Below are 57,671 nucleotides of genomic sequence, written 5' to 3'. Positions count from 1 at the left end.
GGCCGGCGCGACCAGGTTGCAGACCGCCGTGCTCGCCGCGACCGAGACCGCCCTCGCCGCCCTCGCCGGGACCCTGCTCGGCTGGTTGGCCTTCCTTCTGCTCAAACCCGTCGTGGCGAGCCGGGTGACGCTGGGTCACGGCATGCCCATCTTCGCCGACGACGTCGTCGTGCCCCTGGTGCCGCTGCTGGTGGTCCTGCTCGGGGTTCCGCTGATCGCGGTGGGCACCACGCTGCTCGCGCTCAACCCGGTCCAGATCACGCCGCTCGGCGTACGCCACCGCGCGCGGCGCCGGCCCCCGGCCTCTGGCGGCTCACGCCGATCGCCGTCGGGCTCGCGGGCACCTGGCTGTCCGTGTACGTGTCCAACGATCCGCAGAACGCCGACTTCCCAACGCTGGTAAGGGTCGCCCTACAACTGGTCTTTATGGTCTCCCTGCTGTCCACATTGGTCGGGTTCTTCCTCGCCGGCGCCTGGGTGTGCATGTGGATCAGTCGCGGCATGGCCCGGTTGAGCCGGAGCGCCAGCACACTCATCGTGGCCCGGCGGATCGCGGCCGACCCCTACAGCACCTTCCGCATGGTCGGCGGCGCGGCCATCGCCATCTACGTGGCTACCTCGCTGGGCTTCGCCGTGGCGGCGAACGAGCAACCCGGTCGCGCCGACAACCAGTCCCTGCTCGCTCCCGGCCGACCACCGCTTGATCCCGGTGTCGTCGCGGTGCACGTGCAGGGTGCGCCGGACGCCGCGCTCGCCCCGCTCATGTCCGACGGCGTGGTCGTCGCGCGCCTGGCGCCGGGCCCGCAGATCGTCGTCGCGTGCACCGAACTGGCCCGGGTCACCGACCTGGACTGCCCGCTGCCGGTGTACCGCGAGGGTGTCCCCTTCGGCCAGGAGTTCCTGCGGGCGGAGGACATGTTCACCCTGCCGTACCCGAACCCGAGCAGCGCCGACCGCATCTTCCAGCCGATGACCTTCGCCGAGCCCGGTCCCGACGCCGACCTATTGCCCATCCAGACGCTGCTGATCCCCACCGACGGCACGCCCGCCGCGCAGGAGCGGATCCGGACGCTCGCCGCGGTCGCGGTGCCGCTGTCGCGCAACAAGACCAGCGAGGACCTGACCGCGGAGCCGCTGCTGGACCTGACCCTGTTCGCCAGCGTGCTGCCGTACGCGACGGTGTTCATCCTCCTGTTCACGGCGTGCAGCCTGACCGTCTCGGTGATCGCCGGGATCCTGGAGCGCCGCCGGCCGTTCGCGCTGTTGCGCGCCTCCGGGGTACGCATCGGCGAACTGCGCCGCATCGTCCTCCTGGAAACCGGGGCCCCGCTCGCCCTCACGGTGCTCTTCGGCGTGGGACTGGCGACGGTCCAGTCGCTCGCGACGATCCCGCCCAAGGACTGGATCCTGCCCAGCGGCGAATTCTTCGCCGGGCTCGGTGTGGGCGTCCTGGCCGCGTTCGCCGTGTCGCTGACCGCCCTGCCGTTCATGGACACCGCCACCCGCCTCGACACCGTCCGCTTCGAGTAATCACGGGAAGTACTCCCAGATGGAGCGGGTGAACGAGACGTTCATCTCGGGTGGGCCGAACCAGCCGCCCCGTGGGGTCGTGCCGACCTTGATCTCCCAGTCGTTGAAGTTCATCTGGCCCTTGTCGTCGATCCCCCAGCCGACGGAGTAGCGGCCCGTCTGGATCGACATGCTCTGCTTCTCCCGGCCGCTGGCCAGGTGCGAGTACCCGATGTTGGGGAACAGCGTGTCGAGCGACGGCTTGGACGACTTCATCTGCCGCGAGGCGCCGAAGCGGAACTTGCCGCCCTGGATCTTTATCTTGGCGCAGTTGTGGCCGGCGCACACCGACCACTCCGCGAACATGTGCTCGTAGAGGTGGTTGAGCACGCTGCCCACGCCGGAGCTCTTCTTCGTGGCGGCGATCGGTCGCGCGCCGCACTTCGCGGACCGCTGTACGCCGTACTGGGCCACGCAGGAGTCCCACTTCTTCTGCGCCGCCTTCTTCGCGGCCAGCTTGGCCTTCTTGGCGGCCTCCTCGCGGGCCTTCTTGGCGGCGTACTCCCGGGCCAGCCGGCGCGCCTCGGCCGCGATCGCGTTGTCGTGCTGCCGCAGGTCGCCCGGGTAGACCTTCTTGGCCGGCCTGGAGTAGTCGCAGCTGTCGCAGTAGTACGTCGAACTACTGCCGCTGCTCTTCTTCTTCGCCTTCTTCTTCTTGGGTTTCGACGGCTTGTGTACGTAGTCGCCGCTACACCCGTCGCAGTAGTGGCCGCCCGGCAACACCGCCCACCGGCCGTCCGGGTCGTGCAGGGTGACGGGGGTGTTGTTGGCGTAGGCGTACGCGTTCATCTGCTGCGGGTCGGTGTGGTCGATGACCGGGTCGACCGAGACGAACCGCCCGGTGTCCGCGTCGTACTCGCGGGCGCCGAGATGGGTCAGGCCGGTCCCGTCGACGGTGCCGCCCACGTAGCCCTTCTCCGACGGCCAGCTCGCCGGCACCGCGCCGCGCTGCTCGCCGAAGGGCAGGTACCGCCGCTGCGTGACCGCCAGGTCGTCCGCGTCGACCGAGATCTGCGCGGTGCCCAGCCGGTCCTTCGCCTCGAACGACAGGCCGCCGCTCGTGGACCGCACCGCGGCGATGGTGCCCAGCTGGTAGAACCGGGTCGCCCCGACGGCGCCGGTCGTCCGGGTCAGCTCCAGCTCGGTCCCGCCGAGATAGAGCGTCACGGTGTCCGCGTCGCGGCGGATCAGCCGGCCGCCCTCCGCGTCGTAGAGGAACTCGGACGTCTTGCCGTTCTCGGTGACCGTGGCCAGGTGGCCTTCGGTGTCCCAGGTGAGGGCCTGGCCGGGCCGGGTGGTGGTGTTGCCGGCGTCGTCGTACCCGTAGCTGGTGGTCTGGCCGTTGGTGGTCACGCTGTTCAGGCCGTGCGGCCGGGCCGCACCCGCCGCCGGGTACGCGTAGTCGCTCGTGGTGCCGGCACCGGTGGTGGTGTGGTAGTTCGTTTCGGTGAGCCGGTTGCCGGTCTTGTCGTACGTCCAGGACTGCCAGTACGGCGCCGGTCCACCCAGGACGGACGTGCTCGGCGCGGTCGCGCAGTCGTTGGTCGCCGTCCACGCGCTCGTCAGCCGCTTCAGGTAGTCGTACGTGAAGCACTGCACGTCGGACCCGTCCGCGACCTTCGTGACGTTCCCCGCTGGGTCATAGGTGTAGTTGACGTCGGCGAGGCGGGTGGGCGAGACGTTCCGGTCGACGATGGCCCGGCTCAGCTTGCGGGTGGCGTCGTCGTACATGAAGGTCTGCACCAGCTGCTTGCCGGCAACGGCTTGCAGGGTGTACTGCGCCGGTTCGCCGTACGGCGTGTACGTCGCGCCCGTGAGCATTGTGGACAATCCGGCTTGGGCGCTGGTCAGGCGGCCGTTGACGTCGTAGCTGTAGCGCAGCGTCTCCGCCGCCAGCCCGCCGGCCGCCGGATAGGAGGTGAGCAGCGGCAGTCCCGTGTCGGTGTAGCCGGTGTTGACCCGGTAGCTGCCGGCCAGCGCACCCTCCGCGGCCGGGATCGTCACCGTCGTGCCCAGCGAGCGGTACATCGGGTCGTAGTTGTTGACCGCGGTGGTGTAGGGGTTGCCGTTCACGTACCGGATGGACGACGTGAGCTTGCCCTTCGCGAGGGTGTCGTACGTCCACTCGGACAGCTTGGTCCCCGCCGTGGAGCCCTCGTACATGCCCGTCCGGCGACCTAGGTCGTCGTAGGTGAACGCGAGGGTCTTGCTCCGCGCGTCCGTCGTGGTGAGCACCTGGTCGGCGTCGTCATAGGTGTACGACGTGACGCCCTTGTCCGGGTCCTCGTCCCGGGTCTTGCGGCCACGCAGGTCGTACCCGTACTTCCACACGTTCCCGGCCGCGTCCGTGACGCTCGCGATCTCACCGGCCCGGGTGTACGTGTACTTGGTCACGTCGTAGCCGCTCGACGGGGTGCCGCCGGTGTGCTGCCGCAACTCGACGGTCTTGCCGGCGGCGTCGCTGATCGTCGTGGTGGCCGTGCCGCCGCTCGGCGGGGTGACGGCCACCCGGTCGCCGCCGTACGTCGTCAGCGTGCGCCACTTCTCGGTGCCGTACGAGCGGAATATCTCGGTGGTTTCCCGCTCGTCGCCGTCGTACGAGTAGACGGTCTGGGCGGGCACCGTGTTGTCCGTGACCGTCGCTAGCGTCGTGCCGGCCGTCCCGTCGTTCCAGTAGACGTCGTTGGTCTTGGCCTTCAGACCGCGCGAGTCGTAGAACGCGTCGGTGACGATCCGGCCGCCGTCCGGCGCCGGCTTCTGGGTCTGCCGCGGCCGCAGCCGGCCGTCGAAGAGCTCGTACCCGGCGTCGTACCCGCCGTCGTCGCGTACCGTCTCGGTGGTGACCACGTTCGGGGCGTTGGTGCGGACCAGGTAGGTGTATTTCTCGTTCGCCGTCTCACCGTCCGCCTTGGACCGTCCGGGCAGCCACACGGCGGTGAGCTGGCCGAGCGGGTCGTACGTCAGGTCGGTGCGCCGGCCGTTGGCGTCCACGATGGAGGTTTCCTCGCCCCACGCCGGCTCGTACGTGGTGGTCACCTCGTGTCCGAGCGCGTTGGTAAGCGTGCCGCTGGTCACCAGGCCACCGGTCGCCGGGGTGAAGCGGGTGCTGGTCTTGCGGTTCAACGCGTCGAACGAGTCGAGCGTGCGGCCGTAGATGTCGTACGTGGCCCGGGTCGACTGCACGTACGCTGGTGTGCTGCCCGAGTAGGAGGCCAGCTCCTGGGTCAGCGTCACGTCGCCCTTGCTGGGCGCGGCACCGGCCGTGGTCGAGCCGTCGTAGAACGTCCGCACGTCGGAGAGCACGTCGGCCGGGCGGGACGGCGTCGCGGTACACGCCACCGCCACCCGCTCCTCCCGTGCCGCGAACCCGACCAGCCACTTCGACGTGTCCCGGGTGGTGTACGTGGTCCGCACACACTCGTCGTCGTCGCTCTTCGACGTGTCGCCCAGGTCGTTGACCTGCGTCGGCAGGCCGTAGGAGTCGTAGGCGGTCTGCACCTCGGTGCGCTGCCAGCCGCCGGCCGCGAGCGCGAGCCGGTTGCGCTTCTTCGTGACCCCGGACAGGTACGCCTTGGTGGAGCCGCGGGTCGCCGTGGCCGCCGAGATCCAGTAGTCGCGGATCTCGCCGTCCAGCACCGCGCCGCCCGGCCCGTTGTAGGTGATCAGCTCGCGCGGGTTTCCGGACAGCGCCTCGTGGTCGGCGACCGCCACGCCTTCGGAGTCGGTCACCGTCGCGGATCGGGTGCCGCTGGAGAGCTTGTCGCCGTCCATGCCGCGGTAGTAAAGCGTCTCGGTCTGCGACCGCACGTCACCCGACGCGCCGTGGGTCACCTTCACTCGCGCGAACCCGCGCCACTCGCTCCACGTCCGGTACTTCGCCGGCGTGAGCTCGTTGTCGTCGTAGCGCCAGGCGCCGCCGCCGGAGTACTCGTAGTCGGTCTGCTCGATCCCCGCCACGCCGGACTGGTCGTCCTGCAGCACCTGCACCGCGACGTACTTGTGGAACCAGTCGAGCTTGGGCGCGGTCGCGCCCTCCGGGGTCCAGTAGTGCGGGAAGCACCGCTTGGTGTTGGCGTCCGGCGTCGGCGGGTTCGCGCGGGTGCACTCCTTGCCCGAGTAGTTGACCCGCACGTGCCCGCCGAACTCGTCGTACACGTCGGTGAGCCGCCACCGGTACATCGGCGGGATGCCCTCTTCGGCGTCCACCCTGTTCTCCAACTGGGTGCCCTCGAACGTCACCGCCGGCAGCGCCGCGCTTCCGCCCACCTTTCCACTGTGGGCGATGGACGACAGCCACAGCTGCGGCGACGTGCCGTCGCCCGGTTCACGAAACGCGTACGCCAGGGTGTAGGCGTCCACGTCCTTGTACGTCGTGCCGGACACCAGGACCCTGGTGGTCACCGTCTTGAGCCGCTTGCGCGACCAGAACGTCGGCGCGAACAGCTCCGTACACGTCGCACCCGAGTTGCAGTTCTGGTCATAGGGCACGTCCGGCCAGTTCTTGGCCGTGTCCTTCGTGATGGTCTCCGTGCCGCAGGTCGCCCCCGCCGCGCACCGCTCCTCGACCCCGAGGACGACCCGCGCCGGCGCCGACGCGGTGTAGATGGTGTCGGATCGCTGGCCGTAGTCGATCCGGCTCAGGTAGCCGCCGCGGACGTACGCGGTGTCGTCGGTCGCGACCCGGTTACGGCCGTAGTAGTTCCACTCCTTCGTGTACCAGTACGACATCGCGTTGCCGTTCGGGTCGACCACGTAGTCGAGGTTCCACCGCCACGCCTGGGTGCAGTACGACGCCGCGAACGTGGACGCGTGGCAGGGCTCGCCGGCGTCGTTGCCGTAGACCGGCGCCGTGTACACCGACTGGGTCACCGCCCCGCCGTCGGTCCACCCGGGCAGCCGGTGCATGCCGAAGAAGTACTGCGTGCCGTCCGTGGTGGTCAGCTTCCAGTACTCGCCGTCGTTGTCCCAGTTGGTCACGCCGCTCAGCCGCTCCACCTTGGACCCGTCGTCGTTGCGCAGCCGCCATGCGCCGGTGGTGGCGTCCTTGACCAGTTCGGTGGTCTTGTCACCGAGGTTCAGGAAGGCGTTGTCGGTCTCCCAGCACAGGTCGTACGGCTTCGGCGTGGTGCTCACATCGTCCGAACAGGACTTGTACCGCCGCTCGACGAAGCCCTCGGTCAGATCCCAGCCCTCGCCCGCCCAGGAGGTCTGGTTGTTGGTGGACGCGGTACGGCCGTCGACGCCGCTGGAGTTGTACCGCAGGTCCAGGTCCGGCGCCGGGCCGCCGAACGCCGGCGGGGCGTCCATCTGGTACGACCAGGAGAAGTCACCGGCCGCGCCGCCGACGTCCCAGGACGAGGAGCGGGACAGCGGGGTGGCCTCGTAGTCACCGCCGCTGCCGTTCGGGGCAGCGGCGGCGGCGAGCACGGTGGTCGCACCGACGGTCACCTCCGCGCTCAGCGTCCCTTCGCGCACCTCGTTCCGCGTCGGCAACGGTGTGGCGGTACGGCACTCGGCACGGTCCGGTGTGGACAGCGCGCACGCCGGCAACTCGACGAGGCGCAGCCGGGACGCCCAGTCGCCGCCGTACGCGTTCCGGAAGGACGAGTAGTCCACCGAGACGCTCACGCCCTTGCGTTCGGCGGCGCCGACGGTGAACAGCAGGCCGGGCACGCCGGCCCGGTCCGCGGCCGCCCGGTCGAGCACCCGCACCCGTGCCGTACCGGTCGTCGCCGCACCGACGGACACCGGCGTCTTGCCGGCCCGCGTCCGGGTGCGGCTCAGCGACACCTCGGCCTCGCCGGAAGCCGGCCACGCCACGGTCGCCGGCTGCGCGCCGACGACCGCGGGCCGGGCCCGCTCGGCGCGCGGCGCGAAGTCCTTGACCGGCACCGACTTCTCGGTCTGCGTGGCGGGCGCCCGCCACAGCGGCGGCTCCGGCGCCGGCTTCGACGCCGCGGCCGGCTCGGCGACCAGCAGGCTGCCCGCCATCACCGCCGCGGCCGCGGCGGCAATCCACTTCTTCACGGTTTCTCCCCAGGTCCCGGTCTGTGGCTACGCGTTCGTGATCGCGGTGTAGATGTCGAAGACCTCCTGGTCGCTGAGCACACCCGAGTACGTCCGGACGTCGTCGATGCCGCCCGTCAGATACTGCGAGAACGTCACGTTCGACGCCTGGCCTCGGCCCAGTAGGACGTTGCCGCCGGCGTTCCAGGAGCCGGCGTGGTAGGTCTCGTCGACGGCCTGACCGTCCACATAGAGCCGCAGCTTGTGTGCCTCCGCGTCGTACACGGCAACCAGGTGGGTCCAGGTGCCCACCGTGGGCACGTCGAACAGGTCGGACGCCTCGCGCAGTGCCGCCCCCGAGGCGTCGGTCGAGGAGGTGCGGATCGACCACAGGTAGGCGGAGTAGTCGGCGTCCCACGCCCAGCCGAGGTTGAACCCGCCGACCGCGCCGCCCAACTGGCTGACCGCGATCCCGTTCTTCGTCAACGCGTCCGGGCGCACCCACGCGCTCACCGAGAAGCTGCCGTCGGTGCGGACCGCCGGGCCCGACGTGGTGAGCACGCCGGCGGTGCCGTTGACCGCCACACCGTTGCCGCTCACCCCGGTGGTGCGGGACACGCCGCTCGCCGACCACGTCGCGGTACGCCCGCCGACCGCGTCCGTGGCCGCCGTACCCGAGGTCTCGTCCAGCTTCCAGTGACTCGTCAGCCGGGGCACCTGCTGCAGCTCGCCGGGCAGCAGCACCCGGTCGTACACCCGGACCCCGTCGAGGTCGCCGGCCCAGAAGTCGACCAGGGTGTCGTTGGTCTTCGCCCGCCCGATGGTCAGCGGCCCGGTGCCGTTCCAGGCCGCGGCGTAGCTGGCCGTGCCCTGGAGCGCGCCGTTGACGTAGAGCCGGATCTGGCCGGCGTCCTTGTCGTACACGCCGGTGAGGTGCACCCACTCGCCCAGCGGCACCGACGACGTCGAGTCGACCGTCACGTAGCTGGGCCGCTCCACGCTGTCGGCCACCGGGAAGGAGAACCGCCACCGGTCGGGGGACGCGAGGTACTGGAGGTAGAAGGCGCTGCGGTGGGTGCCGTCCTGGCTGATCACCCCGCGGTTGCCGGTCTTGCCGGTCAGGCGCGCCCAGGCCGAGACCGAGAACGACGCCGAGGTGTCCAGCACCGGCCCGGTCGTCTGGGCGTACCCGGTCGTGCCGTCCAGGTGCAGGGCGCCGCCGGCGACGCCGTCCTCCCATGTGGACCCGCCCACGAGCGTGGCGTGCCGGGCGTTGACCGTGGAGTCCTCGGCGACCGCGCCATCGGCGGTCTCATCGAGCGCCCAGTCCCCCGTCGGACCGGACGGGACGTCGGCGTAGAAGACCACGGTCGCGACCGCCGACTTGTTCGACGCGCCGTCCACCGAGCGCACGTGCAACCAGTTCACGAACCGGTCCGGCGTCACCGAGACGGTGACCGAGCCGCCGCGCGCGGCGGGCGTCGCCTTCTTGGACAGGGCGGTCGAGTCGCCGTTCAGCACGTACTCGTACGAGGCGACGTCGGTGCCGCCGTTCGCCGAGATCACCACGGTGGAGGACCGGCCCATCACCGCGTCGCCCTCGGCGCCGTCCGGGAACGCCGTCGACGTGAGCGTCGGGATCGGCGGCCGGCTGGTGTCCACTTGGAACTCGCACCACGGGCTCCACGCGCTGCTGTCGGTGCCGTCGGTCGCGCGTACCCGCCACTTCGCCACCGCGCCGTTCGCGAACGCCCCGGACGGGATCGGCTTCGCCACCGTCGTCGGCTTCTTGCCCGCCATCGACGCCGACGTCCACTCCCCCACCATCGCGGAGCCGTCGCCCTTCCACCACTGGAAATGTGCCTTCACCGCGTTGTCCGCGTCGCTGACCGAGGCCCGCAGGGTCGGCGTGGCCGTGCCGATGACCAGCCGGCCGGAGCCGGTGGTGCAGGTGGTGGAGCCGTCCGTGGTCAGGTTGGTCGGCTTGCCCGGCACCGTGTTGTAGACGATCGTGATCGACGGGTTGTTACGGAACCGCTTCCAGGAGTGCGGGTCCCTGTTGGACTCGGCGGTCGCCGACGCCCGCATGCCTTCGGTGATGGAGTCCCAGCCGTTCTTGGCCGCCTTCGCCACGTGCGCGGTCACCGTGAACTCCGCGCCACCGGCCGGGCAGCTCGACGACGACCACCCCTTGGCGAAGCTCTTCGCGGTCAGCTTGCTGATCCAGCTCGGCTGCTTGTTCCACGTCGTGGCCGAGGAGATCCCGCCGGTCTCCCAGACCTGCACCTCGCGGGCCGTACACGAGTAGGACCACACCTCGAACGTCTGCAACGTCGCCTTGAGGATGTGCTTGCCCTTCACGCCCGACGTGTCGAACCGGAAGAACGACCGGGTCTTCTTGCCGTCCAGCGCGTCGAAGCCCACCCGGGCCTCGTCCTCCGCGTCGTTCGCCCCGTTCCAGAACGAGGTGGTCGGCAGGTTGCTCCACACCTGCGTCCACGCCGTGCGCGAACCCGACCACGACGGGTCGATGTAGACCGGGTACCGGGTGGCGGTGCCGGTCAGCAGCGCCCGGTCCGGCACGAGCGCGAGTTCGCCGGCGCCCACGCCCACCCGCATCGCGCGGACCTTGCCGGCCGGCTTCCGCGCGGCGGCGCCGTCCGACGAGTCCCACATGTACGGCGTGGGCGCCGCGAACACCGTCGCACCCGCCGGGTCGACCGCGGCGAGCGTGCCGTCCGCGGCGGCGCGCACGCTCAGGCCCTTGGTGGCCGTGCGCAGCCGTACCCGCGACAGCGCCGGGTTCGCCGCCGCCCGCGCCGACTTCACCACCAGCAGCTGCGAGAAGCCCTCCACCTCGGCGCGCACGGTCAGGTCCACACCCGGCAGCACCTCGGGGTACGTGGCCACCTCACCGCTGAGCACCGGCTCAGGCAGCCGCCCCGGCCAGCTCAACGCCATCTCCCGGCCGTCGCGCCGGAGGCGTACCAGAGGATTGTCACCGCCGGCGGAGAAGGCCATGTCCAATGTGGTCGCGTTCGGCGCGACCATGCCCTCCGCGGTCCGGCGCAGCGTGGTGTCCACCGCCACCCAGCCGGAGCCCCGGCGCACCCGCACGGGAACGACCGACTGCTCCAATGTGAACGACCCGTCCGGGTTCGCGAACACCTGCTGCCGCTCGGTCCGCAGGGCCGTCGCCTCGACCCGCCCACCCGAAGCCACCGCCTCGGCGCGTGCCTCGGCCTCCCCGATCACCCGCGCCGCCGGTGCGGCGACCGCCGTGCGCGCGGGGGGCAACGCCACTGTGGACGCCACCACCATCACGACCGCTAACAGCCAACTCCGGCGGGCCCGGCGTACGTCAGGGTCTGTCCACTTCGGCATGGGATGCCGCTCGGTCATGTCCGTGCCCACCTTGATCTCTACGTTGGCTGTCGCCGGAGATTAGAGATCACAAATGTCGAAAAGATGATCATCAGGTGGCCGGTACACGACGGAGGTCGTTGTGCCTAGGGCGGAACCTGCGAATGCGGCTACCGAAGGGTGCCGATGCCGGGCAGGAACCGGCCCACCCGGGCGGCGTACCCGGTGTAGGTCGTGCCGTGGACGCGGGACAGATAGGGCTCCTCAGCAGGCCCCGCTGCTGTCGACGGGGCACGCGGTCGTGGCGTCGATGGCCAGCGCCAGCTCGACCAAATCGGACAGTGCGTGGGCCAGCCGCTGGTCGGCCAGCTCGTACCGGGTCCGCCGACCCTGCCCCAGCGCGTCCGCGAGGTCGGCGGGGAACGCCGGCCCGTCACGCAACGCCAACAGCAGCCCGCACCGGGTCGGATCGGACAGGGCATGGCCGAAACGCGCCAGCACGCCCGCTCGCGAAGAGACCGTCAACACGACTCGACGATACAGCCTTAGCTGAATTCAGAAGAGCCTGGACTCCGCTCCAGCTTGTCGAGGAAGCGCAGCAAATGCGGGTCGAACCGGGACGGGTCCGCTGCCCGCAGCTCTGCCGGTGCCCACCAGCGCACCCGATGGAACTCTCCATGATCAGGGCTCAGCGCCTGTTCCCGCCGGCCGTCGAGCACGAACCACAGGCTCACGTCGGTATGCCCGGCATCCATGCCGACGGTTTCCGTGACCGTCAGGAACATCGGCCGCTGGTCAAGCTCCGGATCGGCGGCGGTCAGCCCGAGTTCCTCGTGAGCCTCACGCTGGGCGGTCCGCGCCGGATGCTCGTCTACCTCCACGTGCCCGCCGGGCGGCAGCCATAGACCGGCGTTGACGTGATCGACCAGCAGGATACTGCCGTCGGCGGCATCGACCGGCACCACGTACGACACCAAGTGCTGCGGCGGCACCGTGGGCTTGACCCGCCGGAAAACGTCGTCGGTGCGGCTCAGCCACCACAGAACCTGGGACCGATGCGCGGCCTCCGTCTCGTCAACGGGCTGTAGCTGCGAAACCAACTCATGCACGACCGCGACCGAGGAACGCATTCGATCATGATGCCAGCTGAAATCACCGCGACCCGGTCCGAGGCCGGGAGTCGGCTGCCCGACAGCGGCTCGGCCGCGCGTGGATGACACTGCCCAGATGTTCGATCCACACCGCGGCTTCCATGCCGCCTGGCCCGGTGGACCACCGGCGGAGGTGGTGTACGCCGCGAACCAGGCCGCCGCCCAGCGACAACAGCAGCCGTACCGTCCGGTGACCCATCTTTGCCGCACGTGCCGCGGTCACCAGGTCGCCAACGCCACGGACCTGTGCCCGTCCTGCGGGAAGGCGGAGGCCAGGCGCCATTCCGAGCCGTACCGGCAGGAGCTGTCCGCCGCCCTCTTCCGGGACGCCCGGACCGCCGCCGCGACGGCGTCCAGGGCGCGGGTGCCGCAGGACTTCACCGTCACCTGCTCCACCAAGACCCTGCTGCGGACCCGGCAGGAGACCGTCCTTTCCGGATGGCTGCTCCAGGACCGCAGCAGCGGCTGGCCGCCGGGCACCTCACCCCACACCAGCGGTACGACCTCGAGGCACTGGAGGCATACACCGCGGCGCTCGCCGCCTTTGTCGCCAACGTCCGGCGCTAAGGCGGCCCGGATCCTCAGTTGATTGAGATGATTTTGTTGATGAGGCCGCCGCCGGGGAAGTCGAGCATCAGCACACCGGTACGGCTCAGCGTGTTGTCGTTGAGGTAGTCCAGCACGTAGGGGTCGACCCCCTGCTCCCAGAGCGCCCCGCCGGCCACCCAATAGGGTGGGGCTCCCGCGCCCGCGCCGCTGGCGAAGTTGACGTACAACTTGGTCGGATCGCCGGCGTTCGTGGTCGCCAGGAAGTCGCTGACCGCCTCCCGCTTGGCCGGGATCGAGAAGACCGACGGCACGTTGTACTCGTCCTGGACGTAGGTCGACGAGCCGTCGTTCCACCCGGAGAACTGCGCCAGGCCGTAGTTGGAGAAGCGACCGCCGCGCGGCCCGTTCAGCACGGCCAGCACCACCTTGCCGCGGACCGCGCCGAGCGTGGGCACCGCCGCCGCGCTCGCCCGGGTCACCGACGGCGCCCAGAACAGGCCGGGACGCGCCGCCACGTACGCGTCGAAGATGTCCGGAAAGCTGTTCTGGCCCGAGGCGTCGACGCAGGAACCTGTCTCCCCAGTACATTCCTGCTTGAGCCGCATGATCACGGTCTCGCCAGGATGAGCCGCGAGGAAGGCGGCCAGCTTGTCCAGCACGTCATCGAAGTTCGCCACCTGGTAGGTCGCCCCGTGGTGGATCGTGAAGGTGTTTCCCTCGTTGACCCGTGCCCGGATGTCGATCATCCGGATCCCCGCGTTGAGCTGCGCCGTCAGCGTCGCGGCGCTGTCCCCGAAGTTCTCCTGGGCCTGCACGTAGTCACCGCCGTGGATGGCCAGCGTCTCGTGCGTACCCGGAATCGACAGCGCCGCCAGGCTCGCACCCGAGGCCAGGCCACCCATCCAGTCCGGGTTGCGCGCGGCGCTCAGCGTCCGATAGGACGCATCCGCGGCGAACGCCGGCTGCGGGACGACGATCAACGCAACGGCCAGGACACCGGCCCCAAGGACACCGAGAGCACGCTTCACGCCGCGAAAGATATCGATCAAAGCAGGGGAACGGAAGACCGCGGCGCGCAAGAAATGAAAAAGTCTCGCCTTATGGCTCGTCGGGATGGTTTCCCACCCGTAGGTACCGGTCAATGATGGCCTCGAGCTCGGCCGGGGTTGGCGTGGCCCGGGCGGTCAGCGGATGGCCGGCCGATGTGCAGCAACTCCGCGCCGTCCCCGCCCGGGTACCCATAGAGGATCGGCACCGCCGGAAGGTGGCAATGTGGACAGATCTGGCGGTCGGTGGACTCGGTCATCGTCATCCTCCCCTCCGCTCCGACCGTAGCGATCAAGGAGAATGCCGTCGATCAAGGGCATATGGTCGTGGATCGGAGATCAAACCACGGCCGTACGCCCTTGATCGACGCGAAAGCCCTTGATCGGCGGCCTGGCGGGGCCGGCGTCTCCCGCAGGCGCTCCACCACTGACCGGCCAGCGGACGGGTGACGGCGGTCCTACTGCACGTTGCGGATCACGTCGGCGGTCGCGGGCATGCGGTTCACGAGCTCCTTCAGCGCGTTCTCCACGGCGGTCGCCGCCTCCGTCTCGTCCCTGGCCGACACGACCTCCTGCAGCACCGTCGGGGTGTTGGCGATCGCGGACGCCTCGCTGGAAGCGGCCTCCTTGACGGCCTTCACGGCGTCGGCCGCCGCCTGCATCTTGATTTTGCCTTTGTCGCCGATGCCGATCTCCGCGGGCAACAGGTTGAAGATCCCCGCGTAGACCAGCGCGACTCCGACGATGAAGATCGCCGCCAGCCCAACCGAGTTGACATCCTTATCGGCGATCATCCCCAAATCGTCGCAACCGTCCCGCCGCCACCAGCAGGGCGCCCAGTGCGCCGATAACTATCCGACTCGCTCCGCTCATCGCGGCCTCCACGTCCAAAGGGGACAACACCCTCCACCGTAGACACCCCGACCACCCCATCAACCCGTCGATCTTGAAGTTGTCATGCCCAGATGCCCGATATGGCACCTGAAAACTTCAAGATCGACGGGATTTGGGGGCGCTAGCCGGCGTAGGGGGTGATGGCGATCTTGTCGATTAGCGGGGCGTAGCGGGAGCGCAAGGGCTCGGGGTAGCGGGTGCTGATGTACGTGGTGCCGTCGAAGTCGGGCTGCTCCTCGGACGAGAATCGGACGGTGTTGTGGCCGGCCTTGAGCTGGACCGGGATGGTCAGGTACCAGAAGTTGTTGGCGTGGAACGTATGCGGGAACAGGGTCCGCCGCGCCGCTCCCCCGTTGACGGAGATGTCGGCGGGGCGGGCGAGGGGGTCGGGGTTGTAGTGGGAGGCGGGCGACTGCTCCGGGTTGGCGTAGCGGACGGTCAGGGCGTACGTGCCGGCGGCCGGGGCCTGGACGTCGAAGGTGAGCGTGTTGGCGTTGCCCGGTTCGCCGCCGACGCCGGTGACCGCCGTGCCGCTGACCGTGGCGGAGCCGGCCAGGGTGGCGGATTCCGCCTCGTACCATGTGGTGCGCAGCGTGCCCGAGGTGGCCGCGACCCGGATCCGGTCCAGGTAGAGGTTGCCGGAGTCGCCGGTCACGGTCACCTTGTTGATGCCGCCGGACAGAAACACCTTCGCCTCGGTCGACTTCTTGACGTCGGTGACCCGCTGGCCGTTCACGGTCAGGGTCGCGCGGCCACTGCCGCCGCCGGTGTCGATGTGGACGGTGTGCTCGCGGTCGCTGGCGGCGTACACCCAGAAGGTGGCGGACTGCCGGGCGGCGAGGTTGACGCGACCGGCGCCGGACACGCCGCGGCGGCTGTAGTCGACGCGGGCGCCGCTGAGCGTGGCGTACTCGGCCTCGTAGATGGCTTGGGCGGCGGCGGGGTTGGGCAGCGCGAGGGTGATGCGGTCGACGATCGCGTCGCCCTTGGTGGTCTTCGTGCCGTCCAGGCTCCGCGCGGCCAGGCTGATCACGTGGTCGCCCTTGGTGAGCGCGACCGTGGTGTCGGAGTGGTCCCACACCACCCACTTGTAGCCCAGCGGCAGGTGCAGTTCCTGTTCCGCTCCCCCGTCGACGCGCAGGAAGACGTTGGTCGGGCCCTGTTCGGCGACGGCGCCAAAAGTGTTGAGGGAGTTGGCGAACACGCTCAGGTCGTACACGCCGGTCTGCGGCACCGAGACGGGGAAGTCCAGCGTCAGGCCGGAGCCGGTGCGCAGGCCGCCGACGTTGTAGGTGCCGGAGGTGTAGAACTTGGACACATTGGAGGGTGTGCCTTCGGGGCCGTTGCGGTAGTAGGGGGAGCCGCTGTGCGCGGCGTCCTCGGCCTCGTAGCTGGCGCTAAAGAGCGTCGGGGGCACAGCCTGCGAGGTGGCGTTGCGGCCCGGGGTCAGGATTATCTGGTACGCCGAGGACTCCTTCAGCTTGGGCAGGACGCTCCCGAAGTCCACGGTCACGGTGCCGCCGGATACCCGCTGGTCGAACTCCGCGACGACCTCCGGCTGGGGTGAGTCGCCGATCTGCCCGGTCCACGGGATCTCCTGGACGATGGCGTGCGCGGTGGCACCGAACATGCCGGCGTTCTGGAAGGTGACCAGTCCGTCGCCGGACGCGCCGCCGAACAGGGCCCGCGCCTGGTTCTTGGAGGCGTCCACTGTGGCCACGCCCTGCATGGTGTAGCTGACATTGGGGAACTGCGGGGTCACCGTGACCGTGTGGCCGCTCATCTGGGCGTACGCGTGCAGCAGCCACCACTGCCCGTTGCCCCGGTTGGCCTGGACGGCGGAGTCGCTGAGGTTGCCGTCGATGTTCCAGTACGCGATGTCGGCGTCCACCTTGGACTCCTCGATAGCCGACACCCACTGGATCATCTGGCCGGGCACCGAGGTGTGGTAGTTGAAGGCGTACTCGTTGATGTTGATGGGCAGGTGCCGGCCGCCGAGCACCTCGTCCTCCCAGGCGCGGTACCTGGCGACGCTGGTGCGGATCCGGGCCGGATCGCTCAGCTCGTGCCAGGTCATCACCTCGGGCACGGTGCCCGCCGCGACCGTGTGGGCGAGGAACCCGCGCACCTGGTCGTAGAGGACGCTGGTGTTCGGGCCGGCGATCCGGGCGTCCGGCATCTTCGCCTTGATCAGGGCGTACACCTCGTCCCAGGCGGCGAAGTAGTACTGCGGGTCGGAGAGCCAGCTGACCCGGTTGTAGCTCCACTCGCCGGTGCCGAACATGTTGCCTTCCGGCTCGTTGAACGGCACGAAGACGATGTTGTCCTGGTACCGCGGCTCCAACGTCAGCACCTGGTCGACCTGCTTGACGATCTTGGCCTTGAAGTCGTCCAACCGTGCCTGCGGGGTGTCGCCCGGCCACTGGTACGGAAAGCCGCGGTAGATGTCGGTCATGTAGATGTACACGTCGCCGTCGGTGCTGTCGGCCAGCGGCTTGACCACCTCCAGGGCGTCGGCACCGGGGTGCTGCGGGCCGTCCTGCGCCTTGGTGGAGACGGTACGAAGCCGCATGCCCTCGATGAGGTTGCGTGACGGTACGCCCTCGCCGTAGAGGCCGTACAGCGTGCCGGAGGCGCCGCCGTGGAAGTCCCCGGTGTTCGTGCCCAGGTCGATCGTCAGGTCGCCCAGGCCGACCACGCGGACGTTCGCCGTCACCGTGATGTCCGTGCCGGTGACCACCCCGGTGACGGTGAACGTGCCGCGGCGGGCGTACGAGGCGGGGTCGACCGCGTTCCAGGCGACCGGGGTCTCGCGGTCGATGCCGTCCGAGTACGCCGCGGTCACCGAAGGCAGGCTCGGCGCGGTGCCGACGTTGGTGGCGACGTCCACCGTGGTCTGCTCGACCGTGGTCAGCGTCGCGAGGTGGTCTCCGGCGAGCCCGGCCACCTGCGCGTCGGTGAACGCGGTGTCGTAGACCCGGAAGTCGTCCAGCGCGCCGGCCAGGAACGGGTGCCCGCCCCAGAACGGCTTGCCCAGGAACCCGGAGGTGGTGTTGGTCGCCGAGTGCATGGTGGCGCCGAGGTTAAGGGTGGCGGTGGTGCTGCCGATCTTCGCGCCGTTGATGTAGTAGCTGATGCTCTGCCCGTCGATGGTGGTGACGAGGTTGACCCACTGGTCGGTGGGCAGCTTCTGGGTGGCGTCGACACCGACCTCCGACCCGCCGTTGACCGGTTTGATGGACGAGCGGGTCTTGCTCACCCCGCTGTAGGACGGGGTGATGAAGGTGGCGGTGTTGAGGTCCTTGCCGATGCAGTAGACCCATTGGAAGTCCGCACCGCCGGCCCACTTGACCCAGGTGGAGATCGTGGTGGCGGTGCGGCCGGCGAAGAGCCCGTTGGGGATCGACACGTACGGCGCGGTGCTGGAGCCGGCGGCGCCGCCGGGCAGCTGCAGTGCCTGCGAGCCGTCCGCGCCGGTGGTTGAGGTCGCGGCGCCCGGGTTGACGAGCGTGCCGTTCAGGCCCGAGCCGGACCGGTCGGTGACCACGCCGCCGGACAGGTCGCCCTCGAAGTCGTAGTGCAGCACGAGCCCGTCGGTGTCCGCTGCCATCGCCGGGACCGGTAGTCCGATTAGGACCACGGCGGCGAGCGCGGCGGCGGCTAACTTCCTTGTCATGTCGAGGATCCCCTCAGTTCGTAGGCGGCGGCGAGGATGAGGTAGCTGCTGGCGGTCCAGGTGTAGGCGCGGTCACGCAGGCCGGTGCCGGTTTCGGCGTCGAAGTTCTCGGCGAAGCCGGACTTCTCGCACAGGGCACGGAACCGGTGACTGATCTCGTCGGCGAGGTCGGTGTGGCCGGCGCGGCGCAGGCCGTCCTCGATGAGCACAGTGGAGGGAGCCCAGATCGGGCCGCGCCAGTACCCGTCGGCGGTGTAGTGCGGCGAGTCGACCGGTTCGGTGGCCAGGCCGTGGGCGGTCAGGTGGGTTTCGATGCGCCGGGCGAGCGCCGCGCTGACGTCCGCGGGCAGGTCGGCGCCCAGGATGATGGGCATGAGGTCGAGCAGGCTGGTGCTCGCCTGTGGTTGGCCGGTTTCCGCACTACGGGCGGTGAACCGCTCGCCGTTCCACAGTTGGTCGAGCATCGCGGCCTGGATCCGGTCGGCGGTCACTGCCCAACTGGTGGTGGGCATCCCAAGCTCGCCCGCCAGGTCGGCCAGGCAGCGCAGTTGGAGGACGAGGAAGGCGGCCAGGTCCGCGGTCTCGACGACGCGGTCGCCGTCGAAGGTGGTGGCGTTGTCCCAGCCGCTGTCGTTGCCGTGCTGGTAGTGCGGCAGGTCGTGGCCGGGCGCCCGCCGGGCGGCGAGCCAGAAGTCCGTCCACCGCGCCAACCGGTCGTACGTCCTGGTCAGCTCGGCACGATCCAGTGTGGACAACTGCCGGCGCAGCCTGCCCAGCGCCCACCCGTGGATGGGCGGCTTGACGTAGTTGTAGAGAACCTCCGAGTGGGTAACCGAGTCCGGCAATGCGCCGGTCGGATCCTGGTGGTCGAACGGGAGCTGAAACTGGTCCCACGCCAGCTCCGGCTGACCGGCGGCGAGCGCGAGGGCATTGAAACAGTGGTCCCAGCTCCAGACCTTGTCCATCCAGTGCTTGGACATCAGCACAGCGGGTCGGGTGAGGAAGCCGGCCGGGGCGACGGTGGCCGACCACAACACGTACGCGGCGAGCTCGGCGGCGGGCGTTTGCGGGCCGCGCCACGGGGCCACCGCGTCGACGAACGCGGTGAACGCGGCCGCCGCGGCGCGGACGAGGTCGTCGAAGAGGGCGGTGGAGGCGTACGGCCGGCGGGCGGCCTCGTACTCCTCGATGGCGATCTCCCACGGCTGCCCGGCCGGCAGCGTGACGCCTCGGTCGGCGGCGCCGAGGGCCTGCACGCCGTCGGATCCGGCCAGCTCGCCGTGCAGCACGGTGAGGCGGTAGCGGCGGCCGGTCTCGTAGGAGGTGAACACGTGGGAGCCGTCGACCGGGTCGCGGTAGAGGTAGGTGCCGCTGAACGGGGTCAGGGTGGCCGCGGCCGCGGCGATCCGCATTCCGAGCCCGTCGCCGCGTACCCGGATGGTGTCCGGGCCCTCGTAGGCCAGCTCGACCCGGCCGGTCTCGTGCTGCCAGGTCAGCAGGGCCGGCGTCGCGACGACGGTGGCGTCCAGATGGGACGGTGTGAAACGGAGTACGGGGTGCAGGCCGGTCTGGTGCGAGACCAGATGCAGGTCGTCGGCGTACGTCTTCTCGGCTACCACCGGGGAAATGTTGAGCCAGGATCCGCGGTAGCTGAACGGGATGTCCTGGATGGAGAACATAGGTGGTAGCTCCCAGTTGTTGGATGGCACAGGCTCAGTCCTTGATGGCGCCGGCCGTCACGCCGGCCGCGACGTACCGTTGGGCGATGATCAGCAGGATGGTGGCCGGGATGGAGGCGACCACGGCGGTGGCCATGATGGCGTTCCACTGCTGGTTGTTGTTTCCGATGTACTGGTAGATGCCGAGCGTGATCGGCCGGTGGTCTCCACCACCATCCAGAGTGGACGCGAAGATGAAGTCCGACCACGCCCACAGAAATGCGAACAGCGAAACGGTGACGATCGAGTTGCGGCTGACCGGCAGCACCACCGACCAGAACGTGCGCAGCCGGCCGGCCCCGTCGACGACGGCTGCCTGCATCAGCTCCTCCGGTATCCCGGACATGAAGGCCGTGAAGATCAGTACGCCGAACGGCACCGCGATCGTCGAGTCGGCCAGGATCAGGCCGGGGATCGAGTTGAGCACGCCGATGTTGAGGTAGATGGCGTAGAAGCCCATCGCCATGATGATCCCGGGGATCATCTGCGCGATCAGCAGCACGAAGCTGAGCGCGCCGCCGCCGGCCGGCCGCAGCTTGGCCAGCGCGTACCCGGCCGGCGCCGCCAGCGCCACGGTCAGCGCCACCGTGCCGAGCCCGACGAGCAGGCTGGTGCCGAGGTACGGCAACTGCTGGTCCAGCACCGCCCGGTACCCCTCAAGCGTCCCGTCGACGGGGAACAGGTGCGGCGGGTCGGCCCGCATGTCCTGGTCGCGGGTGAACGACACGTTGATCATCCAGTAGACCGGAAAGAGCATGACCGCCGTCAACACCAGCCCGATGGCCGTCTTGGTCGCGCGCCTCATAGCTGTTGCCTTCGCTGGATGCGGATGTAGATCAGTCCGAAGATCAGGGCCAGCACGATCAGCAGGTTGCCGACGGCCGCGCCGGGCCCGAACGCGGGCAGCAGGTTGCCGAACCCGAGCCGGTACGACCACGTGGCGAACGTCGTGGAGGAGTCGGTCGGGCCGCCCCTGGTCATGATCCAGATGATGTCGAAGACCTTCAGCGTGTAGATCAGGCCGAGCAGTAGCGTGATCGCCGACACCGGGCGCAGCAGCGGAAACGTGACCCGCCAGAACCGTTGCCACCCCGTCGCGCCGTCCAGCGACGCCGCCTCGTACAGGGTCGCGGGGATCGCCTGCAGGCCGCTGTAGAGCACCACCAGGTTGAACGGGATGCCGATCCAGACGTTCGCGATGATCACGGAGACCAGCGACCAGTCCGGTGAGGTTAGCCAGTTGACCGGGCCGACCCCGACGGCGCCGAGTGCGGCGTTGACCACGCCGGCGTCGCTGTTGAGCATCCACGACCAGGTGGACGCCGACACGATCAAAGGCAGCAGCCACGGTACGAGGAACAGCGCCCGCAGCGTGCGGGACAGCGGGAAGTGTTGGTAGAAGAAGACCGCGAGCGCCATGCCGATGCTGAATTGGAAGGCCAGCGACGCGACGGTGAAGACCACGGTGTGCAGCAGCGCCGGGGCGAAGGTCGGGTCGGACAGGATCTTCCGGTAGTTGTCCAGCCCGGCGAACGGCGCTCCACCTTGGACGAACGAGCGGACCGTGTACTCGCGCAGGCTCAGCTCGATATTGCGATAGAGGGGGTAGGCGTAGAACGCCAGCAGGTAAAGCGTTACCGGCGCGAGAAACGCCCACCCCACCCAATCGCGCGTCTTACTTTGTCGCACTTGCGGCCGTGGTCTGTGCGGCGGACAGTGCTTCCTGGGGCGACTTCGCGCCGCTGAGCGCGGCCTGCATCGCGGTCCACAGTGGTTCGGAGATCTTCGGATACTTGGTGCCCAGGTTGTCGCCGGTGCGACCCTTGGCGGCCTGCACCGCGTCGACCCAGACCTTGAGCTTGGCGTCGGCGGCGACCTGCTTGTCCTGCACGGCCGCGACGGGTGCGATGTACGACAGCGTGGTGTCGGTGGTGAGCAGGTTGTCCGGGCTGGTCAGGCAGGCCACCAGCTTTTGCGACGTGGCGTACCGGCCGGTGTCGCTCTGCACCGGGATCGAGACGAACTCACCACCGGTCGGCGCCGGCGCCGTGCCGCCCGAGCTTGCCGGGACCGGGATGATCCCGTACTCGAAGTCGAGCTTTTCGGCATTGCCCAGCTGCCACGTGCCGTTCTCGCTGAACGCGTAGTCGCCGCTGGCGAACTCCTGCCAGCTCGTGGTCTGGGTGTTGTTGATGACCGAGTTCGGTGCGTACCCCTGCTTCAGCCAGTCGGTCCACAGGGTCAGCGCGGAGACCGCCTGCGCCGAGTCCAGCGCGGTCAGCTGCGCGCCGGAGCCCCAGAACCAGGGCAGGAACTGGAAGCTGCCCTCTTCGGTGCCGATCGCGGAGAAGGTGATGCCCTTCTTCCCCGCCCCCTTCACCTTGGCCAGCGCCGTGGTCAGCGACGGCCAGTCCTTCACCTGTGCGATGTCCACGCCCGCCTTGGTCAGCAGGTCCTTGTTGTAGTAGAGGGCCAGGGTGTTCGCCCCGATCGGGACGCCGTACGTCTTGCCGCCGCTCTGTCCGGCGCCGAGCAGGTTCGGCTCCATGGCCGACGTGTCGAGCTTGTTCTCCTCGGTGGTGGTGAGCGCGCCCGCCTCGGCGAGCGTCGAGATCACCGGGTTGTCGATGATCAGTACGTCGGGCGAGTTGTCCTGCTGCGCGGCCAGCAGTGCCTTGTTGGTCAGGTCGGAGGTGTCGTAGCCGGTCCGCTCGACGGTCACGCCGGCCGAGGTGCCACAGCTCCCCAGCAGCTTCACCCAGGCGGAGTCGTCGTTGAACTGCGGATACGGGTCCCAGATGGCGTACGTGCCGCCGCCTTCCGAGGAGCCGTCGTCGGAGGACGAGGACGAGCAGGCGGTCGCGACGCCAGCGAATGCGACGGCGACGAGCGCGGCACCCACGGCGCGCCACCTGCGGGCGGGGGTCTTCATATCGATACTCCTAAAAGTAGCGAATCGGTTCGCGGAATCGGTTCGACAGAAGATAGGCCCGCAGTCCGCTGGCGGTCAAGAGCGAGTTCACACCCTTGACATCATCTCGAAACGGCTTCTACGCTCCCCAGCGAACCGATTCGCCATCCTGGACCACTGCTCTAAGCTGCTCTTCGTGAGGAGGGCGAGATGAACATCGGCGAGATCGCCCGCAGGGCCGGGGTGTCCCGCAGCACCGTCTCGTACGCGCTCAGCGGCAAGCGGGTCGTTTCCGAAGAGACCCGCCAGCGGATCCAGGCCGTCATCGACGAGCTGGACTACCGCCCCAACGCCGCGGCCCGTGCCCTGAAGGAGGGCCGCACCCGCACCCTCGGCCTGGTCATCCCGCCGGCCAGCCTGCGCCTCACCGACATGCAACTCGGCTTCGTCGCCAGCGTGGTCGAGGCCGCCGCCCGCGTCGACCTCGACGTGCTGCTGTCCCCTTCCGGCGGCGACCACGACCGCTCCTTCGAACGGATCGTCAGCGGCCGGCGGGTCGACGGCGTCATCCTGATGGAGATCCGCCTGGAGGACGAGCGCGTCACCCGGCTACAGCAGACCGGGCTGCCGTTCGTCACCATCGGGCACACCGCCCACCCGCACGGCACCTGCTGGGTCGACGTCGACTACGCCACCCTGATCGCCCGGTGCGTACACCACCTCGCCGACCTCGGCCACCGCCACATCGCCCTGATCAACCGCTCCGCCGAACTGGTCGCCGCCGGCTACGGACCGGCACAGCGCGCCCTGACCGGGTTCACCGAGGCCATCGCCCAGCGCGGCCTGACCGGCGTCGACCTGTGCTGTGCCGACGACGCCCCCGGCGGCGAAGCCTGCCTCGAACGCCTGCGCGACGAACACCCCGACGTCACCGCCATCGCCACCATCAACGAGGCCGCGCTGCCCGGCATCCAGCGCGCCCTAGAACGCGCCGGAGTCGTCGTACCCCGGGACATGTCCATCGCCGGCGTGGCCGCCCGGCACTGGGCCGAGGACTTCCGCCCGCCACTGACCGCCGCCGATGTGCCGACCGAGATGGGCAACCACGCCGTCGACCTGCTCCTGGAACGCATCGCCACCCCCGACGCACCGCCCCGGCACCTGCTGCTCACCCCGCCGATCTCCCTTCGCGCCAGCACCGGACCCTCCCCCACCCGGTAATCCCCCTTCCGGATACGCACGGGACGAGCCCCACGCTCGCCCCGCGATCTTTCCTGCCCCAAGGAGTCCTCATGAAGAGACGGCTCAGCGCACTCGCCATCGGCGTACTCGCCGGTGCATCCCTCCTCACCGGTGCCGCGCCCGCGCAGGCCGCGGACGAGTCCATCACCGTCAACTTCTCCGTGGCCGGCAACTCACCGTCGTACCGCGCGTCCGGCTGGATCTACGGCATGACCGAGAACGCGTCCGGGCCGGCCGACCACTTCTACCGCGACGTCAAGTTCCGCTACATGCGCGCCGGCGGCGCCCAGCTCGACCAGCCCGGCGGCTGGGTCTCCGGGCGCTACGACCGCCGGTGGAACTCGACCCTCGCCCAGGCCCGCCGCACCATCGCGCTCGGCGGGCAGTTCGTCATCCTCCCGCACGACCTGTGGGGCGCCGACGGGTACCCGATCTCCCGCTTCCCCGGCGACAACGGCAACTGGACCGACTACGACAACTTCCTCACCCGGCTGATCAACGACGTACGCGCCGCGGGGATCACCGTGCAGTGGGACATCTGGAACGAGCCGAACCTGGGTCTGTTCTGGAACCGCTCGCAGGCGCAGTACTTCGAGCTGTGGCGCCGCACGTACCAACGCCTGCGCGCCGAGTTTCCCAGCCAGCTGATCGTCGGGCCGAGCTGCGCCTGCGTGCCGTCGACGGGCGGATGGTGGGTCCAGTACCTCGACTTCATCCGCGCCAACAACGTGGTACCGGACATCATCAGCTGGCACAGCCTGCCCGGCGACCCGGTCGCCAACGTCAGCACCGCCAACACCACCCTCAACGCGCGCGGCATCCCGCACCCGCGCCCGTACCAGATCAACGAGTACGGCTCGTCGAGCGAACAGAACCCCGGCGACGGCTCCTGGTACATCGCGCGGCTGGAACGGGCCGGCGCCGACGGGCTGCGTGCCAACTGGGCCAGCACCGCGAACCTGCACAACGACCTCGGCAACCTTCTCGTACGCAACTCCGCCGGCCAGCACCTGCCCAAGGGCGAGTGGTGGGTGTACCGCTTCTACGGCTCGCAGACCGGCCTCATCTCGTCCGTCACCCCGAGTCCCGCGTACGACGCCTTCGCCACCAAGGCGACCGGCGTCGCCAAAATCCTCGTCGGGGGCGGCGGCACGACCGGAAACATCGCCGTCAACCTGCAACGCCTGGACACCACCAGCGGCATCGTCCAGAACAACCAGGTCCGCGTCGTCGCCCAACGCATCCCGTACAACGGCGGCGCCGCCGTACAAGGCCCCATCACCATCGCCAACTCGGTCGTGACGCTGTCCGGCAACGCCACCACCGTCAACCTGCCACACAGCAACGCCGACGACACATTCACCATCACGCTCCTGCCTCCGTCCGACGGCGGCTTCCAGTCGGTGGCTGTCGCGCAGCATTCCCAGCAATGCCTGGACAACACCAATCTGGGTACGGCCAACGGCAACCAGCAGCAGCAGTACTACTGCGAAGGCGGCGACCAGCAGCTGTGGAACTTCCGCCCGGTCGCCGGCGTCGCGGACACGTACACGGTCGTGAACCAGCAGAGCGGCAAGTGCCTGGACGTCAATGGGGTGTCCACTGCGGACGGTGCCGCGGTGCAGCAGTGGACCTGCGGCGGTGGCACCAACCAGCAGTTCACGCTCCGGAAGGTGACCTACGGCGCCAATGACGCCCACGACTACCAGCTCGTCGCCCGGCACAGCGGCAAGTGCGTCGACGTGAGCACGATCTCGACCACGGCCGGCGCGCCGATCCACCAATGGACGTGCATCCCGGCCAGCCAAGGCAGCCCACTCAACCAGACCTGGCGCCTCTGGGCCGCTGACCGACCGCCAACCCCGGCAGCACGGCGCTGGGCCGCCGCCACCCGGCAGCGCCCCAGCGCCGTTCGCGTACCGTTGCGCCATGTCCGACCTCGTGTACCCGCCGGTCATCGGCCTGGCCAAGGCCCTGTTCCGCGCGCTCGACTTGCGCATCACGGTGATCGGCGCCGAGCACCTCCCGCGTACCGGTGGCGCGGTGCTGGCCAGCAACCACGTCAGCTACCTCGACTTCATCTTCTGCGGGCTGGCCGCCCAGCCGTCTCGGCGGCTGGTCCGGTTCATGGCGAAGCAGTCGGTCTTCAAGCACCGGATCGGCGGGCCGCTGATGCGTGGCATGCATCACATCCCGGTCGACCGCGACGCGGGTCTCGCCTCGTACAAGGCGGCCCTGGCGGCGCTCAAGGACGGCGAGGTGGTCGGCGTCTTCCCGGAGGCGACGATCAGCCAGTCGTTCACCGTCAAGGAGATCAAGACCGGGGCGACCCGGATGGCCGCCGCGGCCAACGTGCCCCTGGTGCCGATGGCCGTCTGGGGCACGCAACGGATGTGGACCAAGGGGCACCCGCGCGCGCTGACCCGGCGGCACACGCCGATCTCGATCGTGGTGGGCGAGCCGATGCGACCGGGCCGCCGCGACGACCAGGCCGGGACCGCGCTGCGGGCGCGGATGCAGGAGCTACTGGACCAGGCTCAGCGCGATTATCCGGACAAACCCGCCGACTCGGCGGACAACTGGTGGTTGCCGGCCCACCTCGGTGGCGGTGCCCCGCCCCGGAAGCTACGGTGACGTAACCGTAGCTTCAGGAGGTCACGTGTCGCCCACCCCCGCCGTCGATCTGTTGCGTGATCTGGAGCCGGTGGTCGAGGACAACCTCAACCGCCACCTGGCCATAGCCAGGGAGTGGTTCCCGCATGAGTACGTGCCGTGGAACGAGGGCACCAACTTCGACGGCGTACTCGGTGGCAAGGCATGGGAGCCCGACCAGTCGCGGTTGTCCGCGGTCGCGCGGACCTCGCTGATCGTGAACCTCCTGACCGAGGACAACCTGCCCAGCTACCACTACGAGATCGCGACCCGGTTCGGCCGCGACGGCGCCTGGGGCACCTGGGTGCACCGATGGACGGCCGAGGAGGGCCGGCACGGCATCGCGATCCGCGACTACCTGCTCACCACCCGGGCGGTCGACCCGGTGGAGCTGGAGCGGGCCCGGATGGCGCACATGGGCGCCGGATTCGACAGCGAGTACAGCAGCGTGCTCGGCTCGATCGCGTACGTCTCGTTCCAGGAACTCGCGACCCGCGTGGCGCACCGCAACACCGGCCGGATCAGCGGCGACCCGATCTGCGACCAGTTGCTCGGCCGAATCGCCCAGGACGAGAACCTGCACATGCTCTTCTACCGCAACCTGCTCAGCGCCGCGTTCGACCTGGCGCCGGACCTGGCCATGCGGGCGGTGTGCGACGTGGTCTCGACGTTCCAGATGCCCGGACACACCATCGAGAACTTCGGCCGCAAGTCCGTGCAGATCGCCATGGCCGGCATCTACGACCTGCGGATCCACCACGACGAGGTGGTCATGCCGGTCCTGCGGCAGCTGCGCGTGTTCGAGCGCGACGGGTTCTCCGCCGAAGGCGAGCAGGCCCGCGAGGAGTTGTCCGCCTTCCTCGCCGGACTGGACCGAAACGCCAACCGGTTCGTCGAGCGGCGGGAAGCGGTGCGCGCCCGGGCGGCCTAACCGCCTCGGCGGGCGTACGGGTCGCCCAGATGCGGCGATCGCGGAGCGGGCGTGTCGCCGGCGACGCGGTTGCGACCGGCCCGCTTGGCCTCGTACAGATGCTCGTCGGCGCGGCGCAGCAGGGTCGACATGGTGTCGCCGGGGACCGCCACGGCCACCCCGACGCTCGCCGTGACCGGCAGTGCCACGTCCTGGTCGGCCCACGGGTGGTTGGCGATCATCCGGCGGAGCCGCTCGCAGGCCGCCAGCGTGGCCCGCTCGTCGGAGTCCAGGAACACGGCCAGGAACTCCTCCCCGCCCAGCCGGGCGGCGAACACCGCCGGCCCGGTGTCCTGGTCCAGGATGCGGGCCACGGTGCGCAGCACGGCATCCCCGGCGCTGTGCGAGTACTTGTCGTTGATCTGCTTGAAGTGATCCAGGTCGATCAGGCCGATGCTCACCGGCTCGGCCCGGCCGCCGGCCGCGCGCAGCAGCTCGGGCAGCCGCCGCTCCAGGTGCCGGCGGTTCCACAGCCCGGTCAGCGGATCCCGCTCGGACAGCTCCTGGTAGCGCAGGCTGTCGCGGCGCAGGGCCTCGATCTCGAACAGCGTCTTCATCACCGACGCGGCGGCCTCGCCCTGCTCGGTACGCACCTTCTCCCACTCGGCTTGGAAGCGCACCATGTTGCGGTACGCGGTGCGATAGTCGCCCATCGCGGCGCGGACGGCGGCAAGCTCCCGCATGGCCTCGGCGGCGATCTCGGGCAGCGGTTGGCTGCTGCCCATCCGCCGGGCCTCCTCGGCCGCCTCCAGCGCCGCCGGCAGCTCACCGGCGCGCCGCTTGATCTCGGCGTAGGTCAGCAGATTGGTGGCCATCGCGTTGGCGTCGGTCAGCTGCGCCTGGCCCGACAGCACCCGCTCCACCAGGCGCTCGGCCTCGTCGGCGTCGCCCAGTTCCAGCAGCACGCTGGCGACCGTGTCCAGCACGGACGCATTGAGCTCCAGGTCGGCACTGGCGGCCACCGCACGCAGCTCGGCCACCGCCTGCGCCGCCCCCGCGATGTCTCCGGCCTCGTACCGGGCGTAGGCCAGGTTGTTCAGGTTGGCCACGATCATGATGGGTTCGCCGAGCCGGCGGGCCAGCTCGTCGGCCCGGTCGAACAGGGCCGTGGTCACGTGGCTGGTCGGCATGCAGCTGGTCAGCATGGCCAGGATCAGGGCGTGGTCGGCCTGGATCTGCAGCGGGGCGCTCGGGTCGAGCAGCCGCACCGCCGCCTCGGCGTGCCGCACCGACTCGGCCCAGGCGCCCAGCCGGTGCAGCCCGGTGGCCAGCAGGGCATGCGCCCGCGCGGTAACCAGATCGTCGCCGACCTCGGCCGCCCAGCGCAGCACCTCATGCGTGATCTTGACGCCGGTCACGATGTCCCGGGACCGGTTGAGCACGTTAACCTCGGACAACCGGGCCAGGGCGTGAATGCGGGCGAACCCGTGGTCCGCCGCCAGCCGGGCCAGCCGCTCGACCCGCTCCGGCAGCCCGACCAGCCGGTCGTACGGGATGGTGATCAGGGCCAGCGCCTCGGCGAAAAGTTCGGCCTCCAGCCGCCCGGTGTCCGTCCCGGCCCACTGGTCGCCGCGGGCGGCGCCAAGGTCCTCCACCCCACGAGGCGCTCCTCCTCGTCCGGCCGCGCGTTCGATCGCGCGGCCGCGCGCCGGCTCTACCGCTCGCCGACACGCCGGAGGATCCTACCGCCGCCGATCGTCACCAAGGGCCATCTTGGCACCCCGGACAGCGCACCCTCACCAAGCTCGTACCTATTACCACCCCGTTGTCCGATTCCATCGATCAAGGGATTTCTCCGCGATCAAGGGCGGGGGTTAGGGCGCGGGGCAGGTGCAGTCGGTGTAGGGGGTTTCTTGCTGGGTGGTTACGGGGACGCCGTCGACCGTGGCGGTGGCCTTGATGGTGACGGTGCCGGCCGGGACGGTGGCCTTGCGGGTGTTGAACGACTGGTAGGCGGCCTTGCCCGGGGCGACGGCGGGCACCGTCCGCGAGCCGTACGGCGTGATCAGCTCGATGGTCAGCGGCACCTCGTCGGCGTTGCGCGCGTTGACCGACAGGTACGCGTTGGCGCCGATGCACTGCGTGCGAGCCTGGACCTCGACGTTCCACGCGGGCTCCGGCGCGAGCTCCCGGTCCGCGCGGGCGGCGTCCGCGACGACGCGGTCCTTCTCCGCCGCCGCGAAGACGCCCGCCGCGACGAACGCCTCGGCGGTCCGGGTGACAGCCGAGACGAACGCGCCGTGGTTGGCGAAGGGCGCCTGATCCCAGACCAGGTCGAGGAACGTCGGGCCGTCGGTGCCGGGCGACGGGATGCCCGACACGGGTACGTCGTAGTGCGGCAGGCCGTCGTTGCGCTTGCGATTCGGCACGCCGGTGTCGATGGAGCCGAACACGATCGTCGGCTCGACCCGGCGGACGTACGACGAGACGGGTTGCGTGTCGCTGATGTAGTACGGCCGCAGGGTGAACCCGTTCGTCGTGAAGTACGGGTCGCCGGCCGCCGTGGTGCTCTCGTGCGTGATCGCCGCGCGGGCGTAGTCACCGTCTCGCTTGAGGTGGCGGTAGAGGGTCAGCTCGCGGAAGGCGCCGCCGCCCGGGTTTCCCAGGGTTTGCAGGAGCACCGGGCCCCAGAGGATCGCCTGGGTGTCGGGGCGGTCCAGCGCCCGTTCGATCCGGATGCTGAACGGCATCCGGATCTCGATCGTGTCGCCCGGTTGCCAGGTGCGGCTCACCGTCAGGTAGCTGCCCGGCTGGGCGTCGACGCTCTGCGCCACGCCGTTGACCGTGACGAAGAAGCCCCTCTCCACCCAGCCCGGCACCCGCAGCTTGATGTCGAGCGGGCCGGTGCCGTCGATGGTCAGCCTGGTCCGGTCCTCCCGCGGATAGGTCGTCTGCTGGGTGACGGTGAAGCCCTTCTCGGCCCAGGTCAGCGTCGAGGGCGCGTACAGGTTGACCCACAGCGCCGTACCGTCGGCGGACCTGAGGTAGATGGTCTCCTGGTACTTGGTGTGGTTTTCCAGGCCCGTGCCGCCGCAGCAGGTGCCGGTGTTGCCGTACGTGCGGGCGGCCCCTGGCGTCAGCGGCTGGAAGTAGGTGAGTTGCGGGTCGCTCGTGGTCGCGGTGTCGGCCCGCGACCCGGTGATCATGTTGAGCAGGCCCCGCTCGTAGTAGTCCATGTACGCCGCGTCGTGCTCGTGCAGGAACAGGTTGCGAGCCAGCTTGATGAGGTTGTAGGTCGTGCAGGTCTCCGCGCCGGCCTGCGCGATCGCGTTCGCGATGTTGCCCCGGTTCTGAAAAAGCTCGACGTTGTTGTTCGAGCCTGGGTAGTTGCCGCCCGCCCCGCCGCTGGCGAACATCCGATGTGGAACGACCATGCCGTAGAAGTTCTTGGCGGCCGTGAAGTACTCCTCGTCGCCGGTGTGCTCGAAGACGCGCAGGTAGCCGATGAACTGCGGCACGTGCGTGTTGGCGTGCAGGCGTTCCGGGCGGCGCCGGCCGGGCCTGTTCTGCGGCGTGACCACGAGGATGTCCCGGTTCTCGACGCAGGCGCCGAACAGCGACTCCCGGTTGTCGAACGCCTTCGCGGTCTCCAGGTGCTTGGCGTCGCCGGTGAGCGCGTAGATTTCCGGGAACACCTCGTTCGCGCCGCCGAACTCGCCGCCGATGTAGAGGTCCCACATGTAGTTCAGGTTGTCGCGGGTGATGGGGCCGGTGTAGTCGGGGTGGTTCTTGTCCCCCACGGTCAGCGCGAGGTGGGCCCAGTCCGCCATCTTGACGACGATGTCGCGGGCCTGCGCATTGCCGGTGTGGTAGTAGGCGTCGAGCAGGCCGCGCATGATCTTGTGCTGGGTGTACCACGGCGCCCAGGTGTTGGTGTCCGCGTTGCCGCCGTAGACGGCCCAGCGCGGCGGGCCGAGCCGAAGCACCGCGTCCTCCGGGATCGCGCCGAGGTAGCCGGGATGGGTCGGCACCCAGTCGCTGGCCCCGCCCTGCTGGGCCGCCACGATGCCGCCGTCCCGGCCGTTGGACGAGGCGTCCCGCAGCGTGGTGCCACCGTCCTCGTCGAACCGGTACCAGGCGATGCTCCCGCCGGCCGTGCCGCCGGCCGGCGAGTCCAACATGGACAGCAGCTCCGGCTGGCTCAGCGCCCGGTCGAAGATGTGGAACTCGTCGACGGTCGCGTCCAGGAACGGGTCGCCGTACTGCGACCGCCCGATCCACCGGTTGCCGGGGTTGCCCAGGCTGGACGGGTTGAGCGTCATGCTCGTGTTCGTGCCGACCGGCTGGCCGTTGACGTACAGCGTGCCGGTGGTCTGCGACAGCGTGACGGCCAGATGTACCCACTCGTTCGTCGGCAGCGCGGTTGTGCCGTTGATCCGCTGCTCCTGCCCGGATCCGCCGACCGTGATGGCGAACCGGGGCACGTTGCCGGTCACGCCGGCGCGTGGGGTCAGGAACATGTTGACCGTGGTGTTCTGGCCGAAGTCGAACAGCCGGGTCCAGCTCTGCGTGGAACCGAGGTTCACCCAGGCCGCGATGGTGAAGTCGGTGAGCTGGTTGATCGCCTCCTGGGGCAGCGTCACGTACTGCGCCAGGCTCGGCCCGTTCAGGCGCAGGGCGTTGCCGTACCGGCCCGGGACCCGGTCGATCTCCGGCTCCGGCGGGTCCTCGCCGCCCGGCCCGCCGGTGCCGATCCGGGCGGTGATCGCGGCCTGGCACGCGGCCAGCTCGGTGACCATCCGGTCGAGCTTGTCCTTGAAGACGGCCTCGCCCTGGTCGGCGTACGCCTGCGCGAGCGCCGTCAGGTAGTGGCCCGCCCAGTGGCCGCTGAGCAGCCCGCCGTCTTCCCAGCCGCCCGGCACCGAGACGCCCGCCGGGTTCGGCCGGCCGGCCTGGTTGTTGAACAGGACCAGGAAGCGGCGCTCGTCGTACAGGCGCAGGAAGTTCTTCATGCGGTCGCGCTTTTCCTGCAGCAGGCCGGTGCCCAGCCGCACCTCATGTAGCGAGAACGGCCGGACCGGCGCGGTGCCGCCGGGACCGGGATCGGCGGCGAGCCCGACCGCGGGCGGGCCGACCACGGCTGGACCGGTGGCGGGCGCAGCCTCGGCGGCGATCGCGCTGAAGACGGTGGTGCCGGCGACCGCGCCCGCGCCGAGCGCGGATGCCTGAAGGAGTTGGCGCCGGTTGAACTTAACCTCGTCGAATTCGGCCACTGAGCCTCACCCCGTCCGAAATCCTTTTCGGGGATGATGTCAGCGTGTTACAGCCGTGTCAACGACACATTTGCCGAAAACCTTTCGGCGCCGCTCCGGCGGGGCCTGTCAGTCGGTGAGCGTGATGCGTACGCCCACGGTGCCGTCGCGACCGCGTCGTATCCGGCTGCCGAGCATGCTGATCCGGCCCACGAGGCCATATTTGCGGGCGATGAGCTTGCGGACGCGGTCGGCGTCGGCGACCGAGCCGGTCAGGGTGGCGTGGCCGGCCACCGCGTCGCCGTGGGGGTTGCCACGAAAGTCGCACGCCGCGACGGTGACCGTGCCGTCGCGCCGGATGCGTTTGATCTTGCCCGATTCGGCGACCGTCCACACCATCAGGGCGTCCTCGTCGCGGACGGCCCAGACCGGTGTGGCCACCGCCCGGCCGTCGCGGCGAAACGTGGTCAGCAGCACGTAGCTCTCGCCAGCCAGGCGGTCCAAGGCGCTCATCGTCGAAGGCTACGCCAGCCGACCGGGAGCCGGCGAGCCGTGTGTGAAGGCGACGTGGCCGTGTTTGCGGATGAACGACCACGCCGCCGGCCATGACCTTACGCCGGACTGTAGGGTGGCCTCCCGTGGCGGTCCACATTGACGTTGAGGCGTTTCGTGATTCGACCCCCGCTGCCGTCGACGAGGCCGCCACCCGGCTTCGAAACGACGGCGGCGTCGGCGAGCTGGAACCGGCGGGCGGCGGTGTCCAGGCGGTGATCCATGACCAGGGCGGCGTCTACCAGCCGTGGGTGGGCATCGTCGACCGGGCCTTCACCGGCGTCTGCGACTGCCCACATACCGGCGACGACCTGTGCGTACACGCCGTCGCGGTCGCGTTGACCGCGTTCGCCGAGGGCGTCACCTTCTCCGGCGCCGCCGCGCCGCCCGGCGCCGACCCGACCGACCCGGAGCAGGCCAGCTATCTGCAAGCGGTACGCCGGCTCGCGCCCCGGCAGCTGGCCGCGCTGGTCGTGGAGCACGCGCTGCGGGATCGGCTCTTCGCCGCCCACCTGCTGGGCGAGGCCGGCATGCTCGACACCGCCGACACCTCGCACCTGTCCGACTTCCGCGCCGCCATCGTGGACGCGTCGAACGCCACGACCGGCGAATGGGAGATCCACGACGTGGAGGCCGCCGGCCACCATCTGGTCGCCGAGGTCGAAATCCTATGCGCGCACCCGGCCACGCCAGCCGCACTCGACCTGATCGAGGAGGCCATCGTCGTCTGGGACGACCTGGCCGGCCACCTCATCGACGCCTACCACGTCCGCCGCGTCGACCCGGAACAGATCAGCGAACCGCTCGTCGACGCCCACCGCGACCTGTGCGAACGCCTCGACCTCGACCCGGACCAGGTCGCCGACCGGCTCACCCGCCTCGCCAACCAATGCCACCACGACACCGTCGCAAGCTCACCCTGATTTGCATAGGTTCGTCATCGTGGGGCGATGGTGATTGCGCTGAGCCCCGGGCAGACGATGTCGTTGACGGGCAGGGGTGGCCGGCCGACCCGGGTTCGGATGGGCCTGGGGTGGAGTTCAAGGCGACGGTTCGGCCTGGGACCGGGCCGCGTCGATCTGGACGCGTCGGCGTTGCTGTACTCGGCCGGCGGCAGCCTGGTCGACCAGGTGTGGTTCGGCCAGCTGGCCAGCAAGGACGGCTCGGTGCGGCACACCGGCGACAACACCACCGGTAGAGGCCAGGGCGACCTCGAGTCGATCCGCGTCGACCTGTCCGCGCTCCCCGCAGAGGTCACGACGCTCGTGTTCACCGTCAACTCGTACACCGGCCAGAAGTTCTCCCGGATCGACGACGCCTCCTGCCGCCTGGTCGACGAGACGTACGGCGAGGAGGAGCTCGGATCCTTCAACCTCAACGCCTCCGGCCAGCACACCGCCCTGATCATGGCCAAGCTTTCCCGCGCCGAACAGGGATGGACGATGACGGCCATCGGGAGCACGGCCGGTGGACAGACCTATCAGAACCTACTCACGGTCGTGGCCGACCACCTCTGAATCCCGCGCTACCTCAACCGGTCTTGCAGGGCGGCCAGCGGACCGTCCCAGTCGCGGGCGAGCGCGGCGAGGAACTGCTGTGCCACCTTCATGGGCGCGGAGTCCAGGCGGTAGCGGACCCGGCGCCGCTCGCCCGGCTCGGCCACCACCAGCCTCGCCTCGGCCAGCAGGACGAGGTGCTTGGCGATGGCCTGCCGGGTGATCGGCAGTTGGGCGGCCAGATCCGTCGCGGTGGCCGGCCCCCTGGCCGCGAGCGCGGCGAGGATCCCCCGCCGGCTCGGATCGGCCAGGGCGGCGAAGACCTCCTGGGCCACCGCCTCCAGGTCAGGCTTGTCCATCGAGGTACGCGACCAGCTCGCCCAGCTCGTGCGTCCAGCCGTCGGTGTTGCCCGCGTGGGCGGCCTTGTGCTCGGCGTCCGGCAGCTGCGCGAACCCGCTTTCGACCATGGTCAGCGTGGTGCCGGTGCCGGTGGGCTCCAGCGTGAACTCGACGTAGGTGCGGCGCGGATCGCCCTCGGGAAGGCCGTAGACCGGCCAGGTGTAGCCGAAGACACGCGGCGGCTCGAGGCGCTCGATGGTCAGGGTGGCGGTGTCGCCGCTGTCCCAGGTGAGCTTGGCCTGGCCACCGACGCGCAGGTCGATCTCGGCGCGGTTGCCGAACCAGGTGCCCAGGCCCTCGGCGGTGGTCAGCGCCGCCCAGACCCGCTCCGGCGGGTGGGCCAGCTGGAGCGTGCGCTCGATCTTGTTGGGGAATCCCATGTCCGTCTCCTTATAGCAACCGGCTAGTTGCTACTCAACTTATAGCAATCAACTGGTTGCGTCAACCCAGGACGGCCTTGACTATCGACACCGGTAGCGATCACAGTTAGGCGAACGCTCGCCTAAGTTGGGAGGGCCGTCGTGTACGTATCGCTCAGAGACGTCGCGGCGCGCTCCGGGGTGAGCTTCCAAACCGCGAGCAAGGTCCTCAACGGCCGGCACGTGGTGGTCGCGGCCAGCACCCGCGAGCGCATCCTGACGGCGGCGGGCGAGCTGGGATACATCCCCAACGCGATGGCCCGCGGGCTGGTCAGCCGCACGTCGGTGACCGTCGGGGTCCTCGCCGACGACCTGTCCGACCTCGCCGTCTCGCAGTTCGTCCTGGCCGCTCAGCGGGCCGCCGCCGGTCATGGGCACACGGCGCTGATCAGCAGCGTGCACGCCCGTGCCGACGCGGTGCTGGCCCTGCGCAAGCTCCTCGAGCACCGGGTCGACGGGATCCTCGTCGCCGCTCCATCGGTGGAGGACGACCCGAAGATCGGCGAGGCGCTGCGCCGCTCGCCGCTTCCGGCGGTGAGCATCAACCGCATCCACGGCGGCGGCGTCCCGCTCGTCGGGTCCGACCACGCCGTGACCGGCACGCTGGCGGCGGAGCACCTTCTCGGGCTGGGCCACCGGCTGATCGGCACGGTGACCGGGCCACGCGATCGGCAGGTGGTGCAGAGCCGCATGCGCGGCTTCAGATCGGCGCTGCGCGAGGCCGGCGAGTCGTTGCCGGCCCGGCGGGTGGTCGAGGCCGATTGGACCCACGCCGGGGGCTACGAGGCGATGCACCGCCTCCTCGACGCCGCGCCCGAGATCACCGCCGTCTTCGTCCACAACGACACCATGGCCGTCGGCGCCCGCCGCGCGCTGGCCGAGCGCGGCCGGCGGGTTCCCGACGACTGTTCCCTCATCGGATGCGACGACCTGTCCTTCGCCGCATTCCTCGTACCCGAGCTGACGACCGTCCGGGTGCCGTTTCAGGAGACCGGCGAGTGGGCGGCGAAGCTGCTGCTCGACCGCCTCCGCGGCGGGCAGATCCCGGGCCGCAACCTGCTGCCGGTCGAACTGATCGTGCGCGCCTCCACCAGTCCGCTCCCCCACCGGTAAACCGCACCGGCAAACCTCACCGACAGACCCTCGCCGACTCGTCCCCCCTTCAGGACGGTGAGCAATGAACGGTCCTCCCAACCCTCCCCTACCCCGTCCCGCGCTGTCCCGGCGTGGCTTACTGCGGGCCACGCTCGCGGGCGCCGGCGCGCTCGGCCTCGCCGGCTGCTCCACACCGGTCGGCGCCGGCCTCGCCAACACCGAACTGGATCCCGGCACGGTCGAGTACTGGAACCTGTTCGGCGGCGGCGACGGCGTCCGCATGCAACAGATGCAGGACGGCTTCCGCAAGGCCAATCCGGGCACCGGCCTGCAGGCCATCACGTTCACCTGGGGCAACCCCTACTACACCAAGCTGTCGCTGGCCACCCTCGGCGACAAGCCGCCGAATGTCGCGGTCGCGCATCTGACCCGGATGACCACACTGGTCCGGGCCGGCCTGTTGCAGGAGCTGCGGCCGGAAGACCTTGCCCGGCACGGCATGGCGCCCGACATGTTCAACCAGCGGGCGTGGCAGGCCGGGTTGGTGGACGGCAAGGCGTACGCGATCCCGATCGACACGCATCCCTACGTGTTGTTCTACAACAAGGACATCTGCCAGCAGGCCGGGCTGATCGAGGGCGACGGGCAGCTGAAGAACATCGACGGGGAGACCGCCTTCGCCGACGCGCTGGACAAGGTCAAGCAGGTGACCGGCCAGTACGGCGCGACGCACAGCATCAACGCTCCCGACACCGCGAGCCCCTGGCGGTTCTTCCAGACGATGTACGCCCAACTCGGCGGCGAAGTGCTCGCCGACGACGGCACCCGGATCGTGCTCGACGATGCCAAGGCCGGTCGCGTGCTGGCATACATGAGAACGTTAACAGTCGAGCGGAAGCTGCTCCCCAGCAGCATCGACTACCAGGGCGCCGTCGCGCTTTTCGCCAACGGGCAGGCGGGTTTCCACCTCAACGGCGAGTGGGAAATCAGCACGTTCCAGACCGCCAAGATGCCGTTCGGCATGACGCTCGTGCCGAACATCTTCGGCGGGTCGTACGCGGTCCAGGCCGACTCGCACACGCTGGTCCTGCCGGTGCAGCGGGACCAGGATCGCGCCAAGCTGGACCTCTCGCTCGGCTTCGTCAGGTCGATGCTCGACCAGAGCCTCACCTGGGCCGAGGGCGGGCACGTGCCGGCCTGGCTGCCGTTCGCGAACAGCGCCGAATACAAGAACCTCACGCCGCAGTCCAACTACGCCGCCGCCGCGGACGCCGCGGTGTACGACCCGCCGGGCTGGTACTCCGGCTCGGGCTCCAACTTCGAGATCATCATGGGCTCCTCCATCGGGGCGGTCGAGGCCGGGCAGCTCACGCCCGAGGCCGCCATCGCACAGATCCGCTCGAAACTGTCCGTCCTCGCCAACACCGCGTCCCCGGTGTAAGGCGCCCTGAGGAGGTAGGCAGTGACCACCACCACCGGCGTGCTGCGCAGACAGCCCGATCACACCCGACCCGCGCTGACGTTCCTCGCCCCGTTCGTCGTGCTCTATGTGCTGTTCATCATCGGCCCGGCCATCTACGGCCTGGTGATGAGCTTCTTCGACACCAGCATGGTCAAGTCCGGACTCGGTGACTTCGCCGGGTTGAGCAACTACCGGGAGGCGCTGGGCAGTTCCGACTTCTGGTCCGCCCTGTGGCACACCATCTGGTTCACGATCCTCACCACTCCACCGCTGGTCGTCCTGGCGCTGGTCTTCGCGCTGCTCGCCGAGCGGGTCCGGCGCGGGCGGTGGTTCTTCCGGCTGGCGTTCTTCCTGCCGTACGTCCTGCCGTCCGCCGTTGTCGCGCTGATCTGGATGTGGCTCTACACGCCCGCGCTCGGCCTGCTGAACCGATCGCTGACGACGCTGGGCTTTTCCGAGGTCAACTGGCTGGGCGATCCGAACTGGGCGATGGTCTCCTTGGCCATCACGACCGTCTGGTGGACGCTCGGCTTCAACTTCGTGCTGTACCTCGCGGGGCTCCAGGAGATCCCCCGCGACCTCTACGAGGCGTCGGCCATCGACGGGGCGGGGCCCTGGCAGCAGATCCGCCGGATCACCATCCCCCTGCTGTCCCGCACCACCACGCTCGTGATCGTGCTGCAGATCATCGCGTCGCTGAAGGTCTTCGACCAGATGTACATCATGACCTCCGGCGGGCCGAACTTCAGCACCCGCTCGGCGCTGCAGTACGTCTACGACGTCGGGTTCACCGACTACCGCAGCGGCTACGCCGCGGCCGCGTCCACCCTCTTGTTCGTGGTGATCCTCGCCGTATCCGCCATTTGGCTCGTCATGACGCGCCGCCAGGAACAGGAGGTGTGACCCGTGGCTACCCTGGCCCCCACGCGTGAGGTCGACCGCGATCTCCCCCGCCGCGCCGAGCAGTCGCCGCTGGCCATCTCGATCGACCGCCGGGTCCGCCTGTTCAACCGGATCTGCATCGGCGTCCTCATCGCGTTCGCGCTGCTGTGGCTGGTGCCGCTGGCCTGGGCACTGGACACCGCGCTGAAGCCCAACGCGGAAACCACCCGGACCACCTGGGCCATCGACAACCCGACCCTCGAATCGTTCCGCACCCTGCTGGCGCAGGGCGACATCCTCAACTGGTACGCCGCGAGCTTCATCACCTCGGCGCTCGCCGCGGTCTTCACCGTGCTCACCGCGAGCCTGGCCGGGTTCGCCCTGTCCCGCCTGCGCTTCCGTTTCCGCCAGGCGTTCTTCTGGTTCATCCTCATCGGCATCATGATCCCCAACCAGGTGCTGGTCGTGCCGCAGTTCCGGGAGTTCGGCAGCGTCAACCTGCTCAACACCTACTGGGCGGTGATCCTGCCGCAGATCCCCACCGCCATCGCGGTGTTCATCTTCAAGCAGTTCTTCGATGCCCTCCCGCGCGACCTCGACGAGGCCGCGCGCATCGACGGCGCCGGGTTCTTCCGGACGTACCGTCAGATCGTCATGCCACTGGCCCGGCCGGTCGTGTCGGCCGTCGCCATCTTCAGCTTCGTGTGGACGTGGAACAACCTGCTGTGGCCGCTGCTGGTGCTCACCAACCCGAAGCTGATGACGATCCCGGTGGGCCTGGCCACCGTGCAGGGCACCTACGGCATCCGGTACGCCGACACGATGGCCTCGGCGCTGCTCGGCGCGATCCCGTTGGTGTTCGTCTTCCTGCTCTTCCAACGCCGCATCGTCGAGGGTGTCGCCGGCACCGGACTGAAGGGGTAGATGGTTCATGCTTGTGGCCTCGCTGACCGTCGATCCCGCGTTCCGGATCGCCGCCGTCGATCCGCGGCTCTACGGGTCCTTTGTGGAGCACATGGGCCGATGCGTGTACACCGGCATCTACGAGCCCGACCACCCGACCGCCGACGCCGCCGGGTTCCGGCGCGACGTCGCGGATCTGGTGCGCGGGCTCGGCGTGCCGGTGCTGCGCTATCCCGGCGGCAACTTCGTGTCCGGCTACGACTGGGAAGACGGCATCGGCCCGCGGGACCAGCGGCCGACCAGGCTCGACCTGGCCTGGCGCTCGATCGAAACCAACCAGGTGGGGATCGACGAGTTCGCAGCCTGGTCCCGCGGCGTGGGCAGCGCGCCGATGATGGCGCTCAACCTGGGCACCCGAGGCGTCGACGCGGCACGCGCCCTGCTGGAGTACTGCAACCATCCCGGCGGCACGTACTGGTCGGATCTGCGCCGGAGCAACGGCAGCGCCGACCCGCACGGCATCAAGCTGTGGTGCCTCGGCAACGAGCTGGACGGGCCCTGGCAGATCGGCCACAAGACCGCCCGGGAGTACGCCCAGTTGGCCGCCGAAACGGCCAAGGCGATGCGCCGCGTGGACCCCAGCATCGAACTCGCCGCGGGTGGCAGCTCGCACAGCCGGATGCCCACCCTCGGCACGTGGGAGGCCACCGTCCTGGAGGAGACGTACGACCTCGTCGACTACATCTCCATCCACACCTACTACGAGCAGCGCGGCGCCGACCGGGACAGCTTCCTGGCCAGCGGGGTCAACCTGGACCGGTTCATCGAGGCGGCGGTGGCCACCTGCGACCACGCCCGGGCCGTCGGCCGGCACCGCAAGCGCATCCACGTCTCGGTCGACGAGTGGAACGTGTGGTATCAGAGCAAGTTCGCCGGCGAGGGCAGCCTGGACTGGGAGCAGGCGCCGCGCCTCATCGAGGACACGTACTCCATTGTGGACGCGGTCGTCGTGGGCAGCCTGCTCATTTCGCTGCTCCGCCACGCCGACCGGGTCAAGATCGCGTGCCTGGCGCAGCTCGTCAACGTCATCGCGCCGATCCGCACCGAGCCGGGCGGGCCGGCGTGGCGGCAGTCGATCTACCATCCGTTCGCGCTGACCTCCCGGTACGCCCGCGGCACGGTGCTGCGCGTCGAACCCACCGGTCCGACGCACGAGACCTCATGGCTGGGCGAGGTGCCGACGCTCGACGCCACGGCGGTCATCGACGAGGAGGCCGGCGCCGTCGTGCTGTTCGCGGTGAACCGCCACCAACACCAGCCGCTGTCCGTCGATGTCGACCTGCGGGCCTGCCGCGGCCTCGCGGTCGGCGAGCACGTCGCGATGTACGACGAGGACCCCGACGCCACCAACAGCGCGGCGCGGCCGGACCGGGCGGTCCCCGCCGGTTGGCGGACGTCAAGGTCACCGACGGGTACGCGAGCGTGGTGCTCCCGCCGCTGTCCTGGAACATGATCCGCCTTCGCGCGGACCGATGACGGATATCGCTAAATTTGCATATTTGAGACCTTGACTCTTCAAGGCAAGCGCTTTCCTAGCTATACATGGCTCCATGAAAGCATCTGTCGCGCTGGCGGGAGTCACCGTGCTGATGAGCGCCGCGCTCTTCGGCACGGTCACGGGCTCCGCGGCGGCACCGGCCAAGGACGATTACCCGCCGGCGATCAGGGCCGCCGCGGACGACGACTACGCGGTCTACAGCAGAAAGGTGGACGCCAACGGCGCCTCGCACGTTCGGTACACCCGCACCTACCGTGGCCTGCGGGTGCGCGGAGCCGACTTCGTGATCCACACCAAGGCGGACGGCACTCACGCGGGCTCCTCCTCCGGGTTGCAGGTGCCGTTGCGCCTGCGGACCACCCCGCGCATCCCGGCGGAGCAGGCACGCCGGGCCGCCACGCCCCGCTTCAAGGGCAAGGCCACCGGCACCGGCCAGCCGGAGCTGTTCATCGACGCCAGCAGCGGTCGCGGCAGGCTGGCCTGGGAGACCGTGGTGTCCGGATGGGCGCCGGACGGGCAGACCCCGTCCCGGCTGCACGTCATCAGCGACGCGCTCAGCGGCGTGTACATCGGCTCCTTCGACGAGATCCACACCGTCGGCGGCACGGGCCACGGCCTGCACTCCGGCACGGTCACGGTCGACACGACGCTGTCCGGCTCGACGTACCAGATGATCGACCCGACGCACGGCGGCGGCCGCACCTGCGACATGAACAACGGCACGACGACCTGCACGACGTTCCCGGACGCGGACAACGTGTGGGGCGACGGCACGCCAGCCAACCGCCAGTCGGCGGCGGTCGAGGCGCACTACGGCGCGGCGAAGACGTTCGACTACTTCAAGAACGTGCACGGCCGCAACGGAATCTTCGGCGACGGCCTGGGAGTTCCGTCGCGGGTCCACTTCGGCAACAACTACGCCAACGCCTTCTGGGACGGCGCCCAGATGACGTACGGCGGCGGCGCGGGCAACGTCGACCCGCTGGTCGCGCTGGACGTGGCCGGGCACGAGATGGGCCATGGCGTCACCGAGAACGTCGTACCCGGTGGGCTGATCTACATGGGCGAGTCCGGCGGCCTCAACGAGGCGACCAGCGACATCTTCGGCAACATGGTCGAGTTCTACGCCGCCAACCCCAGTGATCCGGGCGATTACAAGGTGGGCGAGGAGATCACCGGCGAGGCCGACCCGGTGCGGTACATGTACGACCCGAGGCTGGACGGCGCCTCGCACAGTTGCTGGTCCCTGAACACCGACCTCATCGACGTGCACTACTCCTCGGGCGTGGGCAACCACTTCTTCTTCAACCTGGCCGAGGGCACGGGCGCGACGCCGTACGGCACCTCGCCGGTCTGCGGCTCGGCGCCCGCCGTGGTCGGCATCGGCCGGAGCAAGGCGGAGCGGATCTGGTGGCGGGCGCTGGACGTGTACTTCACCTCCGACACCAGGTACGTGAACACCCCGAACCCCGGCAACACCGCGCGCGCCCACACCCTGTCCGCGGCGACCGACCTGTTCGGATACTGCTCGACCGAGTACAAGGCGGTGCAGGCGGCCTGGACGGCGGTGAACGTCGCCGGCGGCGACTACTGCCCGACGCCCAACGACTTCTCCGTCTCGGTGTCGCCGACCTCCGGCGCGGTGAACCTGGGCAGCTCGACCACCGCGACGTTGAGCACCGCGGTCATCAACGGGTCGTCCGAGACCGTCACGTTCACCACCACCGGCGCGCCCGCCGGGTTGACCGTCTCGTACAGTCCCGCCTCGGTCCCGGCCGGGGGCTCGACGACCGCCACGTTCAGCGCCGCGGCGTCGACCGAGCCAGGCAAGTACACCGTCAATCTGGTGGGCACCTCGCCGTCCAACACCCACTCGGCGGCGTTCGTCCTGACGGTGAACGGTCCACCGGGCTGCCAGCAGACGAGCAACAACGACGTTCCCACACGCGAATTGAGCCAGGTGGTAGCCGAGATCACCATCTGGGGATGCACGGGTAACGCCGCGGCGACGAGCTCCGTGTCGCTGGACGTCGTGCACACCTACATCGGGGACCTCGACATCGTGCTGCGGTCACCGACCGGCGGCTGGTACACGCTGCACGCCGGGACCGGCGGGAGCGCGGACGACATCAAGCAGACGTACACCGTCAACCTCGCCGGCGAGGCCGCCAACGGCACCTGGCGGCTCGAGGTACGGGACTGGAACCCGCCCGACATCGGGTACATCAACAGCTGGTCGTTGAACCTGAGCGGCGTCTCCGCGCCGTCGTGCGGCCGGACCAACGACACCGACGTGCCCGTGCCTGACATGTCCACCGGCAACGGCACGATCGCGGTGACCGGGTGCGCGGGCAACGCGTCGGGAGCCGCCACGGTGGCGGTGAACATCCAACATCCGTACATCGGCGACCTGAACGTCGCGCTGGTCGCGCCGGACGGCAGCGCGTACCTGCTGCGCGAGCGGACCGGCTCGAACAGCGACAACCTCATCCGGACCTTCACCGTCAACCTGGCGTCCGAGGCCCGCAACGGCACGTGGACCCTGCGGGTACGGGACCTGGGTCAGGCCGACGTCGGATACATCAACAGCTGGACGCTGACTATCTAGCGCCTCAAGAGACGGGACGTCATAGATGCACAAGCCGATCTCGCGGATCCGCCGGGTGGTGGCCGCCGTCGCCACCGGCCTGCTGCTGGCCTCCGCCACCGTGGCCAGCTCCGCACAGCCCGCTCAGGCCGACGCGCCGCAACCGCACGGCCATCACCTCACCTGGGCCGACTGCTACGCCAAAGGCAATGCCGGGCTGAACATCATGTATGTCGACTACTACTGCACCACCGACTACTACGACACCAAGATCATCACACTGATGGTCTACTACCCGAATGACCTACCCGTTCCCGAGAGGCTCCGTCCAAGGACGGAGCTTCTCGGGGTTGGGGGTCGCCCAGATGTGCGTGATCCGGTCGTCCGCGACCTCGAACGCGTACACCGCCACGGTGACGCCGTCGTACTGGGCCACCAGACCGGGCTGGCCGTTGACCGTCCGCGCCAGGAAGGCCAGGTTGCTGGGCGCCCGGCCGGCGAGGTCGACCAGGTAGCGCGCGATCCGCTCGCCGCCTTCGATCGGGCGCGGCTCGGCGGTGGCCACGCCGCCACCGTCGCCGATCGCCGTGGCGTCGGGGTCGAGCAGGCCGATGAGGGCATCGATGTCCTTGGCTTCCCAGGCCCGTTTGAAGTCCCGGACGATGCCCGCCTGCCGGGCCGTCGGGGCCACCGGAGCCTGCGACGCGCGGACGCGGTGCCGGGCCGAGGAGGCCAGCTGGCGGCAGGCCGCCGGCGTACGGCCGGTGATCTCGGAGATCTCGGCGAACGGGTACCGGAAGACGTCGTGCAGGATGAACGCGACACGTTCGGCTGGGGTCATCGATTCGAGTACGACGAGGAAGGCCATGTTGACCGACTCGTCGAGGGTGACCCGGTCGGCCGGGTCGATCGCGGCGCCGACCCACTCCGTGGGTTCGGGCAGCGGCTCGGGGATCCATTCGCCCACGTAGCGCTCCCGCCTCGCCCGTGCCGAGCCGAGCAGGTCGAGGCAGACGCGGCTCGCGACCGTGGTCAGCCAGGCGCCGGGGTGCTCTACCGCGTCCTGCTGCTGCCGGGACATGGCGTACCAGCGGGCGTAGGTCTCTTGCACGGCGTCCTCGGCCTCGGCCAGGGAGCCGAGCAGGCGGTACGCGAGATTGATCAGGTGACGCCGCTCGCTCATGATCGCGCTCAGCCCGGGATCGGTCATGGATGCCGCCAGCCTCTCGGTCACATCTGCCCTCACCAGTCCGACGAAATACCACGCCGAACTGTGACGTGGGCACCGTCGCCTGACATTCCCAGGGGTCGCGTCGTCGTACTGCGTGGACGAACCCGACCAGCCTTGGAGGCACCATGACCACCTCGGTCCCGGCAACACTCTTCGCCGACCCGGCGCCCGCGCAGCGCCTGGAGCGGGCGGCCACCGCGCTGACCGCACACGGTTTCACCGTCGAAATCCTCGACGGCGCCGCCGACGCGCGTACCCGGGTCAAGGACCTGATCCCGAAGGCGCCAGCGTCTTCACCGCGGCCAGTGAGACCCTGCGCCTGTCCGGCATCGAGGCGGACATCAACACCGGCGGGCGGTACCAGGCGCTCAAGCCGCGCCTGCTGGCCATGGACCGCGCCGCCCAGGCCGACGAGATCCGGCGGCTGCTCGCCAGCCCCGACGTCGTCATCGGCAGCGTCGCCGCCCTCACCGAAACCGGCTCCCTCGTGCTCGCCTCGGCCAGCGGGAGCCAACTACCCGCCAACGCCGGCGGCGCCGCCCGGGCGATCTGGATCGTCGGGGCGCAGAAGGTCGTACCCGACCTGGGCACCGCGCTGCGCCGCGTCGAAGACCACGCCCTCCCGCTGGAGAGCGCCCGCGCACAGGTCGCCTACGGGCAGCCCAGCGCCGTCAACCGCCTGCTCGTCCTCAACGCGGAGCCGCACCCCGGGCGCGGCACCGTCCTGCTGCTCCGCGAGGCCATCGGATTCTGACAGCCTTGTCCCGCCTCAGTCGGCCGGCGCCGGCACGACGGGGGTGCCGTGGGTGTGGAAGGTGTCGATGGTCTTCAGGCCCCACGCCTGTCCCTTGGCGCGTTCCTCGCGGGTCCAGCTGATCGTCTTCCAGTCCGGGGCGAGGATGAGCCGGGCTCCCGCGTTGCAGAGCTCGATGCGGTTGCCGCCGGGCTCCCACACGTACAGGAAAAAGGTCTGCTGGATGGCGTGCTTGTGCGGGCCGGTCTCGATGTGGACGCCGGCGTCGAGGCAGACGTCGGCGGCCCGGAGGATCTCCTCGCGGGTGTCCGTCGCGAACGCGACGTGGTGCAGCCGGCCGCGGCTGCCGGTCCAGTCCTCTGTGTACACCAGGTCGTAGGTCTTGTTGCCGACGGAGTACCAGATGGCCTGCGGGCTGCCGTCGTCCTTGACGATCTGCTCGGTGCACCGCGCGTGCAGCACGTCGCGCAGGAACGCCGAGGTGGCCGGGACGTCGGCGGTCAGGTAGTTGACGTGGTCCAGGCGCCGCAGGTTGGCGCCGCGGCCGGGGTATGCCGCCGCCTGGTTCTTCAGCGCCGGCCGGTCGGTGTCGTCGGCCCGGTACCACTCGACGTCCCAGTACAGGCCCAACTCGTGGCCGTCCGGGTCGCGGAACATGTGTACCGGGCCGAGGTTGTGCACGTCGGTGACCACGCCGGTGCCGAGACGCGCGGCGTCGATCGCGGCGGTGAGCCGGGCGACGGCCTGCGGGCTGGCGGCGCGCAGATAGGTACGACCGATGCCGGCCGTGTCGCGCCGCACCAGGCGCACCGTCCACGACTGGTAGTCGTCCCAGGTGTGCAGGTACACCGAGTCGCCGTCGCTGTGCACCTCGCGCAGCCCCATCTGCTGGACGAAGAAGTCGCGGGACGCCTCCAGTACCGGCGTGTACAGCTCGATCGGGCCGACATGGGCGATGTCGCGGCGGGCGTCCGGGTCGTGCGTCATTCCGTTGCCTTCCTGGGTTGGCTCAGACACTGCGCGGCCACACGAGGCCGTCGGACAACTTGCGGGCGGTACGCACGACGGTGCTGCTGCGGATCCGGGTCGCCGCGCCATCGCCGTCGAGCTCGACGGTGACGTCGAACGAACCGCTCGGGTGTTCGATGCGGACCTCGGGGCCGGCGGGCGTGGCGGGGTTGGCGACGGTGCCGGGCGCCCGCACCGCGGCGGCGACCGAGACCGCGCCGAACACGCCGATGGCCGCGTGCACGCGGTGCGGGATGAACGTGCGGGTGGTGACGGTGCCGCCCAACCGCGGCGGTGACACGATGGTGATCTTCGGTACGGTCATGTCCCGCACGTCGCCCAGCCTCATCGCCGGGCCGGCCTCCCGGCGGATCGCCTCCACTGTGGAGCGCAGCGCGGTGTCGCCCTCCAGCGCCTCCGGCGGCTCGGCGCCGTCGACGCCGAGGTCGGTGGCGCGGACGAGCAGCACCGGCATGCCGGCGTCGACGCAGGTGACCTGGACGCCGGCGAACTGGTCGACCAGCCGCCCGGTCGGGAACACCGGCCGGTCGTCGCCGGGGAACGTCAGGTCGATCGGCGCGGCGGGGAACGGGGTGCCGGCCATGACGGTCCGGCCGTCGTAGCGCACCCGCCCGCCGGGGGTGCGCACCCTGGCGTTCGCGAGGCTCACGGTGGGGTTGAGGACCCGGATGCGCACGTCGGTCGTCTCGCCGGACGCCGGCACCAGGCCGCGCTCGATGGCGAACGGCCCGACGCCGGCGAGCAGGTTTCCGCAGGTCTGGGCGTCGGTGACGAGCGCGCGATCGGGCACGACCTGCAGGAAGAGGTAGTCCACGTCGGCCGGTCCGACCGCGGACGGCGCGATCACGGCGACCTTGCTGGTCAGCGGGTGCCCGCCGCCGAGGCCGTCGACCTGCCGCTCGTCCGGGGAGCCCATGATCCGCAGCAGGAGGTCGTCCCGCTCGGCCGGGTCGGCGGGCAGGTCGTCCCGCAGGAAGTACGCCCCTTGGAGCTGCCGCCGCGCATCTGCATGCAGCGCACCCCGTCGACGTCGTAGCTCACCCGTCCTGTGTACGGCACATGAAGATCGTGGTCAAGATTGTCTTCACAATTGTTGACAATATCTGTAACGTTCGCCGCGTCGGCCCCACGAGCGCTGCCGTCCACAGGAGGACCCATGCCCCGACACCCCACTGTCCGCCTATCCGCCCTGGTCGCCGTCGTCGCGGTACTCGTCAGCGCCTGCGGCTCGGAATCGGACGACGCCGGATCCACCGCCTCGACAGGCCCCACCGCGGTGACGGTCGGCGTGATCCCGATCGTCGACGTCGCACCCATCTACCTCGGCATCAAGCAGGGCTTCTTCTCCGCCGAAGGGCTGAACGTCAGCCTCCAGACCGCCCAGGGCGGCGCGGCCATCGTTCCGGCCGTGATGAGCGGGCAGTACCAGTTCGGGTTCAGCAACGCCACGTCACTGCTGCTGGCCGACTCCAAGGGCTTGCCGCTCAAGGTCGTCTCCTCCGGCGTCGCCTCCACCGGCGAACCCGGCAAGGACTTCGGCGCCGTCATCGTGAAGGCGGACAGCCCCATCAAGAGCGCCGCCGACCTCGCCGGCAAGCGGGTGGCCGTCAACACGCTGAAGAACATCAACACCACGACCGTCAACGAGGTCGTCCGGCAGGCCGGTGGTGACCCCGCCACCATCAGCTACGTCGAGCTGCCGTTCCCCGACATCGTGTCGGCGGTCGCGAAGGGCGACGTGGACGCCGGGCAGGTCGTCGAGCCGTTCCTGACCATCGCCACCGGGCAGGGCGACCGCCAGGTGGTCTCCAACTACGCGGGCACCGACCCCAACCTCACCATCGGCATGTACTTCACCTCCAAGGAGTACGCCGCGAAGAACCCCAAGGTCGTCGCCGGCTTCACCGCCGCGATGAACAAGTCGATGGAGTACGCGACCGCCCACCCCGACGAGGCTCGGGCGATCCTGAGCACGTACACGAAGATCGATGCGACGGTCCAGCAGAACCTCGTGCTGCCGAAGTGGCCCACCACGGTCGACCGTGACTCGGTGCAGCTGCTGACCGACCTGGGCACCAAGGACGGCCTGTTCAGCAAGCAGCCGGACCTGGACGGCCTGCTGCCGTGACACGAGTCGGGCGGTGGCGGCAGCCGGCACTCGGGCTGCTCGGCCTCGCGCTGGTGGTCGCCGTCGTGGAGGCGGTACCGCGGCTGGGTCTCGTGGACCGCCGCTTCCTGCCCCGTTCAGCGAGATGGCCGCGGCGCTGGCCGAGCAGGTCGCGACCGGCGACTTCTGGACGGCCCTGGGCCAGACGCTGCGCGGGTGGGCGCTGGGCCTGGCGGTGGCCATGGCCGCCGGGGTCGCCGCCGGCGTGGTGATCGGGAGCGTCCCGTTCCTGCGCGCCGCCACCGCCTCGACGATCGAATTCCTGCGCCCGGTCCCGTCGGTCGCGCTCATCCCACTGGTGGTCCTGCTCTACGGCAGCCGCCCGCAGTCGGCGCTGGTCCTGGTCATCTACGCCGCGTTCTGGCAGGTGCTCGTCCAGGTGCTGCACGGCGTGGCCGACGTGGACCCGGTCGTCCGGGACACGGCCCGCTCCTACCGCTTCTCCCGCCGCGCCGTCGTCCGTACCGTGCTCTGGCCGACGGCCATGCCGTACGTGGTCACCGGCTTCCGGCTGGCCGCCGCCGTGGCGCTCATCCTGGAGATCACCGCCGAGCTGATCATCGGGGTGCCGGGGCTCGGCCGGGCGATCGGCGTGGCCCAGAGTTCGGGCGCGGTCGCCGCGACGTACGCGCTGGTGATCGTGGTCGGGCTCATCGGCGTCACCGTCAACGCCTCCGCGCGCGCCGTCGAACGTCGGGCGCTGCGCTGGCACACCTCGGTGCGGAGGGACCTGTCATGATCCGTGACCTGCCGCGGCGCGTGCTCACCGCGCTCGGCCTGCCGGCCGTGCTGGTCGCGGTGTGGTGGGTCTCGTCCGCGCACAGCACCAGCTTCTTCTGGCCGCCGCTGTCCACGATCGTGCGGGCCTTCCCGCAGACCTGGACCGCGGACCCGCTCCTGCACGACGTGCTGCCCAGCCTCGCCCGCCTCACCGCCGGCTACCTGGCCGCGCTGGCCGCGGGCGTGACGGCGGGCCTGGCGATCGGCTCGTCGCGCACCGTCCGGGCGCTGTGCGAGCCGGCCCTGGAGTTCTTCCGGGCCATCCCGCCGCCGGTGCTCATCCCCGTCATCGCCCTCTTCACCGGGTACACCGCGTGGACCGCCAAGGTGGTCACCATCGCGCTCGGCTGCCTGTGGCCGATCCTGCTCAACACCGTCGAAGGCGTGCGCTCCATGGACGAGGTGCTACGCGACACCGCTCGCTCGTACCGGTTGGGCCGCGCCGCGACGCTCACGATGGTGCTGCGCGGTGCCAGCCCGCGCATCGTCACCGGCGCCCGCCAGGCGCTGTCCATCGGCGTGATCCTGATGGTGATCAGCGAGCTGTTCGGCGCCAACCGCGGCTTGGGCGCGGCGATCGTGCAGTTCCAGCGCGGCTTCGCCATCCCGCAGATGTGGACCGGCATCATCCTGCTCGGCCTGCTCGGGGTGACGCTGTCCGTGCTCTTCCGCCTTGTCGAACACCGAACCATGGCCTGGTACCGCGGGGTACGCCAGGCAGAACGAGGAGCGTGACAGCGTGACCACCTCCGTGGCCCTCGACGTCGACCGGCTCGCCAAGACCTACCGGGGCACGGCCGCGACGTCGAGGCCGTACGCGATCTCACCTTCCGGGTCGGGCGGGGCGAACTGGTCTGCGTCGTCGGCCCGTCCGGCGCCGGCAAGACCACCCTGCTGCGCTGCGTCGCCGGCCTGCTCGGCGCGTCCGGCGGCCAGATCCGCCTCGACGGCGCACCGGTCACCGGTCCCCCGGCCGGGATGGCGGTGGTGTTCCAGGAGTACGGGCGCAGCCTGTTTCCGTGGCTCACCGTCCGCAAGAACGTCGAGCTCCCGCTGAAGGAGAAGGGCGTGGGCCGGGCCGCCCGCGCCGCGAAGGTCGACGCCGCCCTGGCCACCGTCGGCCTGGCCGACAGCGCCGACGCCCACCCGTGGCAGCTGTCCGGTGGCATGCAGCAGCGGGTCGCCATCGCCCGCGCGGTGGCGTACGAGCCGAGCGTGCTGCTGATGGACGAGCCGTTCGCCGCGGTGGACGCCCAGACCCGGGCCGACCTGGAGGACCTGGTCCGGCACCTGTGGCGCCAGCTCGGCGTCACCGTCCTGTTCGTCACCCACGACATCGACGAGTCCGTCTACCTCGGACAGCGGGTGCTCGTCCTGTCCAACCGGCCGACGGTGATCCTCGAAGACGTCCGGATCGACCTGCCGGACGACCGCCACCAACTGGAGACCCGCTCGTCCCCGCAGTTCGCCAAGCTGCGCCGCCAGGTGTACGAGATGATCCAGCTCGCCAAACGGGCCACCGCCCGGAACTACTGCATACGATGACGGAGCCATGAACGACGTACTGGAACAGCTGCGGGCCGCCATCCTGCGTGGCGAGTACGCCCCGCGCCAGCGCCTCATCGAGACCGACCTGGTCAAGCAGTACGACACCAGCCGGTTCGTGCTGCGCAACGCCCTCACCCGGCTGGCGAGCGAGGGCCTGGTCGAGCTCCAGCCCAACCGCGGCGCCAGCGTCCGTGAGATCTCGGTCGAGGAGGCCATCGAGATCACCGAGATCCGCCGCGCCGTGGAAGGGCTCGTCGCGGCCCGCGCGGCGCAGCGGATCACCGACGACCAGATCGCCGAGCTCCGCGCGTTGGGCGGGGAGATGACCGCCGCCATCGAACGCGCGGACATGCTGCGCTACTCCGAGCTCAATGCCCAACTGCACAGCAAGGTACGCGCCATCGCGCAGCACGCGCCGGCCACCAGGATCATCGATCAGCTGAACGCCCAGATGGTCCGCCACCAATTCCGGCTCTCGCTGGTGCCCGGCCGGCCGACGGTCTCCCTGCCCGAGCACCTGGCCATCATCGAGGCGGTCTGCGCCCGCGACCCCGACAGCGCCGAACGCGCCATGCGGGTCCACCTCACCAGCGTGCTCGACGCGCTGGCCGCCTTCGCCCAGCCTTCTACGGCAGGCGCCGGCCGCTGAGCCGGGCAATGGTTTGCTCCACCGTCGCTACCCGGGCGGGCAGCGGCGCCGCGGGCACCTCGACGAGCTCGAAGCCGTACTCGATGTAGGTCTGCTCGTGAATTCGTTCGAAGGCGAGCGAATCCTCGAAGCTGATCCGACGCGCGGCGGTGGGTTGGACGAAACCCTGGTTTCGCACGAAGAAAACGGTCCTCTCGTACGCGCGCCCGGCCACCGTGCGTTCGATCTCCCCGAGAAGGCCACGCGACGCCGTCAGCGCCAGGTGACGGCACAACGCCAACGTGCAGACCGGCGAACGGTCAAAGAACGTCGTGGTACCGGACGCGGCGAGCTGTCTCCTCCGCTGGAGCGCCACGACCTGATCGATGAAGTCCGGCGTTCGCCAAGGCTCTGGCTGGCCAAGCGCCTGCTGGAGAGCGATGACGTCCGTCGCGGCCTCCTCCACGACACCGTGGCCGTTGAGTTCCAGCTGGCGCAGGACGGCCGTCTTCCCGGACCCTGGGGCGCCGGTAAGGATGTACCCGGGCATGAAGTCCCTCCAGGGGCCTAGCAGGTGCCGGTCTCGAGGACGCCGGTGTACGCCTCCGGGCTGCCGCCGGAGCCGTTGAAGACGACCTTGAGGCCGCGGTCCGGGGAGCCGATCGCGGACAGCGGCACCCGCCAGCGGTACGTCCCGCCGGTGTACCCCACAAGCGGGCTCACTCCGCTCACCTCGCTCCACGACCAGCCGGTGCCGGTCGAGCGGTACAGGGTGCCGTTCTCGACCATATAGTCGCCGCCCAGCCCGCCGGACACCGTGGGGACGCGGTAGCCGGTGCCGGTGTCGCCGTCGGTGTTGATGAAGACGTGCCGCCAGGAGAACGAGACGGTGAAGGTCGCGGTGAAGACCGCTGCGGTCGTCGACCGGCACGCCGAGTACGCGGTGATCGGCCCGGCCTTGGCCACGGTCGGGCTCTGGGCGGTTGCCGTCGGCGCGGCCGCCGGGGAGGTCGTGCGGGCCGGCGTCGTGGAGGACTCGGGAGAACGCACCGGCGCGGGCGCACTCGTGACCGCCGGGCCCACAGTGGACGTCGGGCCCGGCTCCGGGCTCGGGGAGCCCCGGCGGAGGGGTGAACGCGGCGGCGGGCGGCTGACCGACCGGCGGTACGGCCGGGTCGGCGGGGCGCTCGCCCGCCGGCCGAAGGGCTAGGGCACCGGCCGCGCCGGCGAGGATGACGACGCCGCCGGCCGCGGCGAGCCACCGGCGCCGGGGTCGCCGGGTCGGGGCATCGGCTGGTTCTGCGGGTCCGGCCGGTTCTGCGAGCTCGACGGCCGCCACTGGTGCCGGTGCCGTCGGCCCGCGGCTGGTCGGGAACATCCTCCGCAGGGATGCGGCCCGCTCGCCCGCGAACGCCGTACCGCTTTCGGACGCACCATTGTCCGGCGTAGCACCAATGTCCACATACGCTCCACATCGCAGAGAAGGGCGTGGAGAGTGTAGGCGACGAAGATCAACCTCACGCGATGAGTGGGCTGCGGCGGGCGACCGGCGCCGCACTTACCTACGGCTGGAGGCCGACGCGCTCGCCGCGCTGACCGCACCGTCCACCGCGATGGCGGATCGGATCGTGTTCGTGTGCACCCACAACTCGGCCCGCTCGCAGCTGGCCGCCGCACTGTGGCGCCAGCGCACCGGCGGCCCGGTCGCTTCGGCCGGCACCCACCCGGCCACGAAGGTGCGCCCCCGCGCGGTCAAGGTCGCCCATCGGCGCGGGCTCACCCTCGACCCCACCGGCACCGCCCACGTCGCCGACGTCATCCACGACGACGACCTAGTGACGCGGTATGCGACAACGCCTACGAGGACTCGCCAACCGCGCCGGGGCCGGCCCGATCCGGCCCCGGCTGCACCGGTCAATACCCGACCCGGTGCGCGTCGACACCGACGCCGCCTTCGAGACCGCCTACACCGACATCGCCGCCCGCGTCGACCGCCTCGCACCCACACTCACCACCGGAGCCGACCATGGCTGACACCACCACCTGGCACCAAGCCTTGTCCATCGACCAACGACTCGCCCTGAACACCGCCGCGATTCACCTGGCTGACGAGTTCGCCGGCGTCTACGGCCCGGAACCATCGAACGGTTCCTACACACCAGCTACGACCAGTTCGCCGGCCGCAGCACCGTGCCCGACTTCCTGCCCTTGCTGGCCGAACGCTTCGCCCGCCAACGCCTACAAGCCCTCGCCCGCGTCGAAGGCCACCACCGCGACGGCGAACCCGTCGTGCTGTTCCTGTGCACCCGCAACGCCGGCCGCTCCCAGATGGCCCTCGGCTTCTTCACCCACCTCGCCGGCGACGCCGCCGTCGCCTGGTCCGGCGGCTCCGAACCCGAGGCCGCAATCAACCCGTCCGCCGTCGCCGCCATGGCCGAACGCGGCATCGACATCACCGGCGAGTACCCGAAACCCTGGACCGACGAGGTAGTGCGCGCCGCCGACGTGGTCATCACCATGGGCTGCGGCGACGCCTGCCCCATCTTCCCCGGCATCCGGTACGAGAACTGGGACCTCGACGACCCCGCCGGCCTCGCCGTCGAGCAGATCCGGCCGATCCGCGACGACCTGGAACGCCGCGTCCGTCACCTGCTCGACGAGATCGGCGTGACGGCCTGATGATCCACCCCGCGTTGTGGCGGCGGTTCCTCGTCGAGTTCGTCGGCACCGCGCTGCTCGTCACCGCCGTCGTCGGCTCCGGCATCATCGCCACCCAACTCTCGCCGAACGACGTCGGCCTGCGGCGGCGCCTTCGACAGCTAGCGACAGGGGTTGCATCGTTAATCGCGTCGCGTGCTGATCGTTCCAGGGCTAGCCTGGCGCCGTGACTCCAAGGGACGATCTTCAGGGCGGACGTGTTGAGCTGCTGGTCCGGCAAGAACGGGCCGAAGATCACGAGGCTGTGCGCGAGGTTCACGCCCAGGCTTTCGGCGACAGCGAACGGGTTCCCGCGCTTGTCGACGCGCTGCGCGCCGCTCAGACACCGCTGGCGCCGGCGTCACTGGTCGCTACCATCGGCGACCGTGTCGTCGGCCATGTGATGCTCAGTGCCTGCCGGTTGGACGCCCTGCCCCGGCTCGTGGACGTGTTGTCACTGTCTCCCCTGGGGGTGCTGCCGGAGTTCCAAGGCCAAGGAATCGGGACTCGACTTGTGGCACACGCCCTCGCGGGAGCCGACAGTCGGGGCATTCCTTTGGTGTTCCTGGAGGGCTCGCCGCACTACTACGGCAAGCGTGGCTTCGCCGACGCCACGAAGTTGGGCTTTCGTCCGCCCACACTGCGCTACCCGCCCGGCGCGTTTCAGGTCGCCAAACTTTCCTCGTACGAGGAATGGATGACTGGCACCTTCGTGTACTCCGACGCTTTCTGGGCCCTGGACTGCGTGGGCCTGCGGGGCGAGGGCCTCGAAACGGCTGCAACCTAATGCCAAGCGTCTGAAGCTCGGCGTCGGACAGCCGGTACCGGACGGGCCCTTCGACGCCAACCCGGCCGCACCGTCGGCCAGCCACCGCCGCCGCCAACCTCTGTAGCTAGAGGCGTACAGCGGTGCGGTCATTCGCGTTGGTGGTAGGTGTTGCGGCGCGGCCGACGCTCCAGGTCCACGTACGCGGGCGGAATGAACTCGGGCATCCCGTCGGCGGCGATGCGGACGGTCCAATGTCCACGGTGGATCAGTCGGTGGTGGTAGCCGCAGAGCATGACGCTGTTGTCCAACGTGGTAGGCCCGCCGTCGGCCCACGAAAGGATGTGGTGCCCGTGACACCAGCGCGGCGGCCGGTCACAGCCAGGGAACGCGCAGCCCTTGTCCCGCAACTCCAGCGCCCGGCGTAGTGGTCCGTTGATCAGCCGGCGGGTGCGGCCCAGGTCCAGGATCTGCCCGTCACCACCCAACACCGCGGGAATGATCTTTGCGTCACAGGCCAGCCGGCGCACCTGCTCCGGACTGAGCCGCTCACCGGTGTCCAACGTGCCCACACCAAGCGCCAAGCGCAACACATCGAACGACACCGTCACCACCACATGCGGCCGCTCCCCACCGCTCTCCGGCAAGTCCTCGGTCCGCATCGCCAGGTCGCAGATCTCGACCAACGCGTCGGCCCGGCGTTGGGCCGGGGTGCGCACGTCCACGTCATGCCGCGGCGCGCACAACGGATCCAACGCGGCGTTGACGGTGGCGGCGCCGTCCTCGTCCAGCCAGCCCGTCAACCGCACCCGACCATCCCCGTGCCGCGTCAGATGGAACGCCCGCGTCTGCCGCGCCCTGGCCTCCATCCGCTCCAACGCCTCCGCGTCGGCAGCCTCGGCGAGCTCGGGGCCACATACGCGAGGATGCCTTCGCCGTAACGGCGCAGCGTGTTCGGCTCGAACTCGGCGGCCCGACCGATCATCGCCTTCTCCGCCTTACCCACCACCTCAGCGGGAAGACGCCGCAACGCGGCGGCGATGATCTGGGCCTGCTCGGTATTCACCAGACCGTCGGCGACCGCCTTGGCCAGGACGGGGCGCGTGTCCAGGGCTTGGGCCAATTCGAGTATCCGCTTCGCGGCGTGTGGGCTGATCCGCAGATGCTCTCGGAGCCACGCTTTGGTGCTGGACGCGTGCTGCGCAACCGCGAGGCCGCGGCTGTCGATCTCCCGAACCAGCCGCGACTGCAACGCCGCGACGGCCTGGGTGATGGCGTGCACGGCGTCCAAACACTCGACCAGATCCTCGTCGCGCAACGACCACGTGGGTGTGTGGACGCCAGCGTCGGCCGTGGCCTTGAGCTGCGTCAACACATCCGGCATCACCCATCTATTGTCGTACAGGCGTGCGAAGATCACTGTCCCGTCCGACGGTATGAGGCCACTGTTCCGAATGTCCATTCAGGCATCGAGCGAAGAGTATTGTGTCTGTCCAAATCGGACAGTCAAGGGAAGCCAGAGAGCCACCACGGGCGGACAGCAAAGGCTTCCGAGCGCGGCAGTCGTGCTCAAGGGCTGACGCAAGAGTTGCCCCTCCTCGCCGCCGCGACAACGGTGAGCACTCGGGATGGAGCGGCGTCGGCGCCGATGACGAGCGGCAACTGGAGGGCCGCGATCGTCCGCGCGCCGCATACCAGGCCGGATCGGAGCGCCGCGCCGAACTCGTCCACCGGCAACGTCACCACAGGGTGCAGGCCGACGCGGACGCCGTCCTGTC

The 57,671-nt window shown here is 69.8% G+C and carries 47 protein-coding genes and 5 pseudogenes (1 of these 52 running past the window's edge); 28 read left to right on the top strand and 24 right to left on the bottom strand.

What is annotated here, in order from left to right; all coding sequences use genetic code 11:
• Positions 1–403 carry the 3' end of an FtsX-like permease family protein gene (locus tag Prum_RS35675; protein ID WP_173080806.1) on the top strand. 677 nt of this gene lie to the left of the window's left edge, so 403 of the gene's 1,080 nt are visible here — the last part of the coding sequence; its start codon lies off the left edge, out of view; it ends in the stop codon at positions 401–403.
• A 23-nt stretch (positions 404–426) separates the two neighbouring features.
• Positions 427–1,530 carry an FtsX-like permease family protein gene (locus Prum_RS35670; protein WP_173080804.1) on the top strand — a complete coding sequence of 368 codons (1,104 nt, stop codon included), beginning with the start codon at positions 427–429 and terminating at the stop codon, positions 1,528–1,530.
• Here Prum_RS35670 and Prum_RS35665 read toward each other — a convergent pair whose 3' ends face one another.
• The 4 genes from Prum_RS35665 to Prum_RS35650 form a co-directional block, all read right to left on the bottom strand.
• Positions 1,531–7,596, bottom strand: coding sequence for an RHS repeat-associated core domain-containing protein (locus tag Prum_RS35665; protein WP_173080802.1), 6,066 nt, complete (start codon positions 7,594–7,596; stop codon positions 1,531–1,533).
• A gap of 27 nt (positions 7,597–7,623) precedes the next feature.
• The gene (locus tag Prum_RS35660; protein WP_173080800.1) at positions 7,624–10,977 is read right to left on the bottom strand and encodes a LamG-like jellyroll fold domain-containing protein; all 3,354 of its coding nucleotides are present in this window, start codon (positions 10,975–10,977) and stop codon (positions 7,624–7,626) included.
• A gap of 225 nt (positions 10,978–11,202) precedes the next feature.
• Positions 11,203–11,463: an ArsR/SmtB family transcription factor gene (locus Prum_RS35655; RefSeq protein ID WP_178132692.1), complete on the bottom strand. Its 261-nt coding sequence runs from the start codon at positions 11,461–11,463 to the stop codon at positions 11,203–11,205.
• 20 nt (positions 11,464–11,483) lie between these two features.
• Positions 11,484–12,068, bottom strand: coding sequence for an NUDIX domain-containing protein (locus Prum_RS35650; protein WP_173080798.1), 585 nt, complete (start codon positions 12,066–12,068; stop codon positions 11,484–11,486).
• A 97-nt stretch (positions 12,069–12,165) separates the two neighbouring features.
• On the opposite strand from Prum_RS35650, the gene Prum_RS35645 reads away from it, so the two are divergent.
• Positions 12,166–12,678, top strand: a complete 513-nt coding sequence (locus Prum_RS35645; RefSeq protein WP_173080796.1) for a hypothetical protein — start codon at positions 12,166–12,168, stop codon at positions 12,676–12,678.
• On the opposite strand, the gene Prum_RS35640 is transcribed toward Prum_RS35645, so the two are convergent.
• The 7 genes from Prum_RS35640 to Prum_RS35610 all read right to left on the bottom strand — a co-directional run bounded on the left by Prum_RS35640 (position 12,671) and on the right by Prum_RS35610 (position 22,904).
• Complete coding sequence (locus tag Prum_RS35640; protein ID WP_246278312.1) at positions 12,671–13,666, bottom strand: phosphatidylinositol-specific phospholipase C; 996 nt, start codon at positions 13,664–13,666, stop codon at positions 12,671–12,673. The two genes, Prum_RS35645 and Prum_RS35640, sit on opposite strands and share 8 nt — an antisense overlap.
• 476 nt (positions 13,667–14,142) lie before the next feature.
• On the bottom strand, positions 14,143–14,478 hold the full coding sequence (locus tag Prum_RS35635) for a hypothetical protein (RefSeq protein ID WP_173080794.1): 336 nt from the start codon (positions 14,476–14,478) through the stop codon (positions 14,143–14,145).
• A 221-nt stretch (positions 14,479–14,699) separates the two neighbouring features.
• Positions 14,700–18,254 carry a LamG-like jellyroll fold domain-containing protein gene (locus Prum_RS35630; RefSeq protein WP_173080792.1) on the bottom strand — a complete coding sequence of 1,185 codons (3,555 nt, stop codon included), beginning with the start codon at positions 18,252–18,254 and terminating at the stop codon, positions 14,700–14,702.
• Entirely contained in the window at positions 18,251–19,933 is a 1,683-nt protein-coding gene (locus Prum_RS35625; protein WP_173080790.1) for an amylo-alpha-1,6-glucosidase, read from the bottom strand. Before Prum_RS35625 ends, Prum_RS35630 begins: the two co-directional genes overlap by 4 nt.
• A gap of 34 nt (positions 19,934–19,967) precedes the next feature.
• A complete protein-coding gene (locus Prum_RS35620; protein ID WP_173080788.1) occupies positions 19,968–20,777 on the bottom strand; it encodes a carbohydrate ABC transporter permease in 810 nt (269 codons plus the stop codon).
• A complete protein-coding gene (locus Prum_RS35615) occupies positions 20,774–21,634 on the bottom strand; it encodes a carbohydrate ABC transporter permease (RefSeq protein WP_218577502.1) in 861 nt (286 codons plus the stop codon). Before Prum_RS35615 ends, Prum_RS35620 begins: the two co-directional genes overlap by 4 nt.
• 13 nt (positions 21,635–21,647) lie before the next feature.
• A complete protein-coding gene (locus Prum_RS35610; protein WP_173080784.1) occupies positions 21,648–22,904 on the bottom strand; it encodes a sugar ABC transporter substrate-binding protein in 1,257 nt (418 codons plus the stop codon).
• Between the two features lie 180 nt (positions 22,905–23,084).
• On the opposite strand from Prum_RS35610, the pseudogene Prum_RS55355 reads away from it, so the two are divergent.
• From Prum_RS55355 to Prum_RS35590, 5 genes and pseudogenes are all read left to right on the top strand, one after another.
• Positions 23,085–23,222, top strand: a pseudogene (locus tag Prum_RS55355) (LacI family DNA-binding transcriptional regulator); the annotation flags it as partial.
• A gap of 93 nt (positions 23,223–23,315) precedes the next feature.
• Entirely contained in the window at positions 23,316–24,104 is a 789-nt protein-coding gene (locus tag Prum_RS35605) for a LacI family DNA-binding transcriptional regulator (protein ID WP_345535007.1), read from the top strand.
• A 71-nt stretch (positions 24,105–24,175) separates the two neighbouring features.
• A pseudogene (locus Prum_RS35600) lies at positions 24,176–25,954 on the top strand (RICIN domain-containing protein); the annotation flags it as partial.
• 100 nt (positions 25,955–26,054) lie between these two features.
• Positions 26,055–26,759, top strand: a complete 705-nt coding sequence (locus Prum_RS35595) for a lysophospholipid acyltransferase family protein (protein ID WP_173084506.1) — start codon at positions 26,055–26,057, stop codon at positions 26,757–26,759.
• 25 nt (positions 26,760–26,784) lie between these two features.
• Positions 26,785–27,708, top strand: a complete 924-nt coding sequence (locus tag Prum_RS35590; RefSeq protein ID WP_173080780.1) for an acyl-ACP desaturase — start codon at positions 26,785–26,787, stop codon at positions 27,706–27,708.
• On the opposite strand, the gene Prum_RS35585 is transcribed toward Prum_RS35590, so the two are convergent.
• The 3 genes from Prum_RS35585 to Prum_RS35575 form a co-directional block, all read right to left on the bottom strand.
• The gene (locus Prum_RS35585) at positions 27,705–29,342 is read right to left on the bottom strand and encodes a GGDEF domain-containing protein (protein WP_173080778.1); all 1,638 of its coding nucleotides are present in this window, start codon (positions 29,340–29,342) and stop codon (positions 27,705–27,707) included. The two genes, Prum_RS35590 and Prum_RS35585, sit on opposite strands and share 4 nt — an antisense overlap.
• 219 nt (positions 29,343–29,561) lie before the next feature.
• Positions 29,562–32,960, bottom strand: a complete 3,399-nt coding sequence (locus tag Prum_RS35580) for a beta-L-arabinofuranosidase domain-containing protein (RefSeq protein ID WP_173080776.1) — start codon at positions 32,958–32,960, stop codon at positions 29,562–29,564.
• A 108-nt stretch (positions 32,961–33,068) separates the two neighbouring features.
• Positions 33,069–33,452, bottom strand: coding sequence for a PPOX class F420-dependent oxidoreductase (locus tag Prum_RS35575; protein WP_173080774.1), 384 nt, complete (start codon positions 33,450–33,452; stop codon positions 33,069–33,071).
• Between the two features lie 125 nt (positions 33,453–33,577).
• On the opposite strand from Prum_RS35575, the gene Prum_RS52460 reads away from it, so the two are divergent.
• Together Prum_RS52460 and Prum_RS35565 are read left to right on the top strand one after the other, a co-directional pair.
• Positions 33,578–34,414 (top strand): hypothetical protein, encoded by an 837-nt coding sequence (locus Prum_RS52460; RefSeq protein ID WP_246278311.1) that lies wholly within the window; start codon positions 33,578–33,580, stop codon positions 34,412–34,414.
• A gap of 27 nt (positions 34,415–34,441) precedes the next feature.
• On the top strand, positions 34,442–35,008 hold the full coding sequence (locus Prum_RS35565; RefSeq protein ID WP_173080772.1) for a TerD family protein: 567 nt from the start codon (positions 34,442–34,444) through the stop codon (positions 35,006–35,008).
• An 8-nt stretch (positions 35,009–35,016) separates the two neighbouring features.
• Here the strand turns inward: Prum_RS35565 and Prum_RS35560 are convergent, their stop codons facing one another.
• Positions 35,017–35,346, bottom strand: a complete 330-nt coding sequence (locus tag Prum_RS35560) for an ArsR/SmtB family transcription factor (protein WP_173080770.1) — start codon at positions 35,344–35,346, stop codon at positions 35,017–35,019.
• Positions 35,333–35,767: an SRPBCC domain-containing protein gene (locus Prum_RS35555; RefSeq protein WP_173080768.1), complete on the bottom strand. Its 435-nt coding sequence runs from the start codon at positions 35,765–35,767 to the stop codon at positions 35,333–35,335. Before Prum_RS35555 ends, Prum_RS35560 begins: the two co-directional genes overlap by 14 nt.
• A 141-nt stretch (positions 35,768–35,908) precedes the next feature.
• Here Prum_RS35555 and Prum_RS35550 point away from each other — a divergent pair, with 141 nt between their 5' ends.
• The 6 genes from Prum_RS35550 (at position 35,909) to Prum_RS35525 (ending at position 44,314) form a co-directional block, all read left to right on the top strand.
• Positions 35,909–36,919, top strand: coding sequence for a LacI family DNA-binding transcriptional regulator (locus tag Prum_RS35550; RefSeq protein ID WP_173080759.1), 1,011 nt, complete (start codon positions 35,909–35,911; stop codon positions 36,917–36,919).
• Positions 36,920–36,983: 64 nt separating this feature from the next.
• On the top strand, positions 36,984–38,342 hold the full coding sequence (locus tag Prum_RS35545; RefSeq protein ID WP_173080757.1) for an extracellular solute-binding protein: 1,359 nt from the start codon (positions 36,984–36,986) through the stop codon (positions 38,340–38,342).
• Between the two features lie 21 nt (positions 38,343–38,363).
• Complete coding sequence (locus tag Prum_RS35540; protein ID WP_246278310.1) at positions 38,364–39,266, top strand: carbohydrate ABC transporter permease; 903 nt, start codon at positions 38,364–38,366, stop codon at positions 39,264–39,266.
• Positions 39,267–39,269: 3 nt separating this feature from the next.
• Complete coding sequence (locus Prum_RS35535) at positions 39,270–40,169, top strand: carbohydrate ABC transporter permease (protein ID WP_246278309.1); 900 nt, start codon at positions 39,270–39,272, stop codon at positions 40,167–40,169.
• Between the two features lie 7 nt (positions 40,170–40,176).
• Positions 40,177–41,661 carry an arabinosylfuranosidase ArfA gene (arfA, locus tag Prum_RS35530; RefSeq protein WP_308785398.1) on the top strand — a complete coding sequence of 495 codons (1,485 nt, stop codon included), beginning with the start codon at positions 40,177–40,179 and terminating at the stop codon, positions 41,659–41,661.
• A 97-nt stretch (positions 41,662–41,758) separates the two neighbouring features.
• Positions 41,759–44,314, top strand: coding sequence for a proprotein convertase P-domain-containing protein (locus Prum_RS35525; RefSeq protein ID WP_173080755.1), 2,556 nt, complete (start codon positions 41,759–41,761; stop codon positions 44,312–44,314).
• A 283-nt stretch (positions 44,315–44,597) separates the two neighbouring features.
• Here the strand turns inward: Prum_RS35525 and sigJ are convergent, their stop codons facing one another.
• Entirely contained in the window at positions 44,598–45,503 is a 906-nt protein-coding gene (gene sigJ / locus Prum_RS35520; protein ID WP_173080753.1) for an RNA polymerase sigma factor SigJ, read from the bottom strand.
• Positions 45,504–45,912: 409 nt separating this feature from the next.
• Between sigJ and Prum_RS55925 the strand changes: the two genes are divergently transcribed.
• Positions 45,913–46,278, top strand: a complete 366-nt coding sequence (locus Prum_RS55925; protein ID WP_503826930.1) for an LUD domain-containing protein — start codon at positions 45,913–45,915, stop codon at positions 46,276–46,278.
• 15 nt (positions 46,279–46,293) lie between these two features.
• Here the strand turns inward: Prum_RS55925 and Prum_RS35510 are convergent, their stop codons facing one another.
• Both Prum_RS35510 and Prum_RS35505 read right to left on the bottom strand, forming a co-directional pair.
• A complete protein-coding gene (locus Prum_RS35510) occupies positions 46,294–47,265 on the bottom strand; it encodes a VOC family protein (RefSeq protein WP_173080751.1) in 972 nt (323 codons plus the stop codon).
• A 22-nt stretch (positions 47,266–47,287) separates the two neighbouring features.
• Positions 47,288–48,235, bottom strand: a complete 948-nt coding sequence (locus Prum_RS35505; protein WP_246278669.1) for a PrpF domain-containing protein — start codon at positions 48,233–48,235, stop codon at positions 47,288–47,290.
• 228 nt (positions 48,236–48,463) lie between these two features.
• On the opposite strand from Prum_RS35505, the gene Prum_RS35500 reads away from it, so the two are divergent.
• The 5 genes and pseudogenes from Prum_RS35500 to Prum_RS35480 all read left to right on the top strand — a co-directional run bounded on the left by Prum_RS35500 (position 48,464) and on the right by Prum_RS35480 (position 52,451).
• Positions 48,464–49,435 (top strand): ABC transporter substrate-binding protein, encoded by a 972-nt coding sequence (locus Prum_RS35500; protein WP_173080749.1) that lies wholly within the window; start codon positions 48,464–48,466, stop codon positions 49,433–49,435.
• Between the two features lie 124 nt (positions 49,436–49,559).
• The gene (locus Prum_RS35495; protein WP_246278308.1) at positions 49,560–50,213 is read left to right on the top strand and encodes an ABC transporter permease; all 654 of its coding nucleotides are present in this window, start codon (positions 49,560–49,562) and stop codon (positions 50,211–50,213) included.
• Positions 50,210–50,989, top strand: a complete 780-nt coding sequence (locus Prum_RS35490; protein ID WP_173080747.1) for an ABC transporter permease — start codon at positions 50,210–50,212, stop codon at positions 50,987–50,989. The genes Prum_RS35495 and Prum_RS35490 overlap by 4 nt, the downstream gene beginning before the upstream one ends.
• 108 nt (positions 50,990–51,097) lie before the next feature.
• Positions 51,098–51,799 (top strand): annotated as a pseudogene (locus tag Prum_RS35485) (ABC transporter ATP-binding protein); the annotation flags it as partial.
• Positions 51,800–51,806: 7 nt separating this feature from the next.
• Positions 51,807–52,451: a GntR family transcriptional regulator gene (locus Prum_RS35480; RefSeq protein WP_173080745.1), complete on the top strand. Its 645-nt coding sequence runs from the start codon at positions 51,807–51,809 to the stop codon at positions 52,449–52,451.
• On the opposite strand, the gene Prum_RS35475 is transcribed toward Prum_RS35480, so the two are convergent.
• Positions 52,429–52,980 (bottom strand): AAA family ATPase, encoded by a 552-nt coding sequence (locus Prum_RS35475; RefSeq protein WP_173080743.1) that lies wholly within the window; start codon positions 52,978–52,980, stop codon positions 52,429–52,431. The genes Prum_RS35480 and Prum_RS35475 overlap by 23 nt on opposite strands.
• Positions 52,981–52,997: 17 nt before the next feature.
• Complete coding sequence (locus Prum_RS35470) at positions 52,998–53,396, bottom strand: hypothetical protein (RefSeq protein WP_173080741.1); 399 nt, start codon at positions 53,394–53,396, stop codon at positions 52,998–53,000.
• On the opposite strand from Prum_RS35470, the gene Prum_RS35465 reads away from it, so the two are divergent.
• The 6 genes and pseudogenes from Prum_RS35465 to Prum_RS35445 all read left to right on the top strand — a co-directional run bounded on the left by Prum_RS35465 (position 53,374) and on the right by Prum_RS35445 (position 55,914).
• Positions 53,374–53,640, top strand: a complete 267-nt coding sequence (locus Prum_RS35465; RefSeq protein WP_173080739.1) for a hypothetical protein — start codon at positions 53,374–53,376, stop codon at positions 53,638–53,640. The two genes, Prum_RS35470 and Prum_RS35465, sit on opposite strands and share 23 nt — an antisense overlap.
• A 22-nt stretch (positions 53,641–53,662) precedes the next feature.
• Positions 53,663–54,178: pseudogene (locus Prum_RS54645) on the top strand (arsenate-mycothiol transferase ArsC); the annotation flags it as partial.
• A 97-nt stretch (positions 54,179–54,275) separates the two neighbouring features.
• The gene (locus Prum_RS52450) at positions 54,276–54,464 is read left to right on the top strand and encodes a low molecular weight phosphatase family protein (RefSeq protein WP_246278723.1); all 189 of its coding nucleotides are present in this window, start codon (positions 54,276–54,278) and stop codon (positions 54,462–54,464) included.
• 105 nt (positions 54,465–54,569) lie between these two features.
• Positions 54,570–55,109 carry an arsenate reductase ArsC gene (locus Prum_RS49975; protein ID WP_371871404.1) on the top strand — a complete coding sequence of 180 codons (540 nt, stop codon included), beginning with the start codon at positions 54,570–54,572 and terminating at the stop codon, positions 55,107–55,109.
• Positions 55,109–55,318 carry a hypothetical protein gene (locus Prum_RS55350; protein WP_246278306.1) on the top strand — a complete coding sequence of 70 codons (210 nt, stop codon included), beginning with the start codon at positions 55,109–55,111 and terminating at the stop codon, positions 55,316–55,318. Before Prum_RS49975 ends, Prum_RS55350 begins: the two co-directional genes overlap by 1 nt.
• On the top strand, positions 55,315–55,914 hold the full coding sequence (locus Prum_RS35445) for a GNAT family N-acetyltransferase (protein ID WP_246278305.1): 600 nt from the start codon (positions 55,315–55,317) through the stop codon (positions 55,912–55,914). The genes Prum_RS55350 and Prum_RS35445 overlap by 4 nt, the downstream gene beginning before the upstream one ends.
• A gap of 128 nt (positions 55,915–56,042) precedes the next feature.
• On the opposite strand, the gene Prum_RS54635 is transcribed toward Prum_RS35445, so the two are convergent.
• The 3 genes and pseudogenes from Prum_RS54635 to Prum_RS54625 all read right to left on the bottom strand — a co-directional run bounded on the left by Prum_RS54635 (position 56,043) and on the right by Prum_RS54625 (position 57,277).
• On the bottom strand, positions 56,043–56,303 hold the full coding sequence (locus Prum_RS54635; RefSeq protein WP_246278668.1) for an HNH endonuclease signature motif containing protein: 261 nt from the start codon (positions 56,301–56,303) through the stop codon (positions 56,043–56,045).
• Positions 56,304–56,354: 51 nt separating this feature from the next.
• Positions 56,355–56,801, bottom strand: a pseudogene (locus Prum_RS54630) (DUF222 domain-containing protein); the annotation flags it as partial.
• Positions 56,723–57,277 (bottom strand): DUF222 domain-containing protein, encoded by a 555-nt coding sequence (locus tag Prum_RS54625; RefSeq protein ID WP_308785444.1) that lies wholly within the window; start codon positions 57,275–57,277, stop codon positions 56,723–56,725. The gene Prum_RS54625 and the pseudogene Prum_RS54630, both read right to left, overlap by 79 nt.
• Positions 57,278–57,671 lie beyond the last annotated feature (394 nt).

The organism is Phytohabitans rumicis, assembly GCF_011764445.1.
GTDB classification, from domain to species: Bacteria; Actinomycetota; Actinomycetes; order Mycobacteriales; family Micromonosporaceae; genus Phytohabitans; species Phytohabitans rumicis.
Note: the sequence above shows the minus strand (reverse complement) of the source record. Positions and strands in the feature narration are given on the sequence as shown.

What these genes read in the sequence shown, in the direction of transcription:
- Prum_RS35670 (WP_173080804.1), top strand. Translation starts at nt 427, where the DNA reads ATGGTCTCCCTGCTGTCCACATTGGTCGGGTTCTTCCTCGCCGGCGCC.
- Prum_RS35660 (WP_173080800.1), bottom strand. Translation starts at nt 10,977, where the DNA reads ATGACCGAGCGGCATCCCATGCCGAAGTGGACAGACCCTGACGTACGC.
- Prum_RS35650 (WP_173080798.1), bottom strand. Translation starts at nt 12,068, where the DNA reads ATGCGTTCCTCGGTCGCGGTCGTGCATGAGTTGGTTTCGCAGCTACAG.
- Prum_RS35645 (WP_173080796.1), top strand. Translation starts at nt 12,166, where the DNA reads ATGTTCGATCCACACCGCGGCTTCCATGCCGCCTGGCCCGGTGGACCA.
- Prum_RS35635 (WP_173080794.1), bottom strand. Translation starts at nt 14,478, where the DNA reads ATGATCGCCGATAAGGATGTCAACTCGGTTGGGCTGGCGGCGATCTTC.
- Prum_RS35630 (WP_173080792.1), bottom strand. Translation starts at nt 18,254, where the DNA reads ATGACAAGGAAGTTAGCCGCCGCCGCGCTCGCCGCCGTGGTCCTAATC.
- Prum_RS35625 (WP_173080790.1), bottom strand. Translation starts at nt 19,933, where the DNA reads ATGTTCTCCATCCAGGACATCCCGTTCAGCTACCGCGGATCCTGGCTC.
- Prum_RS35620 (WP_173080788.1), bottom strand. Translation starts at nt 20,777, where the DNA reads ATGAGGCGCGCGACCAAGACGGCCATCGGGCTGGTGTTGACGGCGGTC.
- Prum_RS35610 (WP_173080784.1), bottom strand. Translation starts at nt 22,904, where the DNA reads ATGAAGACCCCCGCCCGCAGGTGGCGCGCCGTGGGTGCCGCGCTCGTC.
- Prum_RS35605 (WP_345535007.1), top strand. Translation starts at nt 23,316, where the DNA reads ATGCAACTCGGCTTCGTCGCCAGCGTGGTCGAGGCCGCCGCCCGCGTC.
- Prum_RS35595 (WP_173084506.1), top strand. Translation starts at nt 26,055, where the DNA reads ATGTCCGACCTCGTGTACCCGCCGGTCATCGGCCTGGCCAAGGCCCTG.
- Prum_RS35575 (WP_173080774.1), bottom strand. Translation starts at nt 33,452, where the DNA reads ATGAGCGCCTTGGACCGCCTGGCTGGCGAGAGCTACGTGCTGCTGACC.
- Prum_RS35565 (WP_173080772.1), top strand. Translation starts at nt 34,442, where the DNA reads ATGGTGATTGCGCTGAGCCCCGGGCAGACGATGTCGTTGACGGGCAGG.
- Prum_RS35560 (WP_173080770.1), bottom strand. Translation starts at nt 35,346, where the DNA reads ATGGACAAGCCTGACCTGGAGGCGGTGGCCCAGGAGGTCTTCGCCGCC.
- Prum_RS35555 (WP_173080768.1), bottom strand. Translation starts at nt 35,767, where the DNA reads ATGGGATTCCCCAACAAGATCGAGCGCACGCTCCAGCTGGCCCACCCG.
- Prum_RS35545 (WP_173080757.1), top strand. Translation starts at nt 36,984, where the DNA reads ATGAACGGTCCTCCCAACCCTCCCCTACCCCGTCCCGCGCTGTCCCGG.
- arfA (WP_308785398.1), top strand. Translation starts at nt 40,177, where the DNA reads ATGCTTGTGGCCTCGCTGACCGTCGATCCCGCGTTCCGGATCGCCGCC.
- Prum_RS35525 (WP_173080755.1), top strand. Translation starts at nt 41,759, where the DNA reads ATGAAAGCATCTGTCGCGCTGGCGGGAGTCACCGTGCTGATGAGCGCC.
- sigJ (WP_173080753.1), bottom strand. Translation starts at nt 45,503, where the DNA reads ATGACCGATCCCGGGCTGAGCGCGATCATGAGCGAGCGGCGTCACCTG.
- Prum_RS55925 (WP_503826930.1), top strand. Translation starts at nt 45,913, where the DNA reads ATGGACCGCGCCGCCCAGGCCGACGAGATCCGGCGGCTGCTCGCCAGC.
- Prum_RS35510 (WP_173080751.1), bottom strand. Translation starts at nt 47,265, where the DNA reads ATGACGCACGACCCGGACGCCCGCCGCGACATCGCCCATGTCGGCCCG.
- Prum_RS35500 (WP_173080749.1), top strand. Translation starts at nt 48,464, where the DNA reads ATGCCCCGACACCCCACTGTCCGCCTATCCGCCCTGGTCGCCGTCGTC.
- Prum_RS35495 (WP_246278308.1), top strand. Translation starts at nt 49,560, where the DNA reads ATGGCCGCGGCGCTGGCCGAGCAGGTCGCGACCGGCGACTTCTGGACG.
- Prum_RS35490 (WP_173080747.1), top strand. Translation starts at nt 50,210, where the DNA reads ATGATCCGTGACCTGCCGCGGCGCGTGCTCACCGCGCTCGGCCTGCCG.
- Prum_RS35480 (WP_173080745.1), top strand. Translation starts at nt 51,807, where the DNA reads ATGAACGACGTACTGGAACAGCTGCGGGCCGCCATCCTGCGTGGCGAG.
- Prum_RS35475 (WP_173080743.1), bottom strand. Translation starts at nt 52,980, where the DNA reads ATGCCCGGGTACATCCTTACCGGCGCCCCAGGGTCCGGGAAGACGGCC.
- Prum_RS52450 (WP_246278723.1), top strand. Translation starts at nt 54,276, where the DNA reads ATGCGACAACGCCTACGAGGACTCGCCAACCGCGCCGGGGCCGGCCCG.
- Prum_RS55350 (WP_246278306.1), top strand. Translation starts at nt 55,109, where the DNA reads ATGATCCACCCCGCGTTGTGGCGGCGGTTCCTCGTCGAGTTCGTCGGC.
- Prum_RS54625 (WP_308785444.1), bottom strand. Translation starts at nt 57,277, where the DNA reads ATGCCGGATGTGTTGACGCAGCTCAAGGCCACGGCCGACGCTGGCGTC.